The 44369-nt window shown below is 59.4% G+C and carries 41 protein-coding genes, 1 tRNA gene and 3 pseudogenes (1 of these 45 cut by a window edge); 28 read left to right on the top strand and 17 right to left on the bottom strand.

Features of this window, described 5'->3' with window-relative positions; genetic code table 11:
* A partial coding sequence (locus EDD52_RS23865; protein WP_207906048.1) for a hypothetical protein occupies positions 1 to 222 on the top strand: 222 nt, incomplete at its 5' end.
* A 387-nt stretch (positions 223 to 609) separates the two neighbouring features.
* Here EDD52_RS23865 and EDD52_RS17590 read toward each other — a convergent pair.
* A pseudogene (locus EDD52_RS17590) lies at positions 610 to 918 on the bottom strand (transposase); the annotation flags it as partial.
* Between the two features lie 355 nt (positions 919 to 1273).
* On the opposite strand from EDD52_RS17590, the gene EDD52_RS17585 reads away from it, so the two are divergent.
* Both EDD52_RS17585 and EDD52_RS17580 read left to right on the top strand, forming a co-directional pair.
* Positions 1274 to 3256, top strand: coding sequence for a hypothetical protein (locus EDD52_RS17585; protein WP_132247396.1), 1983 nt, complete (start codon positions 1274 to 1276; stop codon positions 3254 to 3256).
* A 3-nt stretch (positions 3257 to 3259) separates the two neighbouring features.
* A complete protein-coding gene (locus tag EDD52_RS17580; RefSeq protein WP_132247394.1) occupies positions 3260 to 4318 on the top strand; it encodes a substrate-binding periplasmic protein in 1059 nt (352 codons plus the stop codon).
* Between the two features lie 331 nt (positions 4319 to 4649).
* Here EDD52_RS17580 and EDD52_RS17575 read toward each other — a convergent pair whose 3' ends face one another.
* Both EDD52_RS17575 and EDD52_RS17570 read right to left on the bottom strand, forming a co-directional pair.
* The gene (locus tag EDD52_RS17575; protein ID WP_132247392.1) at positions 4650 to 6785 is read right to left on the bottom strand and encodes a C1 family peptidase; all 2136 of its coding nucleotides are present in this window, start codon (positions 6783 to 6785) and stop codon (positions 4650 to 4652) included.
* 6 nt (positions 6786 to 6791) lie between these two features.
* Positions 6792 to 8762 carry a DNA/RNA non-specific endonuclease gene (locus EDD52_RS17570; protein WP_132247390.1) on the bottom strand — a complete coding sequence of 657 codons (1971 nt, stop codon included), beginning with the start codon at positions 8760 to 8762 and terminating at the stop codon, positions 6792 to 6794.
* 407 nt (positions 8763 to 9169) lie between these two features.
* Here EDD52_RS17570 and EDD52_RS17565 point away from each other — a divergent pair.
* Positions 9170 to 10134 (top strand): annotated as a pseudogene (locus EDD52_RS17565) (IS481 family transposase); the annotation flags it as partial.
* A gap of 263 nt (positions 10135 to 10397) precedes the next feature.
* On the opposite strand, the gene cas2e reads toward EDD52_RS17565, so the two are convergent.
* Both cas2e and EDD52_RS24065 read right to left on the bottom strand, forming a co-directional pair.
* On the bottom strand, positions 10398 to 10679 hold the full coding sequence (gene cas2e / locus EDD52_RS17560) for a type I-E CRISPR-associated endoribonuclease Cas2e (RefSeq protein WP_243651995.1): 282 nt from the start codon (positions 10677 to 10679) through the stop codon (positions 10398 to 10400).
* Positions 10680 to 10690: 11 nt separating this feature from the next.
* Positions 10691 to 10996 (bottom strand): CRISPR-associated endonuclease Cas1, encoded by a 306-nt coding sequence (locus EDD52_RS24065; protein ID WP_243651994.1) that lies wholly within the window; start codon positions 10994 to 10996, stop codon positions 10691 to 10693.
* A gap of 543 nt (positions 10997 to 11539) precedes the next feature.
* Between EDD52_RS24065 and EDD52_RS17550 the strand changes: the two genes are divergently transcribed.
* From EDD52_RS17550 to EDD52_RS17535, 4 genes are read left to right on the top strand one after another with little or no spacing between them, the layout of a single operon-like run.
* Complete coding sequence (locus EDD52_RS17550; RefSeq protein ID WP_132247386.1) at positions 11540 to 11953, top strand: hypothetical protein; 414 nt, start codon at positions 11540 to 11542, stop codon at positions 11951 to 11953.
* Complete coding sequence (locus EDD52_RS17545) at positions 11950 to 12333, top strand: relaxase/mobilization nuclease domain-containing protein (RefSeq protein ID WP_132247384.1); 384 nt, start codon at positions 11950 to 11952, stop codon at positions 12331 to 12333. The genes EDD52_RS17550 and EDD52_RS17545 overlap by 4 nt, the downstream gene beginning before the upstream one ends.
* A gap of 57 nt (positions 12334 to 12390) precedes the next feature.
* Positions 12391 to 13218 (top strand): hypothetical protein, encoded by an 828-nt coding sequence (locus tag EDD52_RS17540; protein ID WP_132247382.1) that lies wholly within the window; start codon positions 12391 to 12393, stop codon positions 13216 to 13218.
* Between the two features lie 54 nt (positions 13219 to 13272).
* Positions 13273 to 13485, top strand: coding sequence for a hypothetical protein (locus tag EDD52_RS17535; RefSeq protein ID WP_132247380.1), 213 nt, complete (start codon positions 13273 to 13275; stop codon positions 13483 to 13485).
* A gap of 97 nt (positions 13486 to 13582) precedes the next feature.
* Here EDD52_RS17535 and EDD52_RS17530 read toward each other — a convergent pair whose 3' ends face one another.
* Positions 13583 to 14341, bottom strand: coding sequence for a hypothetical protein (locus EDD52_RS17530; protein WP_132247378.1), 759 nt, complete (start codon positions 14339 to 14341; stop codon positions 13583 to 13585).
* Positions 14342 to 14664: 323 nt separating this feature from the next.
* Positions 14665 to 15059, bottom strand: a pseudogene (locus EDD52_RS17525) (transposase); the annotation flags it as partial.
* 66 nt (positions 15060 to 15125) lie between these two features.
* On the opposite strand from EDD52_RS17525, the gene EDD52_RS24405 reads away from it, so the two are divergent.
* The 4 genes from EDD52_RS24405 to EDD52_RS24055 all read left to right on the top strand — a co-directional run bounded on the left by EDD52_RS24405 (position 15126) and on the right by EDD52_RS24055 (position 17741).
* Positions 15126 to 15356 carry a hypothetical protein gene (locus tag EDD52_RS24405; protein WP_424449926.1) on the top strand — a complete coding sequence of 77 codons (231 nt, stop codon included), beginning with the start codon at positions 15126 to 15128 and terminating at the stop codon, positions 15354 to 15356.
* Positions 15357 to 15800: 444 nt separating this feature from the next.
* Complete coding sequence (locus tag EDD52_RS17515; protein ID WP_132247376.1) at positions 15801 to 16274, top strand: hypothetical protein; 474 nt, start codon at positions 15801 to 15803, stop codon at positions 16272 to 16274.
* Positions 16275 to 16725: 451 nt separating this feature from the next.
* Entirely contained in the window at positions 16726 to 17292 is a 567-nt protein-coding gene (locus tag EDD52_RS24060; RefSeq protein ID WP_243651993.1) for a type II toxin-antitoxin system PemK/MazF family toxin, read from the top strand.
* A complete protein-coding gene (locus EDD52_RS24055; protein WP_243651992.1) occupies positions 17289 to 17741 on the top strand; it encodes a hypothetical protein in 453 nt (150 codons plus the stop codon). Before EDD52_RS24060 ends, EDD52_RS24055 begins: the two co-directional genes overlap by 4 nt.
* Before the next feature lie 203 nt (positions 17742 to 17944).
* Here EDD52_RS24055 and EDD52_RS17505 read toward each other — a convergent pair.
* Positions 17945 to 18034, bottom strand: a tRNA-Ser gene (locus tag EDD52_RS17505).
* Positions 18035 to 18314: 280 nt separating this feature from the next.
* Here EDD52_RS17505 and EDD52_RS17500 point away from each other — a divergent pair.
* From EDD52_RS17500 to EDD52_RS17470, 7 genes are all read left to right on the top strand, one after another.
* Positions 18315 to 19124, top strand: coding sequence for a DUF2059 domain-containing protein (locus EDD52_RS17500; protein ID WP_132247374.1), 810 nt, complete (start codon positions 18315 to 18317; stop codon positions 19122 to 19124).
* Positions 19125 to 19340: 216 nt separating this feature from the next.
* Positions 19341 to 19997 (top strand): 50S ribosomal protein L21, encoded by a 657-nt coding sequence (locus EDD52_RS17495; protein WP_132247372.1) that lies wholly within the window; start codon positions 19341 to 19343, stop codon positions 19995 to 19997.
* 13 nt (positions 19998 to 20010) lie between these two features.
* Positions 20011 to 20280: a 50S ribosomal protein L27 gene (rpmA, locus tag EDD52_RS17490; protein WP_132247370.1), complete on the top strand. Its 270-nt coding sequence runs from the start codon at positions 20011 to 20013 to the stop codon at positions 20278 to 20280.
* A gap of 340 nt (positions 20281 to 20620) precedes the next feature.
* A complete protein-coding gene (locus tag EDD52_RS17485) occupies positions 20621 to 21166 on the top strand; it encodes a GNAT family N-acetyltransferase (RefSeq protein ID WP_132247368.1) in 546 nt (181 codons plus the stop codon).
* A gap of 120 nt (positions 21167 to 21286) precedes the next feature.
* Positions 21287 to 22324 (top strand): GTPase ObgE, encoded by a 1038-nt coding sequence (gene obgE, locus EDD52_RS17480; RefSeq protein WP_132247366.1) that lies wholly within the window; start codon positions 21287 to 21289, stop codon positions 22322 to 22324.
* Entirely contained in the window at positions 22312 to 23418 is a 1107-nt protein-coding gene (gene proB, locus EDD52_RS17475) for a glutamate 5-kinase (protein WP_132247364.1), read from the top strand. Before obgE ends, proB begins: the two co-directional genes overlap by 13 nt.
* Before the next feature lie 62 nt (positions 23419 to 23480).
* Entirely contained in the window at positions 23481 to 24746 is a 1266-nt protein-coding gene (locus EDD52_RS17470; protein ID WP_132247362.1) for a glutamate-5-semialdehyde dehydrogenase, read from the top strand.
* Between the two features lie 38 nt (positions 24747 to 24784).
* Here the strand turns inward: EDD52_RS17470 and EDD52_RS17465 are convergent, their stop codons facing one another.
* Positions 24785 to 25387 (bottom strand): histidine phosphotransferase family protein, encoded by a 603-nt coding sequence (locus EDD52_RS17465; protein WP_132247360.1) that lies wholly within the window; start codon positions 25385 to 25387, stop codon positions 24785 to 24787.
* A gap of 26 nt (positions 25388 to 25413) precedes the next feature.
* Between EDD52_RS17465 and EDD52_RS17460 the strand changes: the two genes are divergently transcribed.
* The 3 genes from EDD52_RS17460 (at position 25414) to olsA (ending at position 27357) form a co-directional block, all read left to right on the top strand.
* On the top strand, positions 25414 to 25602 hold the full coding sequence (locus EDD52_RS17460) for a DUF3553 domain-containing protein (RefSeq protein WP_132247358.1): 189 nt from the start codon (positions 25414 to 25416) through the stop codon (positions 25600 to 25602).
* Positions 25603 to 25738: 136 nt separating this feature from the next.
* The gene (gene olsB, locus EDD52_RS17455) at positions 25739 to 26509 is read left to right on the top strand and encodes an L-ornithine N(alpha)-acyltransferase (protein WP_132247356.1); all 771 of its coding nucleotides are present in this window, start codon (positions 25739 to 25741) and stop codon (positions 26507 to 26509) included.
* Positions 26506 to 27357, top strand: a complete 852-nt coding sequence (olsA, locus tag EDD52_RS17450) for a lyso-ornithine lipid O-acyltransferase (RefSeq protein ID WP_132247354.1) — start codon at positions 26506 to 26508, stop codon at positions 27355 to 27357. Before olsB ends, olsA begins: the two co-directional genes overlap by 4 nt.
* A gap of 19 nt (positions 27358 to 27376) precedes the next feature.
* Here olsA and EDD52_RS17445 read toward each other — a convergent pair whose 3' ends face one another.
* Together EDD52_RS17445 and EDD52_RS17440 are read right to left on the bottom strand one after the other, a co-directional pair.
* Positions 27377 to 27997 carry a thiamine phosphate synthase gene (locus EDD52_RS17445; protein WP_207906047.1) on the bottom strand — a complete coding sequence of 207 codons (621 nt, stop codon included), beginning with the start codon at positions 27995 to 27997 and terminating at the stop codon, positions 27377 to 27379.
* An 83-nt stretch (positions 27998 to 28080) separates the two neighbouring features.
* Positions 28081 to 28410 carry a TfoX/Sxy family protein gene (locus EDD52_RS17440; protein WP_132247352.1) on the bottom strand — a complete coding sequence of 110 codons (330 nt, stop codon included), beginning with the start codon at positions 28408 to 28410 and terminating at the stop codon, positions 28081 to 28083.
* A gap of 132 nt (positions 28411 to 28542) precedes the next feature.
* Between EDD52_RS17440 and EDD52_RS17435 the strand changes: the two genes are divergently transcribed.
* The 3 genes from EDD52_RS17435 to EDD52_RS17425 all read left to right on the top strand — a co-directional run bounded on the left by EDD52_RS17435 (position 28543) and on the right by EDD52_RS17425 (position 32001).
* On the top strand, positions 28543 to 29289 hold the full coding sequence (locus tag EDD52_RS17435; RefSeq protein ID WP_132247350.1) for an RNA methyltransferase: 747 nt from the start codon (positions 28543 to 28545) through the stop codon (positions 29287 to 29289).
* Between the two features lie 92 nt (positions 29290 to 29381).
* Positions 29382 to 30515: a heme A synthase gene (gene ctaA, locus EDD52_RS17430; RefSeq protein WP_132247348.1), complete on the top strand. Its 1134-nt coding sequence runs from the start codon at positions 29382 to 29384 to the stop codon at positions 30513 to 30515.
* A 4-nt stretch (positions 30516 to 30519) separates the two neighbouring features.
* Positions 30520 to 32001 carry a carboxypeptidase M32 gene (locus tag EDD52_RS17425; protein WP_132247346.1) on the top strand — a complete coding sequence of 494 codons (1482 nt, stop codon included), beginning with the start codon at positions 30520 to 30522 and terminating at the stop codon, positions 31999 to 32001.
* On the opposite strand, the gene EDD52_RS17420 is transcribed toward EDD52_RS17425, so the two are convergent.
* Together EDD52_RS17420 and gyrA are read right to left on the bottom strand one after the other, a co-directional pair.
* Positions 31989 to 32774 carry a transglutaminase-like domain-containing protein gene (locus EDD52_RS17420; RefSeq protein ID WP_132247344.1) on the bottom strand — a complete coding sequence of 262 codons (786 nt, stop codon included), beginning with the start codon at positions 32772 to 32774 and terminating at the stop codon, positions 31989 to 31991. The genes EDD52_RS17425 and EDD52_RS17420 overlap by 13 nt on opposite strands.
* Before the next feature lie 71 nt (positions 32775 to 32845).
* The gene (gyrA, locus tag EDD52_RS17415) at positions 32846 to 35584 is read right to left on the bottom strand and encodes a DNA gyrase subunit A (protein ID WP_132247342.1); all 2739 of its coding nucleotides are present in this window, start codon (positions 35582 to 35584) and stop codon (positions 32846 to 32848) included.
* Between the two features lie 192 nt (positions 35585 to 35776).
* Here gyrA and EDD52_RS17410 point away from each other — a divergent pair, with 192 nt between their 5' ends.
* Complete coding sequence (locus EDD52_RS17410; RefSeq protein ID WP_132247340.1) at positions 35777 to 36046, top strand: usg protein; 270 nt, start codon at positions 35777 to 35779, stop codon at positions 36044 to 36046.
* Positions 36047 to 36181: 135 nt separating this feature from the next.
* On the opposite strand, the gene EDD52_RS17405 is transcribed toward EDD52_RS17410, so the two are convergent.
* Positions 36182 to 36739: a lipid-binding SYLF domain-containing protein gene (locus EDD52_RS17405; protein WP_132247338.1), complete on the bottom strand. Its 558-nt coding sequence runs from the start codon at positions 36737 to 36739 to the stop codon at positions 36182 to 36184.
* A 139-nt stretch (positions 36740 to 36878) separates the two neighbouring features.
* Entirely contained in the window at positions 36879 to 37877 is a 999-nt protein-coding gene (hemB, locus tag EDD52_RS17400; RefSeq protein WP_132247336.1) for a porphobilinogen synthase, read from the bottom strand.
* Positions 37878 to 38155: 278 nt separating this feature from the next.
* Between hemB and EDD52_RS17395 the strand changes: the two genes are divergently transcribed.
* Both EDD52_RS17395 and mfd read left to right on the top strand, forming a co-directional pair.
* Positions 38156 to 38647, top strand: coding sequence for a component of SufBCD complex (locus EDD52_RS17395; protein WP_243651991.1), 492 nt, complete (start codon positions 38156 to 38158; stop codon positions 38645 to 38647).
* Positions 38648 to 38749: 102 nt separating this feature from the next.
* Positions 38750 to 42247: a transcription-repair coupling factor gene (mfd, locus tag EDD52_RS17390; RefSeq protein ID WP_132247332.1), complete on the top strand. Its 3498-nt coding sequence runs from the start codon at positions 38750 to 38752 to the stop codon at positions 42245 to 42247.
* 117 nt (positions 42248 to 42364) lie between these two features.
* Here the strand turns inward: mfd and EDD52_RS17385 are convergent, their stop codons facing one another.
* Together EDD52_RS17385 and EDD52_RS17380 are read right to left on the bottom strand one after the other, a co-directional pair.
* Positions 42365 to 43579 (bottom strand): NADP-dependent isocitrate dehydrogenase, encoded by a 1215-nt coding sequence (locus EDD52_RS17385; protein WP_132247330.1) that lies wholly within the window; start codon positions 43577 to 43579, stop codon positions 42365 to 42367.
* A 126-nt stretch (positions 43580 to 43705) separates the two neighbouring features.
* Positions 43706 to 44369 carry the 3' portion of a multidrug effflux MFS transporter gene (locus EDD52_RS17380; protein ID WP_132247328.1) on the bottom strand. The gene runs 545 nt beyond the window's last position, so 664 of the gene's 1209 nt are visible here — the last part of the coding sequence; its start codon lies off the right edge, out of view; its stop codon occupies positions 43706 to 43708.

The following is a 44369-nucleotide window of genomic DNA, read 5'->3' as shown; positions in this document are numbered from 1 at the left end:
GACAAGGTCATTTATGCGGGCCATGCTTTTGAAATGTTGAACACGGATGTCGCGAGGCGCATCGAGAGCATGACTGCCGAAGCAGGTTACAACAACCCGAGCACACTTACGCGCCTCATTCTGTCATGCGCGTCCGGCATTCAAAAAAATGCACGCACCCGGACTGACATTGCCCACGACCTCAAAACCGTTGTGCATGCCCTTTTGATCACGTGGAAATAGCATTCACCGTCCGCCAGTATCGACGTCTCCACCGCATAAAAACGACCGAATAATTTGCGAAAACTTCCATTGGTCGGTGAGCGCAGCATCGGTCACCTTGGGGTCACTGCCGACCTTGGATGCGGTGCGGCATTCCTCAAAGGCTCCATTACCTTCCCGTTGGAGACGGCTCCCTGCCGCCTCGCGGCACTGCAACGTCGTGACCACCGGTCTGGGCAGTTGCCGTCGTCGTCGCAGGTGACCGCAGGCAGCCCTTTCGCGACGTTCATGCGAAGCTCAGCTCCAGCTATGCTGCAGGCGCGAGATTCGTGGGCCATTTCCTCGGAAGCCGCCGTTCCGAAGGCGGTGGTGTTTCTGGCCGATGCTACGGTCGGCACCAGGGACCGGGAAGCGCAGGTTGTCGTCCAGTTGCTCCATCAGCTGCCGCTCTGAGCGGATCGAGAACAGCATTTGCAGAAGGCTGGCGCGCCTTTCGGCAGACTGCCTTGCAATCGCCTATCGGTGACAGATCAGTCGCCCCGGCGCGATGGAGGGGCGACCGAAATCGGTGTAAAGCACCTCGAAAACGGTATCGAGACTTGCCAGCGCGTCGTTGACGATCCGACGGATCAAACGCAGGGGATGACGAGCCGGAACCCGCTCCTCAAGATCAACATAGCTGAACAGCGATCTGCTCGCCTCCTCCGTTCCGCGCATCGCCACCTCCCGCCGCCGCCGTCGCAACAAAGGTGAACCATCTTCTCCAAACCGGCTCTTGCAGCGCCTTATAACACTCACCACAATGGCAAGTTGCGATGCCGTTGGGAGGGGCATCCACGCTATCATCAGAGCCACTGACTGCCACTCTCTTATAAGTTGCATTTAGCAGTTAATTACGCTATGTTGATAATCGTCTTCGTATTAAGGAGGATCGTTATGAAATTGATTGCCATAATTTTGATTTCTTTAATTGGTGCATCGAACACTAACATTGCTCTGGCTCAGGCAACCTGTAACCCTGCCATACAATCCTGTCGGTAATCGATCACTATAAATATGGTAAAACGGCAAAATGTCCGATGGTTTAGCACTCTTTATCGGGGCGGCCATTATCGCGTTTTTCTCCTACGACCGCTTTGATCGGGAGACCCATCAGGGCGGTCGGCAGCTTGAACGCGTGGTAAGCCTGCTCTCACCCAACAAAATGCGCGCGCAGCGCGTCGTTCTGCGCGCCTATATTTTCTATGCGCTCGCGCTGCTCGTCATCTACCTTTTCATGTGTGCGTATGCCGAACTGCTGCCGTATTTCGGTGGCCCCGATTTCGGTGGCGAGGCAATCGGTGCGCGCGAGATTCCGATCGTCGGGGCAGATAATGCGTCCCAAGTAACGACGGGGTTCAACCCAGCGGAGGCGCCCGGTAGCCAACAATTGTCGAATGAGGCAAGCCCCAAGGAAGAGAATAAGCGTCTGGGTGTCGATTCGACGGTCTCTCTTACCGTGGCCCTGATCATTGTGGGTCTCGCACCAAGCTTTCCAGCCCTGCAGCGGGTCGAGGGCTGGATTCGCCTGACATCGCACCGTTTAGCTGGGATTCCAACCTGGGTTATTGGTGCCAGCGAAGACCTCAGTCGCAATACGCTGGGCATTGTATCATCCGACACCAATGCGATCCCAGACAACCAACTGCTCATACCTAGAGGGTTCTGGGAACGGATGCTTCAATATCAGATTGGCGCCAGAGGCAAACTTACGGCACCGGATGAATTTCGCCACGATCTAGAAATAATTTTCGCCACTGCGACGTGGATACTGAACCGCAAACTAAAACTCGCCAATCTGGAAGCGCAGCGGGCCTTCGATCCGCTCGCGGAAAGCTTACGCCAGCGCACGGCTTCGTTGATTCAGCAACTCGACGAGAAATCAGACTTCCGCCCCGGCCACTCCACGCCACCTTCGGTAGCGAGCGACCCAAAGCCTGAAGAAAAAGCCGACGTAGAACAAAAGGGCAATGACATCCCCATTGAATTGCAACGAGAGAGCTGGGAACGGCTGGCCGAAGAAACGGCCGATCTGGCCAATGACCTGCATATACTTTTGGCGCTCTACGTGGAGCACGAAATCATTACGGCTGAACAAGACAACCCCACGACGAATGCTGGGCCGAAGGACATCACGCGGCAGCGCATTCTTGCCCGCAAGAAGCTTCAAAAATTTCTTGGATCGATGCTTGAGGACCGACGCGTACCCGGTCGGCTTCCCCTTTCGACCATGACGATCTGGTTCTGGACCATCGCCGTCGTCCTGAGCTTGGCACTTCTCTGGAGCATGGGGCCTGGCCGCCTGGAAACCGCTCTCCAGCTTTACGGCAACTCTGGAAATTTCTATTCCCGCGCTATCACTTATACTCTTGGGGCATCCAACCAGTATTGCATTCCAATTCTCGTGGCGCTGATGATCCGCGATGGTGCGCGCCAGGCGGACCGTTGGAACAATATCTGCGACTCGCATTGGACGAGGGGTTTGCCTCAGGCGATTTTCGTCATCGGCTTTTCTTGGACGGTCGCCGCATTGATCATCGTGGGACTGGGTTTGTGGCAATCCGCGCTCACCTTAAGTTGGGAGGCCAACAGAGAGGTTGCTTGGACAGCATTGCGTGCCATTTTCGAATATAATGCTCCGTCCGCCTTTCGCGGTGCCGTCTTGGCTTGGCTTGTACTGTATCTTCTTGATTGGCCCACCCCAAATGACAATGAAGAGTCCGTATCGAGCCTTCGCTGGGCTGTTTGGGCAGCGATCATCATGGCCCTGTGTGGCGCGTTAACGCGCTTTGCAATGTCGCAGGCAGCGCTTGCCCACAATACGCGAACTTCGCTCGACGATATTGATCGCGGGCTCATCGCATATGCCGCGATTTATGCGGGTCTCATTGGCTTCGCCGTGATGTTCTGCCTATCGGAAGCGATCAGAAGTGCCCGGGTCGGCAATCCCGCACGCTCTTCAACTGGCCGACGGTCCAAGGCATCAGCGGATGCGGCACCACAGAATGGAGAGTAGCCAATGCCTCTGCGATTCCTCATATGTTCGATCATGCTGGCATCGGCACCTGTCGTCCTTGCACAGTCAATTGGATCAACTGAGGGACCAACGATCACCATCGGCGCGCGGGTCGATGCCCGTCCGTTCATTTGGAGAGATAAGGATACCGGGGGGTATCTCGGATTTCTCTGGGATATATGTACCGACGCAGTCACCCGAGCGGGCTATAAGTTCGAGGCGAAAAAAGTAAATGCCGACGCGCGTAAGAAGTTTCTGGAAACCGGGGACGGCGCTTTTGATCTGCTCTGCGATCCGACTACCATCACGCTGAGCCGGATGAAAGAGTTCATTGCACTGGATGCCGAGCCAAGCCTGCGGTTTTCGCCCATAGTCTTTGTGGCAAACGGGTCTTACGTCAAGACTACCCACCCCGCCCGGTCAGCGATGGGATTTGGCCAATTCGGCGGAAAGATAGCTAACTGTGCCGATGCTATCGCGGCAGAAGAGAAACTACTGAAGCCAAAAAACGATGAAAAACAAAGTTTCTTTAAATCCGTGTCGAGCAAGATTCCCATTCAGATGTTTCCCGACAAACCTCTTCCGGCCCCTGAGAAAAAGTATGAGATCTGGGGATTTGTCGAGGGCTCAACCAGCGAGGCTGCCGTCAGAAGAGGCGTTAAAAATTCGACGGCTGACCTGAAAATCTGTCCCAAACCACTGAAAACTCATGCGGAAGCGGCAAAGGATTTCTGCGCCGGACGGATTGCCCTCTATTACGGTGACGTTGAGATCGTTCGGGCCGCGATCGAAGACGTTGCTGCCGTCAGCGGTGTCGAATGTAAGGCCGATTTCAAACCGACGGCGCAGGGCAGTTACGAACCCTATGCCTTCGTCGTGTCGAGCAGAAACTTCCGGAGGCTGCCTGACGAATTCGATCACGCACTGTACGGGATGTTCAGCGATGGTACTGTTGACCGGCTCTTTGTCGGACATTTCTCAGAGAAAACGAAATCGCAGTTCTTGAACACATTGTTCCGCATCAATCGACTGCCCGCGGGAACTCCACGGTTGCAACCGTGAACTGCTCTGCCCTGCTCTGCCCCCGGAAAAATCCAGCTTCCGGCGGTCCAAGGTTGGGGAGCAGAGCAAACAAAACCCGGATTCTCTCAAAGGTTGGAGGAGAGATGCGTCTCAGGTCAACAATATTATAGCATGAAAGCTCATTGTCCTTTAACGATCCAAGCGGCTCTATCATTCGGCACGCAATCTTGAGCCTTATCGGCTTCTGAGATGACCCCGTTTCGAGGTAAGAATTGCACGCTGTTCACATGCCAAATGACAAACGGACCGAAAGATAAAACACCGCAGAGCTCTTGGCGCCATTCTTTTCTCGGTCGGGACGGGCGTCATCTTACCAGATCTGTCGACTTGATGGCAGGCGACGCGATGCAAGAAGGTTTGCCGATGAAGATGGGGCCTTTCCGAAAGGGTCGCACCAATCCTGCAGCAAACTGTCCTGATCGGGATAGGCGTTTGCGAAACTCATTGTCGGTTCCCGACCAAGGATACGTGTCAGAAGCGTGTCCAGTACGACGGGTCTGAGGTCAAAATCACGGTGCATCGCGTCCTTCGCATGTGTCTTGATACCGAGCGATTCCATCTCGGGTTGGTCTCTATCACCAAGTGCTACGAGAGGGTCGGCATCATACATCTCCTCAAATTGCGGATCGCCGGGTGACAGACGCTCACCTGTTTGTGCTTCGCGCTGGCAGGCAATAGCCAGAACCTGTGACCAGAGTTGTGGCCAGTTTCCAGCGTACCCGTGCATGGGGCGGTCGCAAAGGACTGCCGCCTGATCTTGCCAGTATATGTCCAAGTGTTCGATTGCAGTTTCGTCGCATTTCGCCTTGCGGTTCAGCGGCAGGTCGCGCGGGTGCACGAGACGGTCGCAAAAGCTTTCGAGAACAACCCGCGCCGAGATCATCGGGGAAAGAAGACTGACCGACGACAGTATGGGCCGGTGCTTCAGGAGATTGAACCGTTTGATCAATGTAGCCAGGAGCCGACATCCGAATCCGTGAGCAGAAAAGTGAAAGGAAACGTCGCCAGCAACATACCGCGCGTTCAACGCATCAAAGAGACTGTTGAGAACTTCGACGCCCTCGGCAGGCTGGTCCAGATCCTTCCCATAGAAGACCGCCATCGAGCTTCGTTGGATTTCTTCGACAATGCGCAAGGCAGCGCCAGAAATGCGTGCTTCAATTCTGCGGTCCTTTTCGCTGCTTTCAGTCTCGCCAACGATACGGTTTGCGAAGGAAACCTCGGCTTCGACCATGTCATGCACCGCTGAGGACAGATCGTTTTCGACCGTCACAAAGAATGGGTAGATGCCGTTCTTTTTGAAGACGGGGATGGCGTCCCGCAATGCCGACATCGTAGCGGTTTCGTGGCGCTGCAGCCCCATGAAATGAATCAGGACATGCTTGTAATCAGGGCTGTTCTGGATCAGCCGTGCGGTCTCTTCCAAAGTTGCCTGATCAACGTGATAGGGCCCGTATCGGTCAAGCCTTCCGCGTGAGAGTGATGCGACATGCCCCAGAACGTCGAACCTGGTCGCCGGTGTTATCGTGCGTTGCCCGAATTCTTCATAGCTGGCGCGGCCCAGACGAAACCGGCTGTTCGCCGCTGTTTGCGGGTTTCCTGTTTCCGAGGAGCCTATCACTGGCACGGCCAACCGTAGTACCCACTGATCAATGACATTCACGGACCAATCTTCGTAAGTCCAAAGGGAAACGCCGTTATCTCCCCATTCGGTTCCCCAGGAATTCTGGACGAGAAACCCGTGCTGGGTGTAGCCAATCAAAATGAATGCATGCAGCATGTCTTTCCCGGCGGACTCGTTATTGAAGAGTATCTTCCCGCCATCCGTTGCCCATCCCTCGTGAACAACGGCCGAAGCAAGCACGAGGCCCGCTTCGTTCAACGCGGCATGTACGTCCGACAGATGCGCTCGTACGCGGTAGTACGCCCCTAACTGAACCCGTCGCGCACTTTTGAGGATGGCCCTTGTCATGTGCCACTCATCATCCGCCAGTTCTTTGGCGGCCTGCCGACTACAGGCACCGTTAAAATAGAAGCCTTTCAAGGCGCCGCGGATTGAAGAACCTTTGTAATTCTCACCGGGAAATTCGTCGTGAAAACGGGCAATGTTGTAGAGCATTTTTTCCGATGCCCAAGGCTTCCGGAATTCGGCGGCGAGGCTGGAACCGCTAGGCGCGTTGACCATCCGGTCGCGTGCACGAAGATGGTCTACAATTCCTGCCAGCGCTTGTGCCGTACAGTTCGAAGTCGTTCCCTGGTCCCGAATGCGTCCGTCCGCCCACCAATCTGCGCTCTCGCGGGCGTCGATACCGCTGGCAAGACCTGAAAGCGTGGGTCTATAAATGAAATCGCGTACGTCGCCGACGTCGGCGCGCGCATCAAGCTTCCTCTCCATGCCAAAAGACAAGCTTGCCGAAGACCCGTTTCCATTCAAGGATCTCAGCATCGCGTCTTAATCCGTGACGATATCTTCAAGCGAAAGGAGCCGCTTGACATGATCTGAGCGATCCACTGAAAAACCTTCCGCCAATTCCAATCGTCCGCGGTGTTCGGATCGCATTTCGGAGGTCACGGCGAAGGTATCAGAATCGCGCAGGGATCCAAAGTCATGCCCTGTCAGCCGTTCCAATTCTTCAATCGTAACTTGGTATTCCTCGAAACCCTGTCCAAAAACCAACTCCAGATCTTGCGGTTTGACCAAATGGCCCTGGTACAGAATGAAGGCTTGCGCCTGCAGCACCCGGCGGTTCACCCGCCCACGCCGTACCCGCCCGATCGAGGCGACGACTTTCCAGAATCCCATCGGCACATGGATTCCGGTAGGTTGATGTACCGGGTCGTCATCGTCGAACAGGCAACCGACAAATACCGAAATCCGAGCATCTGCATCATCGGTTGTGTTGAGAATATGCTCTTCCAGCTGGAGCCAGATTTTCTGGTTCAGGTCTTTATGCTGCGGACCGATATTTGGAAAAAACATCGAGTCTCGGTTTGCCTGCTCGGCTTCGGCTTTGGTTCCCCAACAGGGGTCCAGCCGACGGATAAGGTGCCCGCGGTCCAGCGGATTGGCACGATAGAGATCTTCTCCCGACTGATGATCACGATCTAATCGGGGATCCAGTCGGAACGATCTTTGGCGCCGAGGGCGCCGCAATTCGTCGCCGTCGATGTTGGCAGCGGCATAGAAGGCAAGCTGACGTTCGCCATTCATGACGACCGAGAAGTGAGTGTATTTCAGCTCGGCCTCTCCGGACTCTGTTCGGGCGAGTTTGCGCTCCTGCATACAATTCAGTTCGGGCAAAGGAACGCGCAGCGAACCGGATCCGAGAAAATCAGGCTGATAGCCTTCGCGGTCGGACAAATCCCCGGCTGCTTCCGATGACCGTCCACCACTGTCCCCCGAGTTTCTCCGGCTGTTTTTACCAGCACTGCTGGTCAAGAAACTGACTGAGCGGCGGGAAAGAATATTGGCCACCGCGCCGATCCGAACCGCATAATTCTGCGAAAGGGCGCTGCCGGCATAGTGAAGACCAATCGCGCATCCGGTTTCGACATCGATGACGACAGAACCCGAGTTGCCGCCCAACGTCGTGCAATTATGTGTGAACACTGTCGAAGAAAATTCCGGATCCATGACCTCGCCAGGCGCAAAGCGTTTCACGTTGTAAATGTCGTTGAAATAGCGGTCCATCGCGTCGACCGGGTTGTCGCGCACGGCTTTGGCCGGATATCCGATAACGCCAATCACGTCCGGAGCCCGATCGCCAAGCTGAAGCGAGACCGGTTCCGCCATATCGCGCAGGGCGGCACCATCCACGCGTATGATTGCAACATCCGGCAAACCCGCATCCTCGATATGCAGGATCGAGGACACCAGCAGTTCCATTTGTTCACCAGACCCGTGCTCTTCGCGCAGATCCACAAAGGCGGTAATACCGCGAAGCACATCCCAGCCACCGCCCCGCGCAGCCGCAAAAATCTCTGCAACGTGACGGTTCGTGACAAAGCAATCCTCATTCACGCGCCAGGCAGTGCCGACCCACTTGTAATTGGGATGATTCACGAGATCGACGCGCCCCACATTGTTGATCACCCGGTCAATCATGTTACGCCTTGGGTTCAGAACGTCTTTCCAATGTTGCAGTTTGGGCTGTTCGAAAGTCCCGTTCTGAACAAGCAGAGATGGAAAGCCCGTGCGCATCACAATTGCCTCAGTATAGCTTGGCGCACCAAGATTGGTCCGGCCTTCGCGCAGGCGATCGACGGCCTGACCGAAGTTTGAAGGGCCTGCCCGCTCGCCGCCAACCGTCTCCAAGCCTTCGGGGCTTGCAAATGCAGCTTCGGATAAGATCCGGGATCCGTTGGTTAGTAGGTTTTCGACAACACGGGTGCATTCAAGCTGAGATTGAAAAACAGTTTTCATGACATAATCCCTGGGCTTCAAATTGGTTTGCAAAACAATAGATTATCGGGAGCTAAATTCTCCACCTCTTTACTATAACACGAATGAAGGTGTTTACCGAATCCGCAATTATGTAGCTGAATTCAGGGGCTTCGACCTTGGTCGCGTGAATAGGCGTTTTTTCAGAATCAGCTTCCGGATCGCAAGGTAAACTCTGCAATCAATTTCGCGCAGAGAAATAGATGACCAATCAAGTAATTGCGGCGAGCTACGCCAAGCGTTACCTCGAGTACCTCGGCAGGATGGTAATTCCACAAAAGAACAGGTTTAACCTAGGTGTTCCATCCCGGATGATCACATTTCCCCTCGGCGATCTGCGCTCTTCATGGCAAGATCAGTCCTGAGGGACGTTCGAGACGGGGGCGACCATGCTGATCCACCTTCACAAGCAAGCGACGACCACGCCAAAGGTTCGGGCCGCCATTCAGGCCAGCGATGACGCCGGGACGGTTCTCGCAGACCGCTTCGGGGTGACACCGCAGACGATCTACAAATGGCGTCAGCGCGACAGTGTCGAGGATCGCAGTCACACGCCGCACCGGCTGCAGACCACGCTGACGCCAGCCCAGGAGGCTGTCGCGGTGGCCTTGCGCACGACGCTGCTGGTCTCGCTCGACGGCCTGCTGGCGGTGGTCAGGGAATTCCTGAACCCGAAGGCTTCGCGCTCCGGGCTGGATCGCTGCCTGCGTCGGCATGGCGTGGGAAACCTGCGCGATCTCAAGGCCAAGGCACCGAAGCCGAAGCACAGCGCGTTCAAGGCATACGAGCCCGGCTACATCCACATCGATGTGAAATACCTACCGCAATGGCCGATGAGGGTTCCCGCCGCTATCTCTTCGTCGCCATTGATCGGGCGACGCGGTGGGTGTTCATCCGTGTTTTCAAGGCCAAGACGGCGGACAACGCCCGGCGTTTCCTACGTGACCTGGAGCGCGCGTGTCCGTTGCGCATCCGCACAATTTTGACCGACAACGGCAATGAATTCACCGACCGCCTCTTCGGCCTGCGCAAGCGCGCCGCGACCGGCGGGCATGAGTTCGACACGCTGTGCGCAGCCCTCGACATCGAGCATCGGTTGACGCCGCCAAAGTCACCCCAGACCAACGGCATGGTCGAACGCTTCAATGGCCGCATCGAAGAAGTGCTGCAAAGCCACCACTTCCGATCAGGCGAAGAATTGGAGACGACGCTGCACAGGTATGTCTGGCTCTACAACCAACAACTCCCGCAATCAGCCTTGGGCAGCAAGACGCCCTTGCAGGCGATGAAGGACTGGCACAAACTCAAGCCAGAGCTGTTCAAGAAGCAGCCATACTACCTGCCGGGATGTGACAGCTACCTCAACGGCGCGTTGTGGGCATGGGAAACAAATTGGTTGATCGCTGAAGCCCCCTAAGGGCGCAAGAGTGGAGTTCCGTCTCTACGACCATCCAACTTACCTAACAAAAGAGAAAAAAACTGCACTCGAACCCTCCCTCGCCAGCAGATGGCAGGCCGAAATCAGGGGCTATCCCCGCGCGTGCGGGGGAACCTCTGGCAGGTAAATATTTGATGTTATTAGATTGTCAAAGAGCGTTCGGGAGACTTATTCTGCTTTTACTTTCGCTTTACGAGCAATATGCCGTCAGCGTCCACAATTTCTTTCGGTGGCTCGCCCAATGTTTCGATGTTAAATTCCCCGACTGCGGTGGGATTGCGCCAGATCAGGGTCAAAGAGCCGTTTCCAAGCGCCGGCCACCAGTCGTTCATCACTGCCCAAGTGCGTTCGCGCACGCCTTGGGTCATGTTAGGCGCGACATAGACGCCTGCCGAAACTTCGAGCATGATCGAGGTCAGGAAACCACGGTAGCGTGCCTCTACATTGCGGGTGACGATCATGGTCGACGGCACTAGTCGCGGCCCTCGATTATCGCCTTAATCCGCTCGATCATCTCGGGGATCACTTTTTCTTTGGCCAGTGCTGTGCCTGTCAGGCGGCGGGTCATTCGTTCGACATTGTCGGCGGGGCGTTCCGTCACATGCTTTGCGGCCCGGAAGGCGCAGGGAATGGTGATACTGTCACGGTAAAGATCGGCCACATCATGTGCGAAGGACTGGCCGGGATCTTCATGGATGAATCCCAATTGCGGAATGGTGGCCCTGGCGCATACGGCAATGGCTGCAGCAGCCTCGACCGCACTGGCTGCATGGTTCAAGGCCTGATTAGGAAGATCGGCAACCAACGGGTCGGCGCGGCTGTAGCGTCGGCCTTACCATTTGATGCCTATACGGTCTGCCGATAGAGCGTAGGTCTGTTTCATTCGGGCGCCTTCAATCCCGCGCAGAACATTCAAATTGCGATGGGGAAGAACCTCACCCAAACGCAGAGCGTACATGCGGCGCGCAGTCATTACGCGCAAATCATCATCCGCCCAAATCCGTGCCTGCAGCCGTGCCAAACCGGAGCGGTCGGGAATGATGGGCGGCGCAGTATACATTCGTACGCCGTTTTCGCCCACGGCAGCCAACGCGGTGCGCGCGTGAGCCAGAAGACGAAGTGCGTCATGGCTGACGGTCGAGCCTGGTCCCAACAGGATAATCGAGACACCTTGCAGGGGTATGGCATATTCGCCCTGAGCAAGGGCATCGGCGTCGGTAGGGGCGCCTAGAGGGAGAAAGTTTGAACTCTCTCTTCGACACCCTTCAAGAGTGGGAAACCCATCTCGCACAACATGATCTAAGTGATCTGCGGTGCGACAATGTCAAAATCGCGCCATAACCATAATAACATAGCCAAAGGGGCAGAAAAGAAGCGGGAAGCGCCGTTCTCGCTGCGCCTGACCTTTGACGAGCGCGCCAAACTGGAAGCGGCGGCGGCGGGCGAGCCCTTGGGCGCGTATATCAAGTCGGTGCTTTTCGCGGGAGAATTGCCGAAGGTTCGGCGGCGCGGCGGTGCTCCGGTCAAGGATCATCAAGTGCTGGGGCGGGTTCTGGCCGCGCTGGGACAATCTCGCTTGTCCAGCAACCTCAACCAGCTTGCGCGCGCTGTGAACACCGGCACGCTGCCCGTCCATCCCGAGATTGAAGATGAACTTCGCGAGGCCTGCGCCGACATCGCCAAGCTGCGCGCCAAGCTGATCGATGCCCTTGGGCTCGATGGAGGTGCGCGATGATCCTTAAGGGCAACGAGCGCAGCAAAGGTAAGGAACTGGCGAAGCATCTGATGAACGCCCACGACAACGAACATGTCGAGCTGCATGATCTTCGGGGCTTTGCCGCCGATGATCTGGCGGGCGCCATGCAGGAAAGCGAGGCCATTGCCCGTGGCACGCGCTGCAAGAAACACCTGTTCTCACTCAGCCTCAACCCGCCCGAGCATGAAGATGTGGCGGTGGAGGACTTCGAGGCCGCGATTGCGCGGATTGAAAACAGGCTTGGCCTGGAAGGCCAGCCACGCGCCATCGTCTTCCACGAAAAGGAAGGCCGCAGGCACGCCCACGCTGTATGGAGCCGGATCGACGGTGAGGAAATGAAGGCCATCAACCTACCCTAGTACAAAACCCGCCTGAATGAAATCGCGCGGGAGCTTTATCTTGAGCATGGCTGGAAGATGCCCGATGGTTTCCGTGATCGTGCTGCGCGCGATCCGCTCGCCTTCACGCTGCAAGAATGGCAGCAGTCCAAACGCACCAAACAAGACCCCAAGCACACTCAATCTCTAATCCGCGAATGTTGGGGGGCTTCCGACACCCGCGAAGCCTTCGAAGCGGCATTGCGTGACAAGGGATATTGGCTCGCTCGCGGCGACAAGCGCGGCTTTGTTGCCGTGGATTGGCGCGGCGAGACCTACTCGCTGAGCCGGATGAGCGGAGCCAAGACCAAAGACCTGAAAGCCCGCCTTGGTGATCCGAAAGACCTACTGTCCGTCGATGAGACGAAGGCGCACATCAGCGAACGCCTTACGCCCAAGCTCAAGGATTGGGTGAAGGAGGAAGAAGCCAAGGCGCACAAGGCGGGTCTGGCGGCGCAGTTTCAGCGTCAACAGATGGTGCAGCGCCAGCGCCGCGCCCGTGAGCAACTCAAAACCCGGCAAGAACAGCGCTGGCTGGCCGAAGAGAAGGCCCGCGCAGCCCGCACGCCCAAGGGAATGCGGGGCCTATGGGGCTGGGTGACGGGCAAGAATCGCAAGATCAGACAAGACAACGAAGCCGCTATGGCGCGCGCCCATCAGCGTGATGGCGCCGAGAAACAAGACACAATCACCAAGCAACTCGCCGAACGTCGCAGCTTGCAGTGCGAGGTCAAGCTGGCGCGCGAGAAACAACAAAACAAGACTCAGGCATTAAACCGCGATGTTGCCCAAGCCATGGCGCTTGGCCGCGTGCCCGAGACCGTGCGCACCGAAAAACCGGCGCGCGGTCGCACGCGCGATGCCTAGCGCAGCAGAGATCGCGGCAATGATTTTTCCCCCAACTAACGAAAGGAGACCACCATGAGACATACACTCATGCTCAATTTAGATGACCGGCACGCAAAACAACTGGACGATCTCAGCCGCCACTTCCGGTTGGCTGCGGAAGATACGGTGCGCTTTGCCATCCGGTTGGCACACGCCCGCTACAAGCAAAAGGCCGACGTGCTGATCCCCGAGCTCAAGCCACGCGCTGCACGCCGCACCGATCCAGACGAGTTCGAGCCGCGCTAAAAACGAGGGTTGATAAGCAGAATGCTCCGGCGCTGGATGATGAGTCGATGTTCCATGACAGGTCCCTACAGTAGCGAGAGTCGTTCGGAGCCTGGTGTCATCCTAGCATCAGTTTTTTGACTTCCAGAAGACCTTTCCCAACAACAACGAGCAGGGCGATCAAAACACCCAAGTGAGCAAAGATCGTTTTCTTTTCGAAGCTTAATTCAAGCAGGTGGCAGGTTGTCAGCTTAAAAAGATGAAAACTGGCGTAAAGCAGGAGCATCGCGAAAACTAGGCCCAAATAGATTAGTACCGGAGCCGTCGCGCAAATAATCGCGATAAAGATAAAAAACATAATATCGTCGCCGCCCATTTCGATAATATCCCTTAGTAAAACGATTGCCTTTATGCAGAAATATAATCCGATAGAGCATAATGAAACGGCTACCAAAGGAAAATATCGCGTCTTGACCGATAATGATAGGGCCAGCATGAATGGAATCAAAGTGGTTAGCCCCAGGACAAACGGAAATGTTAGTAGCACTAAGGGCCTGCTAAAAATTTGCATATAAAAGAACTCGAACGCGCCAACATCAACCTGATGTGCAATGACGTAATAAATCGAGGTGGCAGTTGGGATAAGAACTACGGGGTATATATAAAAAATCAGCAGCTTGGATATTCTCTCCAATCGAAGGACCGCTATTTTCGCAAGATTTGGGAGCCTCAAATCGTCCATGTAAAAATACCAGCGAAGCGCCAGATTGTTGAGCCATGCAATCTGTCGTGTCAAAAGCAGGGCATCCAACGCAGTCAGGATGCCCGCAATCATGCCACCCACTGCAACCGAGAATCCTAAACCAGTCCAGTCCATGATGAGCATTCCACTCTAGATACGTGGTGGATAACCTAGTGGATACTGTTGTTTTCTGGAAAGACTTTTTCTCCAGATTTCGACGTATGGCAAAAGTCTGACCCATGGCATTTCATGCTAAAGAAATCTAGCTAGTGAGGGCAGGACATTGAAGGATGAGCCGCGTTCGGCCAGGGATTAAGGGCATTTGGTGCAAGCCACCCAAGCAGGGAAAATCAGCGCTTTAGCAGGCTGCTGAAAAACGGTACGTGAAGGTCGAGGGATTGTTTTTCATCGGCTTTCGGCTTCCGTGGCCCGCGTCACTGGCGGGTTTTTTCCTTGGCTCATGTCGCCAGCAACCTGGGCAACCGTGCCAAGTTGCACGCTGCCATGGTCATCGTGAATTGCGCGCGCATCTTCTCGATGCCGCGGTGGACGGTTTGGGTCATACCGCCGACCGTCTTGGCTCAGCCGAAATGCTCCTCGATCTTCTTCCGGCAACGCTGTGACCAGGCGTAGCCGGGGTGGCGGGTCGTTCGACCGTCGAGCGCGGAATGCCGGACCCTTTGTGCAATATGCGGCGTGACAACCATGCGGCGCAGATCGGCGACGAAATCGACGCTGTCATACCCCTTGTCCGCCGCCAGCGTCAGGCGCCTGGTCGAACCCGGGGAGTGCCGGTTGATCATGTCTAGCGCAGCCTTGCGTTCGGCGTGCCCATCGGTGGGGTCAGGTCGGCCAGCTCTCGGGTGAGCAGGCCGCCGCGCTCGCGGGTCTGGCCCCCATCGCACATGACAGCGGCGCCATGCGCGGGAAGCGCGCCATTGGAGGAGGACGGCGCCAGCTGCGACACGTCATGTTCCAGGCGGCCCTCGTTGCCAGCCATCACAACCCGATCCTGAAAACCTTCGCTGACCGCCTGAGAGCCGCGGGAAAGCCACACAAGGTTGTCATCACAGCCGTCGCACGCAAGCTCGTCACGATTGCGAACGCGCTCTGCAAATCTCGCCTGAAATGGGCCAATCAAGCCGCCTGAGGAATACAGTTGCTAGTGCCGACCGCAGCATCGGCCAGAAACACCACCGCCTTAGGAGCGGCGGCTTCCGAGGAAATGGCCCACGAATCTCGCGCCTGCAGCATAGCTGAAGCTGAGCTTCGCATGAACGTCGCGAAAGGGCTGCCTGCGGTCACATACGACGACGACGGCAACTGCACAGGCCAGTGGTCAGGACGCTGCGGTGCTGCATGGCGGCAGTGAGCCCGAAACGGCCATTCACAGTCGCATTTCCGCCCCTGCGCAAGCCTGACTGCCACTTGCCTGCGCAGATTCTTCGGGAGACTGCGCTTTGGTCTATTCCAGGTAATTAGGGAGGGGCTTGCACCGGGCATCCGGCCTATCTAAGCTCGACTTGTCCAGCGGCCGTTCTGGGAACCTCGATTTAGTTCGCTTTCGGTGCCGTGCTGAAGGGGAGGTTCTTGGATGAAGACGCTCACTTACATTGTCGTGCTCCTGGCGGGTTCGGCAACATATGCCGGCGAAGCCATAAATGGCGAAACATCCTCTTTGTCGAGTACTCGAACTTGGGCGACAGGATCAGATTCCGGATACTATATCTACAGTTCCGAGGGTGAAATCGCTTGGAAAACTGGCCCATTTGACGATATGGCCATTGAATGCCACGGTGCGGGTTTCTGGACGTCCCAGGAAATCACGGGCGATGGCATCTGCATCTTCGGAGAGGAGCCGGACCGTTGGACGGTCGTTCAAGAGATGCCTGAGGACAGCAACTTGTGGGCTGACAAGTCCAATAACTCCCAACGTCAGGGTGTTTGGAAAGTCGTCAATGGCACGGGTCGATTTGCCGGAATGACCGGTTTCGGTACTTTTGTTGCCCGGGACGCGGCAGGCGGAGGCAGGGTCACAGAAGTTGATGGCGAAATTGAGCTGAGATGACAGCACGTCGGGGTCGAACGAACGCCCTACTACGCCGCCAGCTTGGCCCCGAGCAAGAAGCTGGAATCTGACGGCAAACAGCGGATGCCCGCTAAGTCCCGCTGTGCGACCTTCGAAAATGCTGCGCGGTCCTTGAACGGCTGCAATGTCTAAGCTGCGCCGCGGCGTTCTATCAAGCTTAGCGCGACAACGAGGTGTGCTTTGTTAGATTCTGCAAGGACTGCAATCTGTGCGAGTTAGCCGTTTGTAAGTGGCGCAGGGACTGGCAGCGGCTTCACCGTCTTTGATCGCTTGCCCAAATTTTGACGAGAGGGTCACCCTCTCGCCGCTCTCCCGGTTTCTGCATTCCAGTTTTGCTGCGCGCGCTTTGTGACGCGCAGCAAAACTGGAGGCTTTTTCGAAGGTTTTCAAAGCTGGTGTCGATTTCCAATCACATCAATGGAGACCCCAGATGTACCATTCCCCCAAATCCTTCGTCCCGGTTTTCGACTGGAAAGATCTCGTCGAACGCGGTGACGTTGTATTGTTTGCCTTTCCGGTAAATGAGGACGCCGACGGCCCGACAGAGGAGCCCAAGCGGCGGCCGTGCCTCGTGCTTGATGTCTTCGAGCTGAACGGCACAAAGTTCGTCGAGCTTGCCTATGGCACCTCCGCGCGCACCAAGGCCAACACGGGCTATGAGGTCCGCGTCGGGCACACGGCTTCGTGCGACGCGGCGGGGCTGGATCGGCCGTCCCGCTTTGTCTGTGCGCGGCGTGTGATCGTCAGCGTCAACCACCCTGGCTTTGAGGGCGGTGACGAGCGCGGCACCCGGATTGGTCGGCTCGACCCGCCGCTGTTGGACCGGATGAACGCTGTCCGGGCCCGCCTGCAGGCTGAGGCAGATATCCGGGCCGAGGAACGGCGGGAACGTCGGGAGGAAGAGGCGCGCTGGCAACGCGAAGAGCGCGGTCTCCTGGAGCGGAACCGCGCATCTTGCGCCACCATCCCCCTCAAATCCAAAGGAGATCTCGTATGACACAGCAGCTTTTGCCCATCACCTACGACAATATCGAAGCCATCGGCGCGTCGGCCTTCGCCAAATCCCGCGAGTGCATCACGGCGATCCGGATGGACGTGTTGCACAACATCCAACCGCTGGAGCGTCTCGGCTTTGAACGGCTGATCAAGGCCATCGAGGCCCGCCGGATCTTCACCCCGGAGATCCTGGAGGAGTTGGACGTGCAGATGGATTTTCTCACCCGGGAGATCGACAAGGGCACGACCGTGCATCAGCGCTACGACTACGACGAGTGCAACGTCTCGGCGCCCGCCTGTTGGCAGGAGAGGCAGACAACCGAGCGCGCGGATGAGCTGGGGCGTGCGATGATCATGTTCTTCGACCTGCACGAGACCCTGCAAGCGGTGCACGACCTGATGCATGCCCAGGAAGCCCTGACCGAGTTGCGCCAGTCGCTCTGTTCCTGACCTTCCCCTGAGGCACGCGGGCATAGACACCCCGCGTCAGGCGCGCTGGCGACCCTTCTGCTGCTACAGATGTCAGCGCGCCGCACTGTGAATGATAGAAAATGTGTAGCAAATTGTGTAGCAACTCGGTGTGGTCAGGTGTGCTTTGAGTTTGCTAAGTTATTGCGATACAAAAGAAAAACCTGAGTACGATGCAGGTTTTATGGCGGAGAGACAGGGATTCGAACCCTGGGAACCCGTGAAGGCTCAACGGTTTTCGAGACCGCCCCGTTCGACCACTCCGGCACCTCTCCGCGGGGGTCTGGTGGAGGTGGCATTTAGCGGCTCCGGCGGTGGGGTGCAACAGTAAAAGCGGGGGCAGGGGAAACTTCGGATCGTCTCAAGGGTTTCGGGCGGAACCGTGGTGGGCCTGGCAACCGGCAGAAACGACTTCCTGACCCATGTGGCCTAACATCGAACTTGTCCCTCACATACCTGTGGCGAGAGGTTGCCGGGGGCGAAGGCTCTGCTTGGAAATCACCGGACGAGCGACTAGGTAGAGCTGCAACCCTGCTCGCAAAAAGGTAGCACAATATGTTCCTTCGTCATCTCTTGGCCGCTCCGCTGGTCCTGCTTTGCTGGCCTGCGATGGCCGATCCGGCGGAGGACTTACTGGATGCGCTTGGCATCCCGCAGGAGATCAGCGTCATGCGCGACGAAGGGATCGAATATGGCCACGACCTTGCCGAGGATCTTATCCCCGGCGGTGCGACAGAAAGCTGGGACGAGGTGGTGCGCGAGATCTACGATGCAGAGCGTATGGAGGCGACGGTTCGGAAAGGCTTCGTCGACGCGCTTGGTGATACGGATATCGAACCGCTTCTGGCCTTTTTCAGCTCCGAACAGGGCCAGCGCATTGTCGAGCTGGAGATCAGCGCCCGCAGCGCTTTGGTGGATGAGGATGTCGAAGATCAGGCGCGAGCGGCCTATCGCACGGTCGACGGGACGGATGACGACCGGCTGCAACTGCTTGAAGCCTTTGTTGAGGTGAATGACCTGGTCGAGGCCAATGTCGTGGGGGCGCTGAACTCCAGCTACAGGTTCTACCTTGGCCTGGCGGATGGCGGTGCCTTTGACATGAGCGAAGACGAGATACTGTCGGATGTCTGGGCACAGGAAGACGACACCCGCGCAGATACACAGGAATGGCTTTATGGTTATCTTTTGCTGGCATATGGCCCGCTGGAGGATCCGGCGATCAGGGACTATATCGCGCTGTCGAAGACAGAGGCGGGCGCGGCCATGAACCGTGCGCTTTTCGCAGGCTTTGACGTTATGTATGGCGACGTGTCCTATGCGTTGGGTCTGGCTGCGGCGACCCAGATGCAGGGACAGGATCTTTAGGTCCGCACTTGCCCAGAAAGCCTGCCAAGAAAGCTTGACAACGCGGCGAACTCGACCGATAAGCCCCGAACACGCACGGCGGGGCCTTTGGCTCCGCTGTCGTGTTTTGTTGTAACGATGTCCCGAAACGGGGCACGCAGTTCGAGGCGGGGCCAGCCCCAGCAACACCGGCAGGGCCGGGGCCACAGGACGCGGAAGAAACGAAGGAAGACCGAGATGTTCGCGGTTCTGAAAACCGGCGGCAAGCAATACAAAGTACAGTCGGGCGATGTGCTCCGGGTGGAAAAGCTGGCTGCTGATGCTGGAGAAAAAGTCCAGTTCAACGAGATTCTGATGGTTGGTGGCGACAGCCCCGTCGTCGGTGCTCCGCTGGTGGCTGGTGCCGCCGTGCAGGCCGACGTGATCGACCAGATCAAGGGTGACAAGGTCATCAACTTCGTCAAGCGCCGCCGGAAGCACAGCTCCAAGCGGACCAAGGGTCACCGCCAGCAGCTGACCCTGCTGCGGATCACCGAGATTCTGGCCTCTGGCGCGGATGCATCCGGTGTCAAGGCTGCTGTTGGTGCCGGTTCCGTTGCGGGCGTGGCTGCTGCCGCCGCCGCACCGAAGAAAGCCGCGCCAAAAAAGGCCGCTGCGAAGGCTGAAGCCCCCAAGGCCGCTGCGCCTGCTGCCGGTGGCGACGACCTGAAGGAACTGTCGGGCGTTGGCCCCGCACTGGAAAAGAAGCTGCATGAGAACGGCGTGACCACATTCGCCCAGATCGCAGCCTGGACCGAAGCGGACGTCACCGAGATGGACGAGAAACTGTCGTTCAAAGGCCGGATCGAGCGTGAAGGCTGGATCGCTCAGGCCAAAGAACTGGCTTCGAAGTAAGGAGAGCTGAAAGATGGCACATAAAAAAGCAGGCGGTTCCTCCCGCAACGGACGCGATTCCGCAGGCCGCCGTCTGGGCGTAAAGCTCTACGGTGGTCAGCATGCAATCCCCGGAAACATCATCTGCCGCCAGCGCGGCACGAAGTGGTGGCCGGGTGAGGGCGTTGGCATTGGCCGCGACCACACGATCTTTGCCACCGAAGAAGGCAAGGTCACATTCCACAAGGGCCTCAAAGGCCGCACCTTTATTTCGGTCCTGCCAGTGGCGGAGGCCGCTGAGTAAGCCGACCCATTGGTAAAAAACAATTTGGGGGATCGGCTTAAGGGCCGGTCCCCTTTTTCGTTTTCGCGGTTTGTGCGGGTATCGGCCGAAATGGTGCCCCGTCACTTTCCGTGGGTCTTTTCGCAGGCTTCCGGGGAGGGGCGGGCCTTGCAAGCCGAGCAGACAATAACCATCTGATATTAAGGGTTACGCAGTTTTCTTCACCCAACCTGTGACAGCCAGGACGGCCAAAAAGACGTGCATTGGCAAACGTCGGCAGGCCGCAAAGTCCAAGGGTGGTGCGAATTGCGAACCGATGTGCGGCACATGCGCCGCGCGGGCTTTTTAAGGGAGGAACCTGATGAGCCTTGACCACGAGATTGATCCTCAGCCCGTCGTCCAGACGGAGCGTTTTGACCTGCGCCCGCTGCGCAAAAGCGATGGCGGGCTTATCGAAATGCATGCCGGTGACCCGCGCGTCGCCAAGATGACCAGTTCCATTCCGCACCCGCTTCCACCGGGGACGACGGAAGCGTTGATCCAGCGTTCGCTCGCGCCCGTGCGTGACGAAGATATCTGGGCGATCGACGGGACCAAGGCGCAGGGGCCCGAGGTGATGGGGCTGATCTCGCTGGAGCGGATGGATCGCAACCAGTCCGAGGTCGGCTATTGGGTGGCACCCGCCTTCTGGAACACCGGTCTGGCATCCGAGGCGGTCGAGGCGTTGGTCAATGCCAATCCGCTGTCGAATGAGACCATGTTCGCCAGCGTCTTTCAGGACAATCCGGCCTCGGCGCGGGTGCTGACGAATTGCGGGTTCGAATATATTGGCGACGCCGAGGTTTTCTGCGTCGCCCGCAATGCAACGGTTCCGACCTGGACCTACATAAAGAAGCTGCGCGGCTAAGGCGGAATGCCCGAATTGCAGCGGCGCGGGGGGCAGATCCCGCGCCGTCTTGCATTGCGGGGCTTGAGCCTTGGCGCGAGAAACACTATCGCCTGACAGGCAAAACCCCCGGGGGCCCCGATGAAATTTCTAGATCTGTGCAAAGTTTATATCCGTTCGGGCTCTGGCGGGGGCGGCGCGGTCAGTTTTCGCCGCGAGAAGTATATCGAATTCGGTGGCCCCGATGGGGGGGACGGCGGCAATGGCGGCAATGTCTGGGCCGAGGCGGTCGACGGGCTGAACACGCTGATCGATTTCCGCTACCAGCAGCATTGGTTTGCCGAGAACGGCCAGCACGGCATGGGCCGACAGCGCACCGGCAAGACCGGCGAAGATATCGTGCTGCGCGTGCCTGTCGGGACAGAGATTCTTGACGAAGACGAAGAGACCGTGATCGCCGACATGACAGAGCTTGGCCAGCGCGTCCTGCTTGCCAGGGGCGGTAATGGCGGTTGGGGCAACCTCAACTTCAAGAGTGCGACCAATCAGGCACCGCGCCGGGCCAATCCGGGGCAGGAGGGTGTGGAACGCACGCTCTGGCTTCGGCTGAAACTGATCGCGGATGCGGGCCTTCTGGGCCTGCCCAACGCGGGCAAGTCGACCTTCCTTGCGGCCACGTCGAACGCGCGGCCCAAGATTGCCGATTACCCGTTCACCACGCTGCACCCCAATCTGGGCGTTGTGGGGGTCGATGGCGCCGAGTTCGTCATGGCGGATATTCCCGGCCTGATCGAAGGCGCGCATGAGGGGCGGGGGCTGGGCGATCTCTTCCTTGGCCATATCGAACGCTGTTCCGTCCTGCTGCACCTTGTGGATGGCACCTCCGGGGATCCGGTGCGCGATTACGAAACCATCATCGAAGAGCTGGAAGCCTATGGCGCGGAACTGGCCGACAAGCCCCGTGTGACCGCGCTGAACAAGATCGATGCTCTGGACGAGGAAGAACGTGCCTTTCTGAAAGAAGAGCTGGTGGCCGTGGTAGACGGCCCAGTCATGCTGATGTCCGGCGTTTCGGGGGAAGGTCTGCAAGAGGTGTTGCGTGCTGTCCGGTCGCAGATTTCGCAGGATCGGATCCGTCAGAAGGGTCCCGAACAGGAGTCGGAAGCTTGGCGTCCCTGAGCGAAGCAAAACGGCTCGTCGTCAAGATCGGCTCGGCCCTGCTGGTTGACAGGGACACCGGGGCGCTGCGGTCCGACTGGCTGCACGCTTTGGCAGCGGATGTCGCAAGGATCAAGGCGCGCGGCACGGATGTGATCCTCGTCTCTTCGGGTTCCATTGCGCTGGGGCGGGGCGTTCTGCGTCTGCCTCCCAGCGATCTTGCACTGGAGCAAAGCCAGGCCGCCGCCGCAGTTGGCCAGATCCGCCTGGCCCGCGCCTATGAAGAGGCGCTCACCCCCCATGGGATCACCACCGCGCAGGTGCTGGTCACGCTGGAGGACAGCGCCAATCGCCGCCGCTATCTCAATTCCCGCGCGACGCTGGAAACGCTTGTCGGTTACGGCGTCGTGCCGATCGTCAACGAAAATGACACCGTCGCCACTGATGAAATCCGTTATGGCGACAATGACCGTCTGGCCGCACAGGTTGCAGTGACGGTGGGGGCGGATCAGTTGATCCTGCTGTCGGATGTCGATGGGTTCTATTCTGCCAACCCCGCGCAAGACCCGAACGCGCGCCGCTATGATGTGATCGACAAGATCACGCCCGCGATCGAAGCAATGGCGGGCGATGCCGGTTCCGGCCTGTCCAAAGGCGGGATGAAAACCAAGCTGATGGCGGCAAAGACCGCCACCGCGTCCGGGTGTGCCATGGCGATCTCGGACGGCTTCGTGCTGAACCCGCTGCAAGCGCTGGAAAATGGGGCGCCTACTACGTGGTTCACGCCGCTGCTGGACCCGCATGCCGCGCGCAAACGCTGGATCGCGGCGATGAAACCGCGCGGGACGCTGGTGCTTGATGATGGCGCCGCGCGGGCGCTTGGTCAGGGGCGCAGCTTGTTGCCCGCGGGCGTGACGGAAGTCTCTGGCAGTTTCGGACGCGGCGATCCGGTGGTGATCTGCGATACATCCGGGCGCAGTCTGGGGCAGGGGCTTACACGCTACACGGCTGCCGAGGCGCGCGTCATTCGCGGGCATCGCAGTGACGAGATAGAGGCGCTGCTGGGCTACCCCGGCCGGGCCGCCTTGATACACCGGGATGATATGGCGCTGTAAGCGCGACTTCTGCTATAGTTTCTGCGGTCGGTCCCGCCCGGCCCAACACGAAAGGCTGCCCCATGAAAGACCTCGACGACATTCCCGCCATCATGGCTGAAATCGGCGCCCGTTCAAAAGCGGCGGCTGCGGAACTGGCCTATGCCGCGCCATCGGCAAAGGCGCAGGCGCTTGAGGCTGCGGCAGATGCTGTCTGGGCTGCGCGTGCCACCATTGTCGAGGCCAATGCCAGAGATCTTGAATTCGGGCGCGACAAGGGCCTGTCGGATGCGATGATGGACCGTCTCTTGCTGACGGAAGAGCGGATCAAGGGCATCTGCGACGGGCTGCGCGCCGTTGCGGCACAGGCAGATCCCGTGGGGGCCGTTATTGCAGAGTGGGACCAACCGTCCGGCCTGCATATCAAACGCGTGCGCACGCCGCTTGGCGTTGTCGGCGTCATTTACGAATCCCGTCCCAACGTGACTGCGGATGCGGGCGCGCTCTGCCTCAAGGCGGGCAATGCCGTGATCCTGCGCGGCGGGTCCGAGAGTTTTCATTCCTCGCAGGCGATCCATGCCTGTCTGGTCGAAGGTCTGCGGGCCTCGGGCCTGCCCGAAGATGCGATACAGCTGGTTCCGACCCGTGATCGTACCGCCGTCAGCGAAATGCTGACCATGACCGATACGATCGATGTGATTGTCCCGCGCGGAGGCAAGGGGCTGGTCGGGCTGGTTCAACGCGAAGCGCGCGTGCCAGTCTTTGCCCATCTCGAAGGCATCGTCCATATCTACATCGACAAGCAGGCCGATCCGGTCAAGGCGCTGAATATCGTCCTGAACGCCAAGACCCGCCGGACCGGTATCTGCGGTGCAGCGGAGTGCCTTCTGATCCATCAAGACGTGCTCGATACGGTCGGTCAGGGCGTCATTCGCGCGCTGCTTCAGGCCGGTGTGCGCGTTCATGCCGACGAGACGCTCATGGCGATCGAGGGGACAGAGGCCGCCACTTCCGAAGATTGGGGGCGCGAGTATCTCGACATGGATATCGCCGCAAAGGTCGTACCGGATATCGACGCGGCCATCGCCCATATCCGGCAATACGGCTCCAACCACACTGATTGCATCATTACCGAAGACGATGCCGCTGCCGACCATTTCTTCGAACGACTGGACAGTGCCATCCTGATGCGCAACGCCTCCACCCAGTTCGCAGATGGGGGCGAATTTGGCATGGGTGCCGAAATCGGTATCGCCACGGGCAAGATGCACGCGCGCGGGCCGGTGGGCGCGGAACAGTTGACGAGCTTCAAGTACCTCGTCACCGGCGACGGCGCGATACGCGGCTGACCCCGTTTTTCTAGGGTGCCCGGATCACGGGGCGGGGGTCAAAAACGGATGTCGATTGTCTCTTCTGTCTCCCGCCAGTTGATGTCGCGCCCCTGGTCGGCCGCGCGCACGGCCAGAAGCGGAAACTGGACATCCGCAGGCCGGATATCCGATGCGCTGACGCTTCCGCGCAGCACTTTCCAGATTGCCGGATCTACCCGGATCTGCGGTCCGGTGGCCGCGAGATGCCATTCGCCATTGCTGCGGCTGATCTGGACATTCCCGCCACGCAAAAGCGCCCGGTCCATGCAGAGCAGGGCCAAAAGGGCGAGCTGCACCTCCTCGCGCGGGGCCGGTTCGGACAGGGTCCAATCCGCACTCAAACGGTCGCCTGCATACATGCCCGAGATGACGGATTGGGCCTCGTTCACGCTGAGAGATTGGCCAGAGCCGCTGGACCCGAAGGCGATGCGAAAGAAACGGATGCGCGCATTGGCATGGGCGCAGCTTTCCGAAATCAGCTCCATCTCCGGCGAAGAATCAGCGTCCCCGGTCAGCGAGATCAGCTCCAACCCGTTCTGGATGGCGCCAATCGGGCTGATGAGATCATGACAGATACGAGAACCTATCAACTCTGCGAGGTTGGCGTTACCATGCATCATTGGTCCCTCCCACGACAGGAGTTGTCATGGACGAAATGAACGCAATGCTGGAGCCCGGCATGATCGTGCGCCACCCTGATTGCCCCGAATGGGGGCTAGGGCAGGTGCAATCGAATATAGGGGGTCGAATTACGGTCAATTTTCGCGAAGCCGGAAAGAAAGTCATTGAGGGTTCCCACGTGTGCCTTTTGCCGGTTTTCGATGTCGGTCAATAAGACATGGTATTGTTTACGATTGGTAAATATCATCTTAGATCACGTAATGGTTGAATTACCAGCGGCAAGTCGCTTCGAAATTCGTCGCCCGCGTAATGCCGTTGCGTGACGAAGGGCGCCTACGAAACAGGACGGAATGAACTCTCAACTCCCTCACTACATGGCGCGCCTGGCGCAGACCCCGGAAGAAGTCGTTGCGGCGCAAAGATTACGCTATGACGTGTTCGTCCGGGAACTGGGCGGCGATGGCCCGCTGGTCGATCATGAGGCCGGGCTGGAGCGTGACCGCTTTGACCCGTTCTACGATCATCTGATCCTGCTGGATTGCCGGGTTCAGGCGGACACACCGCCGCCAGTTGTCGGGGTCTACCGCGTCCTGCGATGCGATCAGGCGGAAAAGGCGGGGCAATTCTATTCCGAGGGTGAATATGATCTTGCACCCCTGCGCAATTCCGGGCGGCGTCTGCTGGAATTGGGGCGCTCTTGCCTGCATCCGGATCATCGCGGCGGCACGGCGATGGTGCATTTGTGGGGGGCGTTGGCGCAATATGTAACGTCGCATGAGGTCGAGGTTCTCTTTGGTGTGGCAAGCTTTCACGGCGTTGACACGCAGGCGCTCGCCCAACCCTTGTCCCTCCTTCGGGCGCGTCACCTTGCACCACCAGAGCTGCGGGTGCGGTCGCGGGAGTATCAGCCCATGGATATCGTGCCGGAGGACCAGATAGACCGGCGCCGCGCGATGCTGGAAACACCCGCCCTGATCAAGGCCTATCTGCGGCTTGGCGGCTTTGTCGGGGACGGTGCCTATATCGACCGTCAGTTCAACACGACCGATGTTTGCCTTGTCATGGATACGGCGCGGATGAACGAACGGCAGAAGGCGCTTTACCAACGGAATGACGGATGAACAGCACCTGGTCAGGGCAAGAGCCTGATGAGATGCCCCCGCTGGGGGTCGGCGGCTGGACACGGCTGGTTTTGCGGGGCGGGGCGGTTGGCACCGTGGTGTTTGGCGGGCTGGCGGTCCTGCTGCTGGTCCGGCTGGTTGAAAGGCCAGTCCACGGCCTGCGTCGCCCCTGGACGCCGTATATCACCCAGACCGTGTGCCGCGCGGCACTTCGGCTCATCGGGCTGGAGTTGACCGTGCGGGGGCAGCAGATGCGCCAGCACGGGGCCATCGTGGCCAATCACTCTTCCTGGCTTGATATCTTCGTGCTGAATTCCCGCAAGAACATCTACTTCGTGTCAAAGTCCGAAGTCGCAAATTGGCCGGGGATCGGATGGCTGGCACGTGCCACCGGAACGCTGTTCATCCGACGCGACAGACGCCACGCACGTGCACAGACCCAGCTCTTCGAGGATCGGCTACTGGCCGGGCACAAACTGCTGTTTTTCCCCGAGGGTACGTCCACGGATGGACTTCGCGTTTTACCATTTAAGTCAACGCTTTACGAAGCGTTCTTTTCCGATCACCTGAGGCATGAAATTTGCGTCCAGCCCGTCACGCTGATCTACCACGCTCCAGAGGGGGAAAGCCCACGCTTTTACGGCTGGTGGGGGGACATGGATTTCGGCTCGCATCTTGTGAAAACGCTTGCGGCGCCACGACAAGGCCGCGCAGAGCTGATCTACCACGCGCCGCTACGGGTGGATGATTTTCCAAACCGAAAATCGCTTGCGCTGGCGACCGAAGAGGCCGTGCGCAGCGCCCATCAATATGTGTTAGAAGATCAGGATGTAATGCAGCACTCCTGATGCATTACATGAAGGTGTGTCAGCCCATTGCCGCCAGAAGCGTGCGCAGGGTTTCTGTCGGGTCATCGGTCGACCAGATTTCCTCTCCTATGCCGAAGAAATCGGTGTAACCGCTTAAATTTGCAACTGTTTCCGGGCTGATCGCACCTTCGGCCACGACCGGGACTTCGATCACTTGCGACCACCATTCAAACAGTTCCGTCTCGGCATGGCTGCCGTCGCCCAGAGGGCTCTCGCCGACGGGTCCGAAGCTGATGTAATCTGCGCCCAGTTCTCCGGCTGTCAGACCATCATGGCGGGACTGTCCGCAATAGGCGCCGACGATCGCATCAGCACCTAGATCCTTGCGGGCCTTGCGCACCGAACGCGCACCATCTGTCAGGTGGACCCCGTCCAACCCCAGCCGCTGCGCAAGCAGGACATGTTCTTCGATCACCAGCGCGACATCGCGCGCATGGGCAATCTCGCGGACGGCATCTGCGGCGCGGCTGATGCGGTCCTCGTCCCGGGTGGCCATGGACAGGCGGATGCAGGCAATCTCGGTACTGTCGAGCACGCGGCCCAGCAGCCCCGGAAAAGTGCTGAGTTCAAATTCCGGCGGCGTGATGAGATAGATCTGTGGCGTTTCCGTCTCGGCCATCTTGCGCACTCCCAAAGCAGTATCGGCTTCATATACCGTGGGTTATTGGCCTTGACCATGGGGGTTTGCGCTTGGGAACTGCGCTATTTTCCGGGTAGGGAACCGGCAAAGGCGACAGCCATCTGCGTCAGCTTTTCACGTGTGGCGTCATCCTCTGCGCAGTCGGCGGGCAGATCGACAAAGGCCCGCATCGGGCGCCCGGTGAAATCCATTGGTTTCGTGCCGGGCAGGGCCAGCGCCTCTTCATGGGCCGGTTTTCCAACCCGGTACATCAGCCCGTTCTTGTGTACGCCGCAGGTCATGTTGCCATTCAGCATGAAGCAGATCCCGCCGAACATCTTCGTTTCCGACAGACCCGGCAGCGGGCCCAGATCGTCGCGCATCTGTTGGGCAAGATCTTCGTCGTAAGCCATGGTGTTTTCTCCGCCAGAATGCCGCCAGTCTAACAGCGGAAAGTCGTCCGGCGTAAGGAGATATTGGCCGCCACGCTTGCAGTCCGCAGTTGGCTTGCGTATCGGAAAACCCGACAGCAGAATGGAGACCCCATGCCGACCGACACGCCCCAGCCAGCCTTTGTGCTCGTCCGCCCGCAGATGGGCCAGAATATCGGTGCCGCGTCGCGCGCGATGTGGAATTTCGGGCTGGACCGGATGCGGCTGGTGGCGCCCCGCGACGGGTGGCCAAACCCGGATGCCGTGGCGATGTCGGCAGGGGCCGGGCGGCTGCTGGACGAAGCACAGCTTTGCGAAACGGTGGCAGAGGCGGTGGCGGATTGCACCTATGTTCTGGCCACAACGGCGCGGCCGCGCGGGCTGACCAAACCAGTGCTCAGCCCGGAACGCGCCATGAAGGAAGCGCGGGACCGTATCGCGCGGGGCGAGAAGGTGGCCGTGCTTTTTGGGCCAGAACGCGCCGGGCTGGAGAATGCCGATATCGCGCAGGCCAACGCGATCATCTCTGTGCCGGTGAACCCGGAATTCGCCTCGCTCAACCTTGCGCAATGCGTGTTGCTGACGGCGTATGAATGGCGCCGCCAGACAGAAGACGTGATCGCCGAGGAAATGGCGATGGCCGGTACGGAATGGGCCAACAATCAGGAAATGGATGCGCTGGCAAAGCATTACGAAGACCGGCTGGACGCCGCGGGTTTCTTCTTTCCCGATGACAAGGCCGAAAGTATGAAGATCAACCTGCGCAACCTCTGGAGCCGGATGCCGATGACGCGCGCCGATGTGCAGACCCTGCACGGCATCCTGCGTCAGATGGTCCGCTGGAAGGAACGCGGCGACTGACTTGAAGGCCCCGGTGGGCCGCCCTAGTGTTTGCGCGATACCCGCGCCGGGCTTGACCCGGCGCCTTGCGGGTCCCGAAGGAGAACAGCCTGATGAGCCAGAAACGCAGCATCTTCGAAGAGGTCGAAACGCGCGACAAAGCGGTGCCGCAGACCGGCGTGATCGACCGTGCCAAACGCGGCGCGCGGGGGCCGATCCGGCTCTGGCTGATGCTCATCTTCGTTCTGGTCGTGGCGATGATCCTTGTGGGCGGGCTGACCCGGCTGACGGATAGCGGCCTGTCGATCACCGAATGGAAACCCGTCACCGGCGCGCTGCCCCCGATGTCCGAAGCCGACTGGCAGTCAGAGTTCGAGCTCTATCAGGAAATTCCCGAATATCAGTTGCAGAACAAGGGCATGAGCCTGTCGGAATTCAAGACGATCTATTGGTGGGAATGGGGCCACCGCCAGCTTGGACGTGTGATCGGACTGGTCTGGGCGCTTGGCTTCGTGGGCTTTCTGGTGGCTCGAAAGATCCCGCCGGGTTGGACGCCTCGGCTACTCCTTCTGGGCGCTTTGGGCGGGGTTCAGGGCGCTGTCGGCTGGTGGATGGTCTCCAGCGGATTGGAGGGGTCACGGCTTGACGTGGCAAGCTACAGGCTGGCGATCCATCTGGGCCTTGCTTTCATAATCCTGGGCTTTCTGGGCTGGTATATCCTGATGCTGTCGCGCGAGGAGCGTGACCTGATGCAGGCGCGCCGGTCACGCGAGGCCCGGCTCTTTGGCATGGGCACCGGTCTTCTGCACCTGGCCTTTGTCCAAATCCTGCTGGGCGCGCTGGTCGCCGGGATCGACGCGGGCCGGAACTATATCGATTGGCCGCTGATGGCCGGGGGCTTTCTGCCGCCGGATCCGTTCCAGCTTGAACCGCTCTGGCGGAACTTCTTCGAGGATGACGGGCTGGTGCAATTCATGCACCGTATGGCGGGTTATCTGCTGGTTGTCTTTGCCATAATCGTCTGGAACCGTGCGCGGCGTTCGCCCAATGCAACGACGCGCTTTGCCTTCAACGCGGCACTTGCGATGATCCTGCTGCAAATGGTGCTGGGCATCATTACGGTGATGTATTCCGCGCCGCTGCACTTTGCCATCCTGCATCAGTTGGGCGCGATCCTGGCCTGGGTGCTGATCCTGCGGGCGCGCTTTGCCGCGCAATACCCCCGCCTTCAATCTGTAAGAGGCTAGCATCATGTCTGCATACCAAGAACTGCTCGCATTTCAGCGCGAGACCGAAGCGCTGCAGGAAGTGTCGGGCCGTCTGGGCTGGGACCAGGAAACGGTGATGCCACGCGGCGCTGCGGCCCAACGCGGCGAAGAAATGGCCGCGATGGAAGGCGTGCTGCATGCCCGGCGCACCGATCCGCGCGTGGGCGACTGGCTGTCCGCGATCGACGATGCCGCACTCGACCCGGTGGCGGCCGCGCAGATGCGCCATATCCGCCGCGCCCATGACCGGGCGACGCGCGTCCCGGCGCGGCTGTCGGCAGAGCTGGCCCGCGTCACCAGCCTCGCACAGGGTGCCTGGGCAGAGGCCCGCGCGGCAGATGATTTCCCGCGCTTCGCCCCGGTTCTGGCCGAAGTGATCCGCCTGCGTCAGGAAGAGGGCGCAGCCCTATCTGATGGCACCGACCATTCGCCCTATGACGCGATGTTGCAGGATTACGAACCCGGCGCCTCTGCCGCCTTTCTTGAAGATTTGTTTGGCGCGCTGCGCCCGCGACTGGTGGCTTTGCGCGAAAAGCTGTTGGGCGCGCCGACGCCCAAGGGCTTGAGCGGCACATTCGATGTCACGCAGCAACTGGCCCTGTCAGAGAGTGTTGCCAAGGCCTTTGGCTACGACCTCGCACGCGGACGGATCGACAAGGCCGTGCATCCGTTCAGTTCCGGCAGCGGTCAGGATGTGCGCATCACCACGCGGACCAATGCGGAAAACCCGTTCGACTGCCTCTATTCGACGATCCACGAGGTCGGGCATGCCTGCTATGAACAGAACATCCATTCCGACTATCTGCTAACGCCGCTTGGGGCAGGGGTCAGCATGGGGGTGCATGAAAGCCAAAGCCGGATCTACGAAAACCAGCTGGGCCGCAGCCGCGCCTTTTGCGAATATCTCTACGGCCAGATGCGCGACCGTTTCGGCGATATCGGCGTGGACAGTGCTGACGCGTTTTACGCCGCCGTCAACACCGTGCATCGCGACTATATCCGGACAGAGGCCGACGAGGTGCAGTACAACCTGCATGTCCTCATTCGGTTTGATCTGGAGCGAAAGCTGATCGCAGGCGATTTGGCCGTGGCCGATCTGGAAGAGGCGTGGAATACAAGGTTCGAGGCCGATTTCGGCTACCCGGTCAACAAGGCGTCGAACGGCTGTTTGCAGGATGTGCATTGGTCGGTCGGGTTGTTTGGCTACTTTCCGACCTACACGCTGGGCAATGTCTATGCGGGCTGCCTGCACGAGGCGCTGCGCAGGGATGTCAGCGATCTTGATGCCCAACTGGCGCGCGGTGACACGACCGGTGCGACCGGCTGGTTGCGCGAGAATGTCCAGCAGCACGGCGGCCTTTACGAGCCGCGCGAGATCATCACCCTAGCCTGCGGAAAGGCGCCAAGCGAGGCGCCTTTGCTGGATTACCTCGAAACTAAGTTCGGCGCGATCTACGACGTCTGAAGACGCATCACGCTGACATTCTGTTCGTAAAGCCCGGCGGGGTCCAACGTCTCCATGAAGGCCACGTCGCAGGCGTCGCGGCCGACAGAGATTACGGCAACCTCGTCCGGCCGGCACATGCCCGTGGCATCGACATTGTGCCACCGGCCATCCAGAAAGACCTGCGCGATGGCGTGAAAATCGGGCGGCTCGACACCAACACCGTAGACCGAGCAATAGCGCGCCGGGATGTCTGCCGCGCGCACCAGGGCGCAGACCATATGGGCATAGTCGCGGCACACTCCGGCGCGCGCTGCGAATGTGTCGACAACGGTGGTGTTGGCATCTGACGTTCCGGGTACGTAGTCCATCTCACGTCCCACCCAATCACGGATGGCTGCAACCTTCGCGCCACCGTCAAGATGCCCGAACCTGCGCGTGACGAAGCCAATAAATTTGTCGGACTGGCAATAACGGGACGGGCGCAGAAACCCCAGAACCTCGCCCGGCAATGCGTGGCGCGGCGTGCTGGGCAGGTCTTCAAGCCGGGTCGTATCGGCGGCAATCTCGACCTTTGCAGAGTAGCGCACGGACATTCGCGGCGCCTGGAGCGAGGCCCACATGCGCTGGCCAACGCCGGATTCCCCGGCCACGCGGGTGATCGATGCGCCGGGAAAGCTCAGCTCTTCGGACAGCACCGTCTGGACCGGCATTCGCGCCACTTCAAAGGCCAGACAGGCCCGAAGATCGCCGGAGAGTTCATACTCCATCGCGACGTCGATCTGGATTTGCATCAGGATCCCTTTCAAGGAAAACGGGCGGCATGATCGCCGCCCGTGCACACGTAGTTCGGTTGTTGGAGAAGTCAGCTTTCTTCTGAAACTTCTTCGTCGCCCTGATCTGCAATCCAGGCAACGCTGACAACGACTTCGTCTTTCGCCGTGTCAAAGACCTTCACGCCGCCTGCGCTGCGCGACCGGAACGAGATACCTTCGACAGGCACGCGGATCGATTGTCCACGGCTGGTCGCCAGCATGATCTGATCGTCAATCTCGACCGGGAAGGCTGCAACCAGCGGCCCGCCACGCATCGCCTTGTCGATGGCATTCACGCCCTGACCGCCACGCCCGCGCACCGGGTAATCATGGCTGGAGCTGAGCTTGCCCTGACCTTTTGCGGTAATCGTCAGGATCAGGTTTTCCGCCGCCGACATCTGGGCGTAACGCTCTTGCGTAAACTCCTCGAGCCCTGCGACGGCTTCTTCGTCGTCATCGCTTTCGGCATCATCCGTCAGACCGGCCATCGCACGGCGCATCTTGAGATAGGTGGCGCGTTCCTGCGGGCTGGCCTCGAAATGGCGGATCACGGCCATCGAGACGACGCGGTCCTCGCCGCTGAGCCTGATGCCGCGCACGCCGGTGGATTTGCGGCCCTTGAAGACACGCACATCGGTGGTGCGGAAGCGGATGGCGCGACCCGAATTTGTGACCAGCATCACATCGTCATCCTCGGATGCGATCCGGGCATTCACCAGTTCCACACCCTCGGGCAGATCCATCGCGATCTTGCCGTTGCGCATGACGTTGGTGAAATCCGACAACGCATTGCGGCGGACGTCACCGGCGCTGGTGGCAAAGACGATCTGAAGATCGGCCCATTCCTCTTCGGGGCGGTCAACCGGCATGATTGCCGCAATCGAAACGCCCGTTGGGATCGGAAGGATATTGACGATGGCCTTGCCTTTGGACGTGCGGCCGCCTTGCGGCAACCGCCAGGTCTTGAGCTTGTAGACCATCCCATCGGTAGTGAAGAACAAAAGCTGCGTATGCGTGTTGGCAACGAAGAGCGTCGTGACGACATCGTCATCCTTGGTCGACATGCCGGACAGACCCTTGCCGCCACGCCGCTGCGCGCGGAAATCGGACAGGGCGGTCCGCTTGATATATCCGGTCTGGGTGACGGTCACGACCATATCTTCGCGCTCGATTAGGTCTTCATCCTCCATATCACCGGACCAGTCGACGATCTCTGTTCGGCGGGGGACAGCAAACTGCTCGCGCACTTCATGCAACTCGTTGGAGATGATCTCCATGATCCGTTCGCGGCTGCCCAGGATTTCAAGGTATTCCTTGATCTTGCCTGCCAGTTCTTCCAACTCGTCCGTGACTTCCTTGACGCCCAGTTGGGTCAGGCGCTGAAGCCGCAATTCCAGAATGGCGCGGGCCTGAACCTCGGAAAGGTTATAGGTGCCATCCTCGTTTGCCTTATGGGTCGGGTCATCAATAAGCGCGATATAGGGCAGGATTTCACCCGCGGGCCAGCGCCGCTCCATCAGCTTTTCGCGCGCCTGGGCCGCATCGGCAGAGGCGCGGATGGTCGCGACGACCTCGTCAACATTGCTGACAGCCACGGCCAGACCGCACAGGATGTGGCTCCGCTCGCGGGCCTTGCGCAAAAGATAGGCCGTGCGCCGCGCCACGACATCCTCGCGGAAATCAAGGAATGCGGTCAGAAAGCCGCGCAGCGTAAGCTGTTCGGGACGCCCGCCATTCAGCGCCAGCATGTTGCAGCCGAAATATGTCTGCATCGGCGTGAAGCGGAAAAGCTGGTTCAGCACCACCTCTGCCGTGGCATCCCGCTTCAGCTCGATCACCACGCGCACGCCGTCGCGGTCGGATTCGTCCTGAACGTGGCTGATGCCCTCGATCCGCTTTTCGCGCGCGGCCTCGGCGATCTTTTCGATCATCGTGGCCTTGTTCACCTGATAGGGGATCTCTTCGATGATGATGGCCCAGCGATCCCGGCGCAGCTCTTCAACCCGTGTCTTCGCCCGGACAATGACGCTGCCGCGACCTTCCAGATAGGCTTTGCGCGCGCCGGTCCGGCCCAGCATGATGCCGCCGGTGGGGAAGTCGGGGCCGGGCACAAATTCGATCAGCTGTTCAGAGCTGAGATCCGGGTCCTCGATCAGCGCCAGCGTCGCATCGACGACCTCGCCCAGGTTATGCGGCGGAATATTGGTCGCCATGCCGACAGCGATCCCGCCCGCGCCGTTGACCAGCATATTGGGGTACCGCGCAGGCAGAACCGTCGGTTCGCGGTCCTTGCCGTCGTAATTGTCCTGAAAATCAACAGTTTCCTTGTCGATATCGCTCAGCAGATACGCGGCGGGCTTGTCCATGCGCACTTCGGTGTAACGCATGGCCGCCGGGTTATCGCCGTCCATCGACCCAAAGTTGCCCTGACCGTCAAGCAGGGGAAGCGACATCGAGAAATCCTGCGCCATACGCACAAGCGCATCGTAGATCGCGGAATCACCATGCGGGTGATACTTACCCATGACGTCCCCGACGGGGCGCGCGGACTTGCGATAAGGCTTGTCGTGGCTGTTTCCGGTTTCGTGCATTGCGTAAAGAATGCGCCGATGCACAGGTTTTAATCCATCACGCAGATCGGGAATGGCCCGGCTGACGATCACGCTCATCGCGTAATCGAGGTAGCTGGTCTTCATTTCGTCGGTGATCGAAACGGTCGGACCGCTGTAGGCAGGACGTTCCGGCGCGTTTTCGTCTGTGTTTTCAGGATGTTCCGGAGTATCGCTCACGTGGTGTGCCCATCTTATCGTTGTTCTATATCTTGTTGAGGTTTTTATATCAGAGACAGGATATAGGGTGCAATGCTTCTGGGCCAGTTTGGCTGGCAGCCATCACAGCACAGTGACAACACATTGTTTTCATTGAAAAGTAATTCTTTGCTCGGCATGATTTCGGTACCCATAAGAAAAGTGAGGTTCACAATGCAGGAAAGCGAAACCGAACTCATGTTACGCGGATACGGCCTGACTACGGCAGAGCTGTTTTACCGGATGCCCGATTACCAGAGCGTGCTGAACACCTTCGTGTGGCAGGAATATGATCTGGCCCCCGATCATCCCAAACTGTTCCAGTTCATCGAATACTGGCAGGACGAGATTGAAGGGCCGTTGCATTCTGTCCGTTTCACCCATCGCAAGATGATTTCACCGGGGAAGTGGCAGAATGTGGTCGGGGAGTTCACCTACCACTGACCGCCCCGCAACGCGCGCCCCAAGGCGTACCTGTGGTTTGCCCAAAGGGGCTGCCAATCCGCGGCGGCGTTGTCAAAACGCAAAGAAAGGGGGCGTCTGGCCCCCTTTGATCGGCATCTTTTCGGTCCGCGAAGCTCAGGGAATGATGCGGGAGTATTTCACGCCTTCCAGCGTGGCGCCAACGCGCAGCCCCGCCTGACCGAAGATGACCGCGATGATCGGTGCCATCGATGTGGTCGTTTCCGCGTTCAGGGTTCCGCCCGTTTCCGGCGTCGCATAGACGATATTCGCCCCTGCGGCCCAGCCGGGCGAACGGCGGAAATTCAGCAACGCATCCTCGGTCATGAAAAACAGCACATGAGCATATTGCTGCGCGCCGATCTGCAAGCCTGCGCTGGCCTTGGCGGTCGAGTAATAGTCGACCGTCACACCGCCCACGCGCAGGGCGCCCTGACCATAGGCCCCGCCCAGCCCAAGACCGGCCTCGGTAACCAAGGGCATGACGAGCATGCCGGTGGATTTCGTCGCAAGCGAGCGGGTGTTGGGATAGGTGCTGAAAAGTTGGGTCAGAGTTGCGTCAACCCGGGCATCGATGCGCTGGGGTCCGGCACTTCCAATGCCATTGCCACAAGCGGCGACCAAGGGGATGGCGCACAAGGACAAAGTAAGATTGCGTCGGGAAATCTGGCTCATGGTGCCTGCTCTCGTTCTGATGTGGCGCCTATAGGGCACCTGATTGCCTCTGATCCGGCGCTTTTGACCGGTTACGCTGCGTTATACGCGCATATCTGCCGTTTGTCACCACATGGAGTGGCATTTCGGCGACCATCCGCTACGCGTTGAGTATTCTCGCAGCTTCGGGCGCGAAATAGGTCAGCACACCATCACATCCTGCACGCTTGAAGCCCATCAGACTTTCCAGCATCACCCGTTCGCCATCGACCCAGCCGTTCTGCGCAGCTGCCTGGATCATCGCGTATTCGCCCGACACCTGATAGGCGAAGGTCGGGGCGCCAAACCGCGCTTTAACCCGTTGACAAATATCAAGATACGGCATTCCCGGCTTTATCATTACCATGTCCGCGCCTTCGTTCAGATCGCGCGCGACAAGGCGCAGCGCCTCGTCCGAATTGGCCGGATCCATCTGGTAGGATTTCTTGTCGCCCTTGAGCGCACCCGAGGCACCGACGGCGTCCCGGAAGGGACCGTAAAAGGCGCTGGCATATTTCGCGGCATAGCTCAGCAGCATCACATTGTTGTGTCCTGCCGCCTCAAGCGCCTGACGCAGGGCACCGATGCGCCCGTCCATCATGTCCGACGGGCCGATGATATCAGCGCCCGCGTCGGCCTGGCTCAGCGCCTGTTTCACCAGCGCCTCGACGGTGCGGTCGTTGACGATCTCGCCATTCTCGACAAAGCCGTCATGGCCGTCGATGTTGTAGGGGTCCAGCGCCACGTCAGTCATGACGGCCATGCCAGGCACCGCGTCCTTGATGGCGCGGGTGGCACGGTTGGACAGGTTGTCGGGGTTCCACGCCTCCGCACAATCGGCCGTTTTCAGCGACGGATCGGTATAGGGAAAGAGGCAAATCGCCGGGATTCCCATGGCATAAGCGTCGCGCGCCGCATCTGCCACCCGGTCCACCGACCGGCGCAGCACGCCGGGCATGGAGGGGACGGGCTCTTCCATGCCCTCGCCATCACGGACAAAGACCGGCCAGATGAAATCCGCCGGGGTCAGCGTGTTTTCACGCACCAGCGACCGGATTGCATCTGACTGGCGGGCACGCCGGAACCGGGCTGCGGGGAAGGGGGCCTGTGCGGGCAACATGGGCGGTGACCTCTGACAAGTTTGCTTATGCCCCTTGGGATGCACCCTGGCGACGGCGCTTGTCCAGCCCCGGCGGGCGCGATTGGGCGATTTCGGATGCGCCGCGCGGGCACCGCCGACTGACAGGGTCATCAACGCTGCGGTATGATCATCTGCCGTGCCGCTTGCGCCGACAGGCAGATCGGGGCAAACCGGGCTGGTCGGACGTCGCGCCGGCATTGTCACGGAGAAGAGACAAGGGCTTGGACTTGTACGGCACCATATTCGAAGCGATCGACATGCGATCTTTTTCCAGCCTCTGGTACTGGATCATGCTGGCCGTGGTCTGGTCGCTGGTCGGGCACCGGGTGCTTGGCGTGCCGGTGGATATGATCTCTGCGGCCCGGCGTCATGGCGGTCAGGCCGAACAAGACCTCGAAGACATGGTGAGGATCAACGTGCTGCGGCGTCTGCACTTCGCGGCGCAGGGGGGCATCTGGGCTCTGGCCCTTGGTTGCTTTGGCATGACGGTTCTGCTGATCCTTGGCTGGGGCTACGGTCTGGAACTGGCGCAGGCGATCTTCCTGCTGTGCTTTCCGCTTGGGGTCGTGGTGCTCCTGTCCTTCCTGACGGCGCGCCGGATCCGAACGGATGATCCGCAGGGTGAGGCGCTGCATCGTCACCTGATGCGCCACCGGTTCCGGGTGCAGACGGTCGGAATGGGGGCCATTTTTATCACCGCGCTATGGGGGATGAACGCAAACCTGACGATCAACGTTCTGGGCAACTGACCCGGCAAACCCCGCCCTGACGCCGCGCCACGGGCACCGGGTGCACAAAACGCGCGTCGCACAGGTTGACGTGGTCCCCGGCATGGCCCATTTCCCTCACCCATGGCACATCCCAAAGAAAACTCGCGCAATCACCTGACCATGGGCGGTGCGCCCGAAGGCTACGACGCCCGGCTTCTCTTGCGAGAGCTGGAGAGCGGCGGCGCGTCCGTCCTTCACATTGCACGCGATGACAAGCGCATGGCGCAGATCCATGACGCGCTGAGCTTTTTTGCGCCGTCCATTCCCGTCTTCAGATTTCCGGGCTGGGATTGCCTGCCCTATGACCGGGTGTCGCCCAATCCTGACATCTCGGCGGCGCGGATGGCCACGCTGGCAGGGCTGGTGCACGGGATGCCCGACAAGTTCATCCTGCTCACCACGCTCAACGCCGCCTCGCAATTCATCCCTGCGCGCAATGTCCTGCGGGAGGCGGCCTTCTCGGCTCGCGTGGGGGAACGGGTGAACGAGGAAGCGCTGAGAAATTTCCTTGTCCGTATGGGCTTTTCGCAGGCGCCTACGGTGATGGAACCCGGCGACTATGCGATCCGGGGCGGCATCATCGACATCTATCCGCCGGGCGATGGCGGGCCCATCCGGCTTGATTTCTTCGGTGACGTTCTGGATGGCGCGCGCCGGTTTGACCCGGCCACGCAGCGCACGACCGAAAAGCTGGTGCTGATTGAACTGGCCCCGGTGTCGGAGGTGATCCTTGACGAGGCCGCGATCACGCGGTTTCGCCAGAATTACCGCATCGAATTCGGCGCGGCCGGGACGGATGACCCGCTCTACGAGGCTGTGAGCGCAGGCCGCAAGCATCAGGGCATCGAACATTGGCTGCCTTTCTTTCACGACCGGCTGGAGACATTGTTCGACTACCTGCCAAATGCGACCGTCGCGTTGGACGATCAGGTTACGCCCAGCCGGATCGCCCGCTGGGATACGATCGCTGACCAGTACGAGACCCGCCGACTTGCGATGGGGCAAAAGAACCGCATGGGCACGGTCTACAAGCCGGCCCCGCCGGGACTGCTATATCTTGACGAGGCGGCGTGGGACGGGGCGACTGCTGGGCACCGGATGATCCAGTTCCACCCGCTGCCACAAGCCAGCGGACCCGGCGTGGTAGATGCCGGAGGCCGGATCGGGCGCAACTTCTCTCCAGAACGTCAACAGGAAAGTATCAGCCTTTTCGGGGCTTTGGCGTCGCATATCAAGGCAAAGCTTGAACATGGCCCGGTTGTCGTCGCCAGCTATTCGGAGGGCGCACGCGAACGGCTTTCGGGGCTGATTGAGGATGAGGGGCTGGCCGAAACCATCCCTGTTCCCGACGCCACCCGCATCGGCAAGCGCGGGCTTCACCTTGCGGTCTGGGCCTTGGAACATGGGTTCGAAGGGCCCTGGGGGGCGAATAACGACCAGACGATCACCGTCATTTCCGAACAGGATGTGTTGGGCGACCGCCTGATCCGTGCGCCCAAGAAACGCCGCAAGGCCGAAAATTTCCTGACAGAGGCGCAATCGCTCAGCCCCGGTGATCTGGTCGTGCATGTCGATCACGGCATCGGGCGGTATCAGGGGATGGAAGTCGTCACCGCAGCCGGTGCGGCCCATGAATGTCTGCTGCTGGAATACGCCGAAGGCGCGCGGCTTTACCTGCCGGTCGAGAATATCGAGCTGCTGTCGAAATACGGGCATGACGAGGGTCTGCTTGACCGGTTGGGTGGCGGGGCATGGCAGGCCAAGAAGGCCAAGCTCAAGGAGCGTATCCGCGAGATGGCCGACCGGCTTATCCGCATCGCGGCAGAGCGTGCCTTGCGCAAAGCACCGGTCATGGATCCGCCTCCAGGGGCGTGGGACGCATTTTCGGCCCGTTTCCCGTATCAAGAAACCGACGACCAGCTGCGCGCCATCGAGGACGTGATGTCCGACATGCATTCCGGCCAGCCGATGGACCGGCTGATCTGCGGCGATGTGGGCTTTGGCAAGACCGAGGTCGCGATGCGCGCGGCCTTTGTGGCCGCCATGTCCGGCGTGCAGGTCGCCGTGATTGCGCCCACGACGCTGCTGGCCCGTCAGCATTACAAAAGCTTTGCCGAACGCTTCCGCGGCTTCCCGCTGGAGGTGCGCCCGCTGTCGCGCTTTGTCACTGCCAAGGATGCCGCGAAAACCCGCGACGGGCTTGCGCGTGGCACGGTTGATATCGTCATCGGCACGCATGCTCTGTTGGCCAAATCCATCCGCTTTCAGAACCTTGGCCTGCTGATCATCGACGAGGAACAGCATTTCGGCGTCTCGCATAAAGAGCGCCTGAAACAGATGCGCAGCGATATCCACGTGCTGACCCTGACGGCGACGCCGATCCCGCGCACGCTGCAACTTTCGCTTACCGGCGTTCGGGACTTGTCGATCATCGGCACACCGCCTGTGGACCGGCTGGCGATCCGCACATACGTGTCGGAATTCGACCCCGTCACCATCCGCGAGGCGCTTTTGCGCGAACATTATCGCGGCGGACAAAGTTTTTATGTCGTGCCACGGATTTCCGACCTGCCGGAGATCGAGGAATTCCTGAAGGAACAGCTTCCGGAACTGTCTTACGTCGTGGCGCATGGCCAGATGGCCGCGGGCGAGCTTGATGACCGCATGAACGCCTTCTACGACGGCAAGTTCGATGTGCTTTTGGCGACGACGATCGTCGAATCCGGGCTTGATATTCCGACGGCCAACACGATGGTGATCCACCGCGCCGACATGTTTGGCCTGTCGCAGCTTTACCAGATCCGGGGCCGGGTGGGGCGGTCCAAGACCCGCGCCTATGCTTATCTGACGACAAAACCGCGTGCCAAGCTGACCGCCACCGCGGAAAAACGCCTGCGTGTTCTTGGCAGTCTCGACACGCTGGGTGCGGGCTTTACCCTTGCCAGTCAGGATCTGGATATTCGCGGCGCAGGCAACCTTCTGGGCGAGGAGCAATCCGGCCAGATGCGCGATGTCGGCTACGAGCTCTATCAATCCATGCTGGAAGAGGCGATTGCCAAGATCCGCGCGGGCGAGATGGAAGGGCTGACAGACGCCGATGACCAATGGGCGCCACAGATCAACCTTGGCGTGCCCGTTCTGATCCCAGAGGATTACGTGCCCGATCTGGACGTGCGTCTTGGCCTTTACCGCCGTCTCAGCAGCCTGACCACCAAGGTGGAACTGGAAGGCTTTGCCGCCGAGTTGATCGACCGCTTCGGCCCCTTGCCAAAAGAGGTCAACACGCTGCTTCTGGTCGTCCGCATCAAGGCGATGTGCAAACGCGCAGGCATTGCCAAGCTGGATGGCGGTCCCAAAGGGGCCACGATCCAGTTCCACAATGACAAGTTTGCTTCGCCGCAAGGTCTGGTCGAATTCATTCAGGACCAAAAAGGCCTTGCCAAGGTGCGCGACAACAAGATCGTGGTCCGTCGCGACTGGAAAAAGGATCGCGACAAGATCCAGGGGGCTTTCGCCATTGCCCGCGACCTTGCCGAAAAGCTCGCCGCAGAACGAAAGCGCGCCAAGGCGGCAGGCTGATCTGCGTTTCTGTTTGGGAATGGGTGAGCGCAAATCAGGCGAGGGCAGTGCCCCCAGCCGCGTCATGCGCAAGACCAAAACTGCGCGCCCGGATGGGCGCACAGTAAGGCAGCAGGCTTAGCCGGCCAGAGCCTTGTTCAGGTTCGCTTCTATCTTTTCAAGAAAGCCCATCGTGGTCAGCCAGCCCTGATCGGGACCAACCAGCAGCGCCAGATCCTTGGTCATATGGCCAGATTCGACGGTTTCGATGATCACCCGCTCCAGCGTCTCGGCGAAACCCTTAAGCGCCTCGTTCCCGTCCAGCTTGGCGCGGTGCTTGAGGCCCCCGGTCCACGCATAGATCGACGCGATGGAGTTGGTCGAGGTCTGCTCGCCCTTCTGGTGCTGGCGGTAGTGGCGCGTGACGGTGCCGTGGGCCGCTTCGGATTCCACGACCTTGCCATCCGGGGTCATCAGGATCGAGGTCATCAACCCCAGTGATCCAAAGCCCTGCGCGACCGTATCCGACTGCACGTCGCCGTCATAGTTCTTGCACGCCCAGACATAGCCGCCCGACCATTTCAGCGAACTGGCCACCATATCGTCGATCAGCCGGTGTTCGTACCAGATCTTCTTTTCTTCGAACTCCTCTTTGAATTCGGCCTCGTATACTTCTTCAAAGATGTCCTTGAACCGTCCGTCATAGGCTTTCAGGATCGTGTTCTTGGTCGACAGGTACACGGGCCAGCCAAGGTTCAGGCCGTAGTTGAGCGAGGCGCGCGCAAAGTCGTAGATCGACTTGTCGAGGTTATACATCCCCATGACGACGCCGCTGTCGGGCGCGTCAAACACCTCGCGTTCGATCACTTCGCCATCGGCACCTTCGAATTTCAGCGTGATCTTGCCAGCGCCGGGAAAACGGAAATCCGTAGCCTTGTACTGATCGCCGTACGCGTGACGCCCCACCACGATGGGTTTGGTCCAGCCCGGCACAAGCCGCGGCACGTTCTTGCAGATGATGGGCTGGCGGAAGATCACGCCGCCAAGGATGTTGCGAATGGTGCCGTTGGGGCTGCGCCACATCTTTTTCAGGCCGAACTCCTCGACCCGCGCCTCGTCCGGCGTGATGGTGGCGCATTTCACGCCAACGCCGACTTCCTTGATCTTTTCGGCTGCATCAATGGTGATCTGGTCATCGGTGCGGTCCCGCTCTTCCATGCCCAGATCGTAATAAAGCAGATCAATATCCAGATAGGGCAGGATCAGCTTTTGCTTGATGAAATCCCAGATGATCCGGGTCATCTCGTCGCCGTCAAGCTCGACAACCGGGTTCTGCACCTTGATCTTGGACATGAGAGGCCTCTTTCACATTGGATAACTGGAACTGTCGCGCCAAGCTCTAGCGGATTCGGCGGGTGCTTCAAAGCCTCGTATGCGGCTGCATACAGATGGTCGCAGGGTCAATCACCCGGATGCCTGTCAGGCGGGCAGCCTGGCCTCCACCCGCCGCATGTGCAGCATGAACAAGAGAGAGGCCAAAGCCATGAGGCAAATGCCCACCGCAAGGGGCAGCGTTGTGCCATCGAACATCAGCCCCAGCGGGATTGCCAGCACGACAGAGAATACCGTAGAAATCGCGCCGATCACACTGGCCGCCGTGCCCGCGATATGGCCCATCGGCTCCATCGCCAGAGCGTTGAGATTGCCGAGCGTCATGCCTGCCTGAAAGAACACCGAAACCTGCCAGACCACGAAGGTTAGAAAGCCGAAGGTCAGCGGAAGATCAACCAGGCTGAGCAGCACCATGACCGAGGAAATCCCAAGCTGTACCGACAGGGTGACTGTCACGAGGAACCGCATCCCCAACCGGCCTACAAGCGCCGCATTCAGCAGGCTGCCAGTGCCGGCAAGGATCGCCACGCCAAAGAACCAGTAGGGAAACTCATCGCCGCGCCCAAAGGTCACGTCATAGATTGGCTGCACCGATGACAGCATCGAAAACAGCATCCCGAAACAAAGTGTCTGGACGATGACGGAAAGCCGCACGGTCGGGTGGTGCAGCATCTCGTTCAGGGCTTGTTTCAGCGCGGCGACACGCATCGGGCGACGGTCCTCGACGGCGAGGGTCTCAGGCAGGCGCACG

Origin of the sequence: Primorskyibacter sedentarius (assembly GCF_004342065.1) — a bacterium.
Taxonomy (GTDB): domain Bacteria; phylum Pseudomonadota; class Alphaproteobacteria; order Rhodobacterales; family Rhodobacteraceae; genus Primorskyibacter; species Primorskyibacter sedentarius.
The sequence above is the reverse complement of the archived record's forward strand: the minus strand, read 5'-3'. Positions and strand labels throughout refer to the sequence as shown.

Excerpts from the sequence above, each read along its gene's own strand:
- EDD52_RS17585 (WP_132247396.1), top strand. The coding sequence starts at position 1,274 with ATGTCCGATGGTTTAGCACTCTTTATCGGGGCGGCCATTATCGCGTTT.
- EDD52_RS17580 (WP_132247394.1), top strand. The coding sequence starts at position 3,260 with ATGCCTCTGCGATTCCTCATATGTTCGATCATGCTGGCATCGGCACCT.
- EDD52_RS17575 (WP_132247392.1), bottom strand. The coding sequence starts at position 6,785 with ATGCTGAGATCCTTGAATGGAAACGGGTCTTCGGCAAGCTTGTCTTTT.
- EDD52_RS17570 (WP_132247390.1), bottom strand. The coding sequence starts at position 8,762 with ATGAAAACTGTTTTTCAATCTCAGCTTGAATGCACCCGTGTTGTCGAA.
- cas2e (WP_243651995.1), bottom strand. The coding sequence starts at position 10,679 with ATGATCGTCACCCGCAATGTAGAGGCACGCTACCGTGGTTTCCTGACC.
- EDD52_RS17550 (WP_132247386.1), top strand. The coding sequence starts at position 11,540 with ATGTCAAAATCGCGCCATAACCATAATAACATAGCCAAAGGGGCAGAA.
- EDD52_RS17545 (WP_132247384.1), top strand. The coding sequence starts at position 11,950 with ATGATCCTTAAGGGCAACGAGCGCAGCAAAGGTAAGGAACTGGCGAAG.
- EDD52_RS17540 (WP_132247382.1), top strand. The coding sequence starts at position 12,391 with ATGCCCGATGGTTTCCGTGATCGTGCTGCGCGCGATCCGCTCGCCTTC.
- EDD52_RS17535 (WP_132247380.1), top strand. The coding sequence starts at position 13,273 with ATGAGACATACACTCATGCTCAATTTAGATGACCGGCACGCAAAACAA.
- EDD52_RS17530 (WP_132247378.1), bottom strand. The coding sequence starts at position 14,341 with ATGGACTGGACTGGTTTAGGATTCTCGGTTGCAGTGGGTGGCATGATT.
- EDD52_RS24405 (WP_424449926.1), top strand. The coding sequence starts at position 15,126 with ATGCGCGGGAAGCGCGCCATTGGAGGAGGACGGCGCCAGCTGCGACAC.
- EDD52_RS17515 (WP_132247376.1), top strand. The coding sequence starts at position 15,801 with ATGAAGACGCTCACTTACATTGTCGTGCTCCTGGCGGGTTCGGCAACA.
- EDD52_RS24060 (WP_243651993.1), top strand. The coding sequence starts at position 16,726 with ATGTACCATTCCCCCAAATCCTTCGTCCCGGTTTTCGACTGGAAAGAT.
- EDD52_RS24055 (WP_243651992.1), top strand. The coding sequence starts at position 17,289 with ATGACACAGCAGCTTTTGCCCATCACCTACGACAATATCGAAGCCATC.
- EDD52_RS17500 (WP_132247374.1), top strand. The coding sequence starts at position 18,315 with ATGTTCCTTCGTCATCTCTTGGCCGCTCCGCTGGTCCTGCTTTGCTGG.
- EDD52_RS17495 (WP_132247372.1), top strand. The coding sequence starts at position 19,341 with ATGTTCGCGGTTCTGAAAACCGGCGGCAAGCAATACAAAGTACAGTCG.
- rpmA (WP_132247370.1), top strand. The coding sequence starts at position 20,011 with ATGGCACATAAAAAAGCAGGCGGTTCCTCCCGCAACGGACGCGATTCC.
- EDD52_RS17485 (WP_132247368.1), top strand. The coding sequence starts at position 20,621 with ATGAGCCTTGACCACGAGATTGATCCTCAGCCCGTCGTCCAGACGGAG.
- obgE (WP_132247366.1), top strand. The coding sequence starts at position 21,287 with ATGAAATTTCTAGATCTGTGCAAAGTTTATATCCGTTCGGGCTCTGGC.
- EDD52_RS17470 (WP_132247362.1), top strand. The coding sequence starts at position 23,481 with ATGAAAGACCTCGACGACATTCCCGCCATCATGGCTGAAATCGGCGCC.
- EDD52_RS17465 (WP_132247360.1), bottom strand. The coding sequence starts at position 25,387 with ATGATGCATGGTAACGCCAACCTCGCAGAGTTGATAGGTTCTCGTATC.
- EDD52_RS17460 (WP_132247358.1), top strand. The coding sequence starts at position 25,414 with ATGGACGAAATGAACGCAATGCTGGAGCCCGGCATGATCGTGCGCCAC.
- olsB (WP_132247356.1), top strand. The coding sequence starts at position 25,739 with ATGAACTCTCAACTCCCTCACTACATGGCGCGCCTGGCGCAGACCCCG.
- olsA (WP_132247354.1), top strand. The coding sequence starts at position 26,506 with ATGAACAGCACCTGGTCAGGGCAAGAGCCTGATGAGATGCCCCCGCTG.
- EDD52_RS17445 (WP_207906047.1), bottom strand. The coding sequence starts at position 27,997 with ATGGCCGAGACGGAAACGCCACAGATCTATCTCATCACGCCGCCGGAA.
- EDD52_RS17440 (WP_132247352.1), bottom strand. The coding sequence starts at position 28,410 with ATGGCTTACGACGAAGATCTTGCCCAACAGATGCGCGACGATCTGGGC.
- EDD52_RS17435 (WP_132247350.1), top strand. The coding sequence starts at position 28,543 with ATGCCGACCGACACGCCCCAGCCAGCCTTTGTGCTCGTCCGCCCGCAG.
- ctaA (WP_132247348.1), top strand. The coding sequence starts at position 29,382 with ATGAGCCAGAAACGCAGCATCTTCGAAGAGGTCGAAACGCGCGACAAA.
- EDD52_RS17425 (WP_132247346.1), top strand. The coding sequence starts at position 30,520 with ATGTCTGCATACCAAGAACTGCTCGCATTTCAGCGCGAGACCGAAGCG.
- EDD52_RS17420 (WP_132247344.1), bottom strand. The coding sequence starts at position 32,774 with ATGCAAATCCAGATCGACGTCGCGATGGAGTATGAACTCTCCGGCGAT.
- EDD52_RS17410 (WP_132247340.1), top strand. The coding sequence starts at position 35,777 with ATGCAGGAAAGCGAAACCGAACTCATGTTACGCGGATACGGCCTGACT.
- EDD52_RS17405 (WP_132247338.1), bottom strand. The coding sequence starts at position 36,739 with ATGAGCCAGATTTCCCGACGCAATCTTACTTTGTCCTTGTGCGCCATC.
- hemB (WP_132247336.1), bottom strand. The coding sequence starts at position 37,877 with ATGTTGCCCGCACAGGCCCCCTTCCCCGCAGCCCGGTTCCGGCGTGCC.
- EDD52_RS17395 (WP_243651991.1), top strand. The coding sequence starts at position 38,156 with ATGCGATCTTTTTCCAGCCTCTGGTACTGGATCATGCTGGCCGTGGTC.
- mfd (WP_132247332.1), top strand. The coding sequence starts at position 38,750 with ATGGCACATCCCAAAGAAAACTCGCGCAATCACCTGACCATGGGCGGT.
- EDD52_RS17385 (WP_132247330.1), bottom strand. The coding sequence starts at position 43,579 with ATGTCCAAGATCAAGGTGCAGAACCCGGTTGTCGAGCTTGACGGCGAC.